Source organism: Streptomyces sp. NPDC021096 (genome assembly GCF_040641275.1).
GTDB lineage: Bacteria > Actinomycetota > Actinomycetes > Streptomycetales > Streptomycetaceae > Streptomyces.
Genome location: NZ_JBFADG010000006.1, coordinates 115,344 through 171,116 on the forward strand (window position 1 = coordinate 115,344; position 55,773 = coordinate 171,116).

Consider the following 55,773-nt stretch of genomic DNA (forward strand, 5'->3'; position numbering starts at 1 on the left):
CAGTGGCGCATGCTGCGCGGCGTGGTCGCGGCGAGCAAGGGCGACATGCCCCTTACCGATGACGCTCATCAGTGCTTCTACGACTCCAGGGTGTCGCTCGAATCGCCAGGCATCTCGGTCACCGGCCGGGCAAGTCGTCTGCGCGTCAACTACCGCAACACAGAGGCAATCCTCTCCGGGGTTCCGGGAGGGGTGGCGTGCACTCGGGCACAGGAGGCCTTGCACTCTCCTGGACCAGTGAGCCAAGCGAATTCAGTGCTACCGACACCGTAGGGCGGTTTTGACGGCCTCCTTCCCTTCTTGAGTATCAGGTCATCCGGACCGTCAACCGGCATGCGTGACGGCCCGATTGCCTCCTCACCACGTTGACCGCCTTCCCCCTAGCAGCTCCGGCCACAAAGAATCGTTTCGGCGACGTGACCGACCATGCATACGGCAGGTCTATCGATGGGGCCTTTGCGCAGGGTGTGGAGATGGCCTCGCTCTATTCGGTAATGGCATGCCATTCATGCTTGTCGGCGCATTACACATCCGGATACGGATGATCACTGCAAGTGCTGGGAACACGCCTGCCGAGACGGTTCCGACAGGAGGCGAGCCCATGTCGTTGCTGCGTTCGGCAGATGTGTTCAGGGCCATTGAGTCGCAGGTTTCGCAACTCTTCTACGGGCAGTTGATCTGTCCACATGCGAGTGGCGAGAGATGCGCGACGAGTGAGCACCTCACGCTCTCAGAGGCGAAGGAAGCAGCGGCACGTCACGCCGCTGACACTGTCCTGCGGGATGCCGTATGGCGCTGCGTAGGGCGCTACGCCCACAGCGACAGCCCCGACATGGCGCATCGCGGCCAATTGATCGCGTTGTGGTTCGTCATCCCCTACCTGCGGAATTCGGCAGCGAAAGTATCGAGGACGCTCTTCGCCGACGTGGCCGACGTAAGGTCCGCCATGATCTACGGAGCCTTGTGTGAACTTGCTGTTGTCGACGACGGCGACGACGTCCGCAACAAGATCATGCGAGCCGCCAACGCCGCTGGATGGGGGGTCGAGCGAGCAAGCCCCGCAGAACATGCGACGGATCCTCACACTCTCACAGACCACACGTGCCGACAGGGCGATGACCGCGAGTTCACCCGAGACGAGTCAGGAATCCACATGGTCGGCGAGGTGGATACTTCATTGCGGCAGCGCATCAGTGGAGAAAGTCTTGGTGCGACCCTGCACGCCATGGGGCTCGTGGAAGAGCTCCTTGCTCCACACCCGGAGGATGCCTGCGAGGGCGAGTCTGACGCATCGGAGGAGAACCCCGGATGAGCGTGAACGACCTTCGACTCTCGGAGCGGCTCCCTGTCGCACACATGCCACTGCGCGAAGTCGCCGAACTCCTCAACCTCGACCCTTCGAAGGCTTCCGGTCTCGTGAGGTCAGGCCGATTTCCATGCAGCGTCAGAAAGGTACGCGGAAGGTACGCGGTCTCTGTCGCGGACGTGATGAAGGCAATGGGGATTGAGGACCCCGTCATTCGAACCGCTGATCTCTTGGCCGGAGCCGAGTTCGCGGAGCGGTGGGACTGATCCTCATACCAAGCTGCCGGCTCCCATTGGGGCGGGGGATACTCTCCGTTTCCCTCGCCCCACGGGTGTGGCCGTCGGTGTCTGCCGGCGGCTCACTGGATGGGGGCATGCAAGGCGAATAGAGGAAGCCCGAGCCTTGGCAAACCCTCCAGGACTGGGGCCGTGCGAGAGAGCGTTAGCCCCCTACCCCACCGGCTTAAGAATCGCCACGCACTCCACATGGTGCGTCATCGGGAACAGGTCGAACGCCCGCAGCTTCACCACCCGGTACCCCACCTCGGCGAAGTACTTCAGGTCCCGCGCCAGGGCCGCCGGGTCGCAGGCGACGTAGGCGATGCGGCGGGCGCCCAGGGAGGCGAGGTGGTGGACCGTCTGCTTGCCGGCGCCGGCGCGCGGGGGGTCGAGGACGACGAGGTCCACGGAGTCGATGCCCGTGCGGGGGAGGACCTGCTCGACCTTGCCGTGTTCGATGCGGACGCGGTCGAGGTCCTGGAGGTTGTGGCGGGCGTCCTCCACCGCGCGCTTGCCGGACTCGATGCCCAGCACCGCGCCCTTCTCGCCCACGCGCTCGCCGAGGGCGCCCGCGAAGAGGCCCACGCCGCAGTAGAGGTCGAGGGCCATGTCGCCCTTGCGCGGCATCAGGCCCTGCATGACGGCCTTGACCAGGGTGTCGGCCGCCTGGGGGTGGACCTGCCAGAAGCCGCCCTCGCCGACGCGGTAGGTGCGCTCGTCCGCGCGCTCTCGGACGAAGGGGCGGCCGTGGACGCGGTGGACCTGCTTGTCCTTCTCCCCCACGCGCATCACCGACACCGGCTTGTCCAGCTCCACGATCGGCAGGCGGCCGCCCGGCTTGGGGGTGAGGATCACCTGGCGGTCGGCGGAGCCCGAAGCCGCGATGGCCTCGACCGTCGCGATCTGGGGCCACTCGCGCTTCTCGATGCCGAGCTCGGTGACGCCGGGGGCGGCGATCAGGCAGCGGTCGATGACCTGGACCTCGTGGGAGCGGTGCTTGCGCAGGCCCGCGTGGCCCTCGGCGTCGATCGCGTACTGGACGCGCGTGCGCCAGGCCGGGACCTCGCCCGCCGGGAGCTTGTCGCCCTCGGCCGGCATGACCGTGCCGTCCCAGCCCGCCTCCTCGGGCGTCAGGCCCGCCAGGCGCTTGAGCTGCTCGGCGATCACCTCGCCCTTGAAGCGGCGCTGGGCTCCCGGCTTGGCGTGCTGCCAGTCGCAGCCGCCGCACTTGCCGGGGCCGGAGAAGGGGCAGGGGGCCTCCACCCGGTCCTTGGACGCCTCCAGGACCTCCACCGCGTCCGCGCGCAGGAAGCGGGACGTCTCCTCGCCCTCCGTCACGCGCGCGACCACGCGCTCGCCGGGGAGGGCGTGGCGGACGAAGAGGACCCGGCCCGACTCCGTACGGGCGACGCAGTGGCCGCCGTGGGCCACCGGGCCGACCTCGACCTCGTACTCCTCGCCGACCAGCGATTCCTGCGGTGCGTTCTGCATGGGGGTCGGCTCCAGATACGTGGGGAAAAGGGGTGGGGCGGGACAGCCGTCCAGTCTACGGCTCGTCCCGCCCCACCTGCGAATTCAGTCTTCGCTGTCTGCGAATCCAGGCTTCGCTACTTCTTCGTCGCCGCCTTTTCCCTTCTCGGCTCCGTCACCGGGCCGCGGCGCACCGCGCCCGGGGCGTTCCACTCGGCGCGCTTGCGGGCGCGCTGCTTGGCCGCCTCGGAGGAGTCGAGCTGCCAGGGCACGGAGGTGACCATCACGCCGGGCGTGAAGAGCAGGCGGCCCTTCAGGCGCAGGGCGCTCTGGTTGTGCAGCAGGTGCTCGTACCAGTGGCCCACGACGTACTCGGGGATGTAGACGCTGACCACGTCGCGCGGGCTCTCCTTGCGCAGCCGCTTGACGTAGTCGATGACCGGCCGGGTGATCTCGCGGTAGGGCGAGTCGAGGACCTTCAGCGGTACGTCGATGCCGCGGCCCGACCAGTCCTCGCGCAGCGCCTTGGTCTCCGCCGCGTCGACGCTGATCGTCAGTGCCTCGAGGGTGTCGGAGCGCATCAGCTTGGCGTAGGCCAGGGCCCGCAGGGTGGGCTTGTGGATCTTGGAGACCAGGACGATGGAGTGCACCCGGGAGGGGCGCACCGTCTCGTCGCTGGGGCCCTCGCCGGCGGCGATCTCCTCGGCGACCCGGTCGTAGTGCTTACGGATCGCGGTCATGATGGCGTAGAAGATCACCATGCCGAGGAGGGCCACCCAGGCGCCGTGCGTGAACTTCGTGACCAGGACGACCACGAGCACCAGGCCGGTGAAGAAGGCGCCGAAGGTGTTGATCGCCCGGGCGCGGACCATGCGGCGGCGCTCGGCCGGGTCGGTCTCGCTCGCCAGGTGGCGGTTCCAGTGCCGGACCATGCCGATCTGGCTGAGGGTGAAGGAGACGAAGACGCCGACGATGTAGAGCTGGATCAGCTTCGTGGAGTCCGCGCCGTAGATGTAGACCAGTATCGCGGCGGCCGCGGCGAGCAGCACGATGCCGTTGGAGAACGCGAGCCGGTCGCCGCGGGTGTGCAGCTGGCGCGGCAGGTAGCGGTCCTGGGCGAGGATCGAGCCGAGCAGCGGGAAGCCGTTGTACGCGGTGTTGGCGGCCAGGAAGAGGACCAGGGCGGTGGCGGCGGCGAGCACGATGAACAGGAACGAGCCGTTGCCGAAGACCGCCTCGGCGACCTGGGAGATCACCGGGTTCTGGGTGTAGTCCTCGCCGACGGGCACGCCGTTGCGCAGCAGGTCGGTGGCCGGGTTCTCGGCCATCCGGACCTTGGTGACCATGGCCAGCGCGATGATGCCGCAGAACATGGTGACCGCGAGGCCGCCCATCAGCGCCAGGGTGGTGGCGGCGTTCTTCGACTTCGGCTTGCGGAAGGCGGGCACGCCGTTGCTGATCGCCTCCACGCCCGTCAGGGCGGCACAGCCGGAGGAGAACGCGCGCAGGAGCAGGAAGACCAGCGCGAAGCCGGCCAGGCCCTGGTGCTCGGCGTGGATGGTGTAGTCGGCGGTGGGGGCCTTCATGGTGTCGCCCGTGAGGCTGCGGTAGGCGCCCCAGGCGATCATCACGAAGACGCCGCCGACGAAGATGTACGTCGGAATCGCGAAGAGCTTTCCGGACTCCTTGACGCCGCGCAGGTTCATCAGCGTGAGCAGGACGATCACGGCGATGGCCGAGAGGGTCTTGTGCTCGATGACGAACGGGATGGCGGAGCCGAGGTTCTCGATGCCGGAGGAGATGGAGACCGCGACGGTCAGGACGTAGTCGACGAGCAGTGCGCTGGCGACGGTGAGTCCGGCCTTGGGCCCGAGGTTGGTGTTGGCGACCTCGTAGTCGCCGCCGCCGCTCGGGTAGGCGTGCACGTTCTGGCGGTACGAGGCGACCACCGTGAACATCAGCACGACGACCGCTACCGCGATCCAGGGGCTGAAGTGGTAGGCGGACACGCCTGCCACGGACAGGACGAGCAGCACTTCGCCCGGCGCGTACGCCACGGAGGAGAGGGGGTCGGACGCGAAGACGGGGAGGGCGATGCGCTTGGGGAGGAGTGTCTCCCCAAGCTTGTTGCTGTGCAGCGCCCGGCCGATGAGGATCCGTTTCGGCAGGTCGGTCAGTTTGGACACGCAGAGGATCGTAAGGGTTCGATATCGATACCGCCCACCCGGCTACCCGTCGGAGCCGAAATCCGTTAAGGGGGCGTTAAGACCCCGGAAGCGGTCTTGACGGGCGCCGTGGCGGCGGGCGATGGGTCTTACGGTCGCAGGTGGACGGGCAGTGCCCGGTGGCCGTTGGAGATGAAGGAATCCACCGGGAGCAGCTCGTCCGGAGCGGCCGCCAGCGCCATGTCGGGGAAGCGCTCGAAGAGGGCGGGCAGGGCGACGGACGCCTCCAGCCGGGCCAGTGGGGCGCCGAGGCAGAAGTGGACGCCGTGGCCGAAGGAGAGGTGTTCCTTGGTGGCACGAGTCACATCGAAACGGGCACCGTCGTCGCCGTAGAGCTCCGGGTCGCGGCCGGCCGCCGCGTAGGAGGCGAGGATCGCGTCGCCCTTGCGCAGGGTGATGCCGCCGTCGAGGGGGATGTCCTCGGTGGCGTAGCGCAGCGGCAGGTTGGCGACGGGGGCCTGGACGCGCAGTGTCTCCTCGATCACATCGTTCCAGCCGGCCTTGCCGTCGCGGACGAGGGCGAGCTGGTCGGGATGGGTGAGCAGCGCGTGGATGGCGTTGTCGAGGAGGTTGACCGTGGTCTCGTGACCGGCGCCGATCATGAGCAGGAGGGTGTCGACGAGTTCCTGCTCGCTCAGGGGCGTGTCGGCGTCGTCGTCGCGGGCGGAGATCAGGACGCTGGTCATGTCGTCGCCGGGCGTCTCGCGCTTGGCGGCGACGATGCCGCCGAGGAGGCCGTAGAGCCGGCCGTAGGTGGCGGTGACCTCCTCCGGGTCGGCGGAGGTGTGGAAGATCGAGTCGACGCATTCGCGCAGCCCCTCGCGCGTGGGCTCGTCGTCGACGCCGAACAGCTCGCAGATCACCTGGATCGGGATGGAGTAGGCGTAGCGCTCGCGCAGGTCGACGCTCTCACCGGGCGGGGTGGCGGCGAGGTCGTCGAGGAGGTCGGCGGTCATCCGCTCGATGCGGGGGCGCAGGGCGGCGGTGCGGCGGGCGGTGAAGGCCTTGGAGACCAGGATGCGCAGCCGTTTGTGGTCGCTGCCGTAGGCGGTGAACATGTTCTGCACCGAGACCCAGGTGTACAGCGGCCACTCGGGGGAGATCTCGCCGTCGATCCAGGCGGGCCAGTGCTGGCGCGGGTCCTTGGAGACGCGGGGGTCGGTCAGCAGCTGCTTGATCAGCGGCTGGGCGGTCACCGCCCATGCCACCACGCCGCCAGGGAGCTCCACAGGGGTAGCCGGCCCGTGGGCGCGGATGCGGGCTGCCTCGCCGTGGATGTCACGGCCGGTGGGATCGATCGTGACGGGGCAGGTCTGGCGTTCCATCGGCTCTCTCCGGGGGTCTCGGGCGGCAGGTGGTCGGCGGACGGGTGGTGCGGCCGCTCATCGGGGCGGTCGGGCTGCCCCGGGTGGACGGGGGCGGGTGCCGGGGTGGGTACGGGCACCGGGGGGAAGCGCACGGGCAGGGCCGTCAGGGCGCGGTGGAAGGGCCCGGGGCGCCACACCAGCCGGTCGGCGGGTACGGCGAGCTCCACGTCGGGGAGCCGGTCCAGGAGCTTCTCGACGGCGGCGGCCGCGATGAGGCGGGCCGAGTCCTTGGCGGGGCAGTGGTGCGGGCCGGCGCTCCAGGCGAGGTGGGCGCGGTTGCCGGTGCGCCGGCCGGAGTGCAGGGCGGGGTCGGTGTTGGCGGCGGCGAAGCTGACGACGACGGGCTCGCCGGCGCGCAGCGGCACGCCGCCGAAGTCCAGGTCCTCCACCGGGTAGTGGACGCCGTAGTTGGCCATGGGCGGGTCGAGCCAGAGGACCTCGTCGAGGGCGTCCTCGACGGGCATGCTGCCGCCGGCCAGGTCGCCGGCGAAGCGGTCGTCGGACAGCAGCAGGCGCAGGGCGTTGGCGATGAGGTTCTGCTGCGGTTCGGTGCCGGCGCCGATGAGGACGACGAGCTGATGGAGCATCTCCTCGTCGCCGAGCTGGACCGGGTGGGCCATCAGCCAGGACGTCATGTCCGCGCCGGGATGCTCGCGCTTGAGGGCGATGAGTTCCAGGAGGCTGCTGGTGATGAGCGCGTCGGCGCGTTCGGCGTCCACGCCGTCGAAGATGCCGGAGAAGCCCTCGACGAGGCGGTCGCCGAGCTCGGGCGGGCAGCCGAAGAGCTGCTGGAAGACCAGGAGCGGCAGCACCTTGGCGTAGCTGCCGAGCAGGTCGGCCTCGCCGAGCGCGGTGAAGCGGTCGATGAGGCTGTCGGCGCTGCGCTCGGCGTAGCCGCGCAGGGCGTTGGGGTCGATCCGGGCGAGGCTGTCGTCGACGGCCTGCCGGTAGCGGCGGTGGTCGTCGCCGTCGGCGAACAGGCAGTTGGGCCGGTAGGCCATCATCGGCACGACGGGGTTGTCGGGGGCGACCCGGCCGTCGGCCAGGGCCCGCCAGTGGCGGGCGTCCTTGACGAACCGGTCCGGGCTGCGGAGCACTTCGAGCGCGGCGCGGTAGTCGGTGACGAGGGTGGCCTGGACGCGGGGCGCCAGCTCCACGGGCGCGGCCGGCCCGTACTGCCGCAGCCGGTGGTAGACGGCCTGCGGGTCGGCGGCGAAGTCGGGGCCGTACAGCGGGGTGCCCAGCCCCTGGTAGGCCGGAGGTGCCTGGCGGGCCTGGTGCGGTGGGTAGGGCTGTGGTGCCTGGTGCGCGGGGCAGCCCGGTGGCGGCATGGGGCCGGCGTCGGGGCGGTGGGTCACACGTGCTCCTGGGCGGTGCGGGTCTGCAGGTACTCCACGAGGGTGATCAGGGCGCGCGTGGAGGAGATCCGGTCGCGGGCGTCACAGGTGATCAGCGGGGTCTCCGGGAGCAGGTCGAGGGCCTCGCGGATCTCCTCCTCGGGGTGGCTGGGCGCGCCGTCGAAGTGGTTGACGGCGACGGCGTACGGCAGGCCGTGCTCCTCCAGCAGCCCCATGACGTCGAAGGACTGCTCCAGGCGCCGGGTGTCGGCCAGGACGAGCGCGCCGAGCGCGCCCTGGGTCATGTCCTGCCAGAGCCGGGTGAAGCGCTGCTGGCCGGGGGCGCCGAAGAGATAGAGGACGAGGCTGTCGCTGAGGGTGAGCCGGCCGAAGTCCATGGCGACCGTGGTGGTGGTCTTGCCCTCGATGCCGGCCAGGTCGTCGACGAGCGCCCCGGCCTGGGTCATGGTCTCCTCGGTGCGCAGCGGCCGGATCTCCGACAGCGAGCCGACGAAGGTCGTCTTGCCGACCGCGAAGTGTCCGACGACGAGGATCTTGGCGGCGGTCCGTACGGTCTGCCGCAGATAGACGCCGCCGTCGGGGTGGCCGCCGTACGCGCCGGGGTCAGAGGCGAGCGCGGAGTCCATCGAGCACCTCCTGGAGGATCTGGGCCTCGGGCAGCTGTGCCGAGGGGATGGGGGCGCGGGTGGAGAGGTGGCCGCTGTCCACGAGGTCGGCCAGCAGCACCTTGGTGACGCTGACGGGCAGCATCAGGTGGCCGGCGATCTCGGCCACGGACAGGGCGCCGCCGAGGCAGAGTTCCATGAGCGCGCGCTTTTCGGGGCTGAGGCCGCCGAGCGGCAGGTCGCCGTGCGCCATGACCAGGGTGACCAGGTCGAAGGTGTTGCGGGTCGGGTGGGAGCGCCCGTCGGTGACGACGTACGGGCGCACCAGCCCTTTCTCGCGCCTCGGCGCCGGCGGGGTCATGCCGGGCTGCCCGGGCCCTGCCAGCCGTCCTGGCGCGGCGGGCTCACCAGTTCCTTGCCGAGCCGGTCGACCGTCTTCTGCATGCGGTAGGTGACGGCTTCCATGTCGACGTTCTCGCCGGCGGAGACGGCGAGGTAGGCGCCGGGGCCGGCGGCGATGAGGAAGACGTAGCCGTGGGCGAACTCCACCAGCGTCTGCCGCCAGGGGCTGTCCTGGTGGGTGGGGTGGGTGCAGAACTCGGTGGTGGAGCGGCTGATGGACTGCAGCCCGGAGAGGGCGGCGGCCTGGCGCTCGGCCTCGTCCCGGTCGATGCCGCGGGAGTGGGCACGCAGCATGCCGTCGGCGGACAGCAGGATCGCGTGCCGGGCCTCTGGCATCTTCACGACCTCGTCGAGCATCCAGCCCAGCTCTTTGTTCATGTGGTCGTTCACGCGTGCGGGTTCCCTTCGTCTTCTGCGGGGGTGCCGGGTCGGCGGGCGGGGGCCTGACGGTCGTCGTGGGTGCCGGGCAGGCCGGCACCCGGCGGCACGGTGCCGGGGGCACCGTGGGGCGGACCGGGCGGCGGGCCACCGGGGGCGCCGGGCGGCTGTCCGGGGGCCTGGCCGCCGGGGAGGTGCGGGAGCGGGTGGTTGCCGGTGCGGCCGGAGCGGGTGCCGCGGGCGAACGCGCCCATGCGCCGGGCGGTCTCCTCGGCGGTGCGCTCCTGGGGCGTCTCGGCGGGCATCGGGGCCGCGGGGCGGCGGTGCGCCGCGGCGCCCGGCTGCCGGCGGCGGCGCTTGGGCAGCCCGCCGGCGGTGGAGCCGGTGACGGCGGAGGCGTCGGGGACGTCCGGGGCGACCGGGGGCGCGCCGTCGGCGGGCCGGGCTGCCGGCGGGGCGAACGGCGGGGGCTCCTGGACGGCGTGCGTCCGCTCGGCGGGGCGCGCGTGCGAGCGGGAGGCCTTGTGCGTGGCGCCGTGGCCGGGGGCGTTGCGGGCGCGTCCGTGCCCGGACAGCGGTGTGGTGCTCGGCCCGTCGATGTCGAGCTGGGTCAGCAGCGCGCTGGGCAGGAACAGGACGGCCCGTACGCCGCCGTAGGGCGAGCGCGTGTCGACCGAGACGCTGAAGCCGTAGCGGGCGGCGAGGACGCCGATGACGGGGAAGCCGAACTGCGGGGGGTCGCCGAGCCGGGAGACGTCCACGGCCTGCCGGCCGGACAGCATCGCGCCGGCCTGCTGCACTTCGCGCCCGTCCATGCCCACGCCCGCGTCGTCGATGACGACGCAGGCGCCGTTGTGCACCGGCTGGAGGCTGACCTCGACGGTGGTGTTGGGCTGCGAGTGGCGGGCGGCGTTGTCCAGGAGCTCGGCGACGGCGAGCACGACGGGCTCGACGGCACGGCTGACGACGGCGAGGTCCGCCTGCGGGTGCACCCGGACGCGCCGGTAGTCGCGGATGCGGGAGGTGGCGCCCCGTACGACGTCGGTGAGCGGGGAGGCGACGCGCTGCCGGCCGGGCCAGGAGCCGCACAGCACGGCGATGGCCTGGGCGCGCCGGCCGAACTGGGAGTTGGCGTGGTCGATCTCCAGCAGGTCCCTGAGCACATCGGGGTTGTCGTGCCGGTCCTGCATGTCGGAGATGGCCAGCTGCTGTTCGTGCGCCAGCCCCTGCAGGGCGCGCATGGACGCCTTCAGCGCGGCCTTGGCCGACTGGTCGGCGCGGGCCTGGGCCTTCTCCACGGCCTGGGCGAACAGGTCCATCACCGACTGCAGTCGCTGCGCGAAGACGGTGCCGGTGAGCCGCTCGTCGAGCGGGCCGGGCAGGGGTACGTCCTGACTGACGGCGTCCGCGACGGCGGGCAGCCGGACGGCGACCAGGTGGCCCATTTCCTCGTCACGCGCGCGGAGGCTCTCCTCCAGTTGGGCGACGCGCCTGCGCACTCCGGTGGTGATCGTGCGTTGGCGCAGCAGCAGGACCGCGACGACGGTCAGCGCGATGGCCAGGCACCAGATCACCACCTCGGATATGTGATGTGACATCAATTCCTCTTGGCCGACGGGGGCATGGGGGCGGCGGCGGGACAGGTTCGGCGTCCTGACATCCCGTCCGGAAGCGGAATACGCCGATCATCCTAGCCGTGTGGGTGACCGTGTGTCCGATCTTCGTCACGAATACCGAACAGGCTTACGCCCCTTCTTCGCGCATATACCGGGGAGTGGGAGAGGTAAGGCGATATCCGGCCGAAGTCCGGAGATTGCCGACGGCCCGTCACGGGAGCGATGGCATCCGGCCGTAGGCCGCCCAGCAGGACGGCCGTGGTGGAACCACACCCTCCAGGGGCGGTGGCCACGGTGGGCGGGGGTGACGCGATCAAGGCGGCGCGTTCGGGCCAGGACGGCCAGGGCAGCCGGGACGGCAGGGCCTTCCGGGGGTGCCGCCCCGGCGGTCCCGCGCATCCGCTCGGGCGTTCCGCGCGTCGTGATCATCGACCCGAGCCTATGGCGAACCCCCCGCGCGCTGAAGAGGAGGGTCGCCGGACCGCCCGGGCGCCGGGGATGCACGGGGCAGGGGGCGGGCGCACCATGGGTGAGGAAGCAGGCGCCGCGGAGGCCGCGACGCGCGGCGGGGCCCACGGGCCGGGCAGCCCCCGGCGGGCCCGCCGGCAGCGGCACGCTCCTTCCCCCGTGCCGGGCGCACGGCCCCCGGCGCCGACGCGCCGGACCTCCCCTCCGGCAGCCCTCTCCCCCTGCAGCGACAAGCCGACAAGGTGGGCAGACTCATGCGCGAAACGAGACGGACGGGGCGGCGCACCAGGCCCGCACTCGTCGTGGCCGGAATCCTCGTGGTCTCCACGGCCCCGGCCACCGGCGCGGACGCACGGACGGACCCGGCCATGGCCTCCGAGCCCTCCACCGGCCCGGGCGCGGCCGTGCCCTCGGGGCTCTTCACGGACCAGGACGTGGCGTCGCTGCTCCCGGACGCCCCGGACGCGGCTTCCCCGGACGCCGCCGCGATGCCTTCCTCCGGCCCGGACACCTGCATACGGGGCATGTTCTGGCGCAAGGCGATCCCGGGCGACCACGTCTGCGTCACCCAGCAGGGGTTCAGCCTGACCAGGCTGCAGAACGCCCAGGGCCCGGAGCACACCCTGCCCGACGGCAGCTGTACGCCCTCGAACTGGGTCTGGCGCTGGGCGGTGCCCGGCGACCGCACCTGCGTCCACCCGACCGCGGCAAAGGACGCCCGGGGGAACACCGCACGGGCGACGTCGTACTGGGTGGCCACCCGTGACCGCATCACGGGGAACGACATCGACAAGGACCCGTTCTGGTACCCCGCCGCCTATTACCGGATCCGCAGTGTCCAAACCTCGCCCTGGCTGTACGCCAACGTCTACGGGGGCAGCACCGCGGACGGCACCAAGGTCACCCTCCGCAGCAACACCCCGGGCCGGCAGAACTTCACGTTCCGGCGCGTGGGCAACGGCGTCGCCTACCAGAACACCTTCGAGATCGTGGCGCGCCACTCGGGCAAGTGCCTGGACGTGCAGGGCTTCAGCAAGAACGACGGCGCACCCGTGATCCAGTGGCCCTGCCACGGCGGCGCCAACCAGAAGTGGTACTTCCAGCGGCGGGCCGACAATTTCTGGGAGATACGCTCGGTCGACAGCGACAAGTGCCTGGACGCCGCGAACCCCAACAACCCGGCGGTCAATCCGCCCCCGTCCGGAGCCCAGCTCCAGCAGTGGACGTGCCTGGGCAACAAGAACCAGGCCTGGATGCTCTCCTCCCCGAACTGAGCGGAGCCTCCCCCCCGGCGCGGGCGGCGGCCCGCGGGACAAGGGCCGGGGGCCAGTCGGTGGTCCGGGGGCCCGGTCCGTCCGGGGTTGCGGATACGGTGGTGTCATGCGCCCTGCGCGGACGAGGCTCCCGTGGGCGCGTCGCGTCGTACCCGCGGGCTGATTCCCGTGGGGCCGTGATCCGAAGAAGGAAGATGTGAGCAGGGTGTTGGTGCAGGTCAGCGCGGTAGACCGGAGCACGGGGCAATAGTCATGCATATCGTGATCATGGGGTGCGGGCGAGTGGGCTCGGCCCTCGCGCAGACCCTCGAGCAGCAAGGCCACACGGTCGCCGTGATCGACCAGGACCCCACGGCGTTCCGCCGTCTGGGCTCCGGGTTCGGCGGCCGCCGGGTGACCGGCGTCGGCTTCGACCAGGACACCCTGCGCGAGGCGGGCATCGAGGAGGCGGGCGCCTTCGCCGCGGTCAGCAGCGGCGACAACTCCAACATCATCGCGGCCCGCGTGGCCCGCGAGATGTTCGGCGTCGAGAACGTGGCGGCCCGCATCTACGACCCCCGGCGTGCCGAGGTCTACCAGCGGCTCGGCATCCCGACCGTGGCCACCGTGCGGTGGACCGCCGACCAGATGCTGCGCCGGCTGCTGCCGTCGGGCGCGGAGCCGCTGTGGCGCGACCCCAGCGGTGGCGTGCAGCTCGCCGAGGTGCCCGCGTCGGACGCGTGGGTGGGCCAGAAGGTGAGCCTGCTGCAGGAGGAGACCGGCGTACGGGTGGCGTTCCTCACCCGGCTGGGCGAGGCGATGCTGCCGACGTCCGCGACGGTGCTCCAGGAAGGCGACCTCGTGCACGTGATGATGCGCACCGACGAGGTCGAGAAGGTCGAGGCGGCTTTCTCCGCCGGTCCCGAGGAGGCGGCACACTCATGAGGGTTGCCATCGCAGGTGCCGGCGCCGTCGGCCGGTCCATCGCGGGCGAGCTGCTCGAGAACGGCCACGAGGTCCTGCTCATCGACAAGGCCCCCTCGGCCATCTCGGTGGAGCGGGTGCCGCTGGCGGAGTGGCTGCTGGCCGACGCGTGCGAGATCACCTCGCTCGACGAGGCCGCGCTGCAGCGCTGCAACGTGGTCATCGCCGCGACCGGCGACGACAAGGTCAACCTCGTCGTCTCGCTGCTCGCCAAGACCGAGTACGGGGTGCCGCGGGTCGTGGCCCGGGTGAACAACCCCAAGAACGAGTGGCTCTTCAACGAGTCCTGGGGCGTGGACGTGGCCGTCTCCACCCCGCGCCTGATGTCGGCGCTGGTCGAGGAGGCCGTGAGCGTCGGCGACCTGGTGCGCCTGCTGCGCTTCAGCCAGGGCGACGCCAACCTCGTCGAGCTCACCCTGCCGCCGGAGGCCGCCCTGGCCGGCACCCGGGTCGGGGACGTGGACTGGCCGGAGGACACCTCCCTGGTCACCATCATCCGCGGCAACCGCGTGCTGACCCCCAACCGCGAGGACGCGCTGGAGGCGGGCGACGAGCTGCTGTTCGTGGCCGCCCCGGCGCGCGAGGAGCAGCTGGAGGACCTGCTGTCGGTCCGCCGCGAGGACATGACCGGCTGACGGTGGCCGACGGCCGCCGAGGCCGCGTACGTACGAGGAGGGCCCCCGGGAATCGTCCCGGGGGCCCTCCTCGTGCCCGTCCGTGCCGTGTGCGGTCAGCGGGTCGTGACGTCGGCCTTGGCCTCGCGCTCGGCGGCCTCGGCCGCCTCCATCTCCGCGAAGACGTCGATCGGCGGCGGCGCCTTCGACAGGAAGATCCAGGTCAGATAGACCGACAGCAGCATCGGCGGGATGCCGAGGGCCACCTTCACCCAGCCCAGCTGGGTGGCGTCCCCCCACCAGTAGAGGGGGAAGAGGATCGCGGACTTGGCGAGCAGGATCAGGCCCCACGCCCAGCTGGCCTTGGTGTAGGCGACCTTGCGGCCCGGGTTGCGGGTGCGCCAGGAGAGGTTCTCCTTGAACACCGGCCCCAGGATCAGGCCCATCAGCGGGTAGCCGGCGATCGACGAGACGATGTAGGCCACCGCCAGTCCGAGGCTGTAGAGCATGCCCGGCAGGTAGAAGTTCTTGGCGTCGCCGGACATCATCGCGAAGACGGCGCCGAAGGCGACCCCGAAGACGCCGCTGAAGGCGTGCTTGAGGGTGTCCTTGCGGACGAGCCGGGCCAGGCCGAGCACCAGGGACAGGCCCAGTGCGGCGATGGCCGCGAAGTGGATGTCACGCTTGACCGTGTAGATCGCGACGAAGACCAGACCGGGGACGGTGGTCTCCACCATGCCCCGCACCCCGCCGAAGGCTTCGAACAGGGCGGCCTCGGTGACGGATCTCGAGTCGGCTGCCCGCGCAGGCGAGGCGCTCTGCGCGTCGGGGGTCGTTGGGTGATCCGTCGGCTTGTCGAGGGACGACAACGGCTACTCCTGTCCGAGCGGTCGGAGTTCGTATCTGGGGTTGAACAGCACTCTGCGGCCGCGGCTCATGGAGATCCGGCCGGAGGCGATCAGCTTACGGCCGGGCTCTATGCCCGCGATGGAGCGGCGCCCCAGCCAGACCACGTCCAGCGCGGCGGAACCGTCGAAGAGCTCCGCCTCCAGCGCGGGCACCCCGGCGCGCGGCCGCAGGGTCACGGTCCGCAGCGTGCCGGTGACCTTGACTATCTGGCGGTCGTCGCAGTCGCATATGCGCGTGCAGCCCACGGCCTCCGTGTCCTGCTGCAGCTCGGCGTGGTGCAGCTCCTCCTGCGAGGTGGACAGCCTGTCGAGCATCCGGCGGAAGCGGCCGGTCGGCCTCTCGGAACGGGGTACGGCACTCATGCACCCAGCGTACCGGGGGCCGGGGCCGCCCGGATCAGCGCTCACACTGCGAAAACCGGGCGGAACCAGGCGCTCCGGACGCCCCGGGCCAGGCCCGTCACACCTCGAACCGGTACCCCATCCCCGGCTCCGTGATGAAGTGCTTCGGATGCGAGGGATCCAGCTCCAGCTTGCGCCGCAGCTGGGCCATGTAGACCCGCAGGTAGTTCGTCTCCGTCCCGTAGGACGGCCCCCAGACCTCCTGCAGCAGCTGCTTCTGGCTGACGAGACGGCCCGTATTGCGTACGAGCACCTCCAGCAGGTGCCACTCCGTCGGCGTCAGGCGTACGTCCTTGCCGCCCCGGTTGACCTTCTTCGCCGCGAGGTCGACCGTGAAGACCTCGGTCTCGACGATCGCGTCGTCGCTCCCGGCGGACGGCCCCGTGGGCTCTGCGCGGCGCACGGCGGCCCTGAGTCTCGCCAGCAGCTCGTCCATGCCGAAGGGCTTGGTCACGTAGTCGTCGGCGCCCGCGTCGAGCGCCTCGACCTTCTCGTCGGAGGTCTGCCGGGCGGAGAGGACCAGGATCGGCACCCGGGTCCAGCCGCGCAGGCCCTTGATGACCTCGACGCCGTCCATGTCGGGCAGGCCGAGGTCGAGGATGACCACGTCGGGGTGGCGCGCGGCGGCGAGCTGGAGGGCGGTGGCGCCGTCGGGCGCGGCATCGACCTCGTACTTCCGCGCCTTGAGGTTGATCACGAGAGCGCGGACGATCTGCGGCTCGTCATCCACCACGAGCACCCGGTTCATGCTGAACCACCTCTGCTGTTCGTTCGGGCCCCGCGACGGGGCCCGGGGTCCTGGTCCGATGGGGTCTGTGCGGCGGCGGCAGGTCTCACGTCGTGACCTGGGCCGGCAGGTCCGCCCGCACGGGCGGGCGGCCGGCGGCGGCCCGGAGCGTGAGGACCATGGTCATGCCGCCGCCCGGGGTGTCCTCGGCGGCCAGCGTGCCGCCCATGGCCTCGGCGAAGCCCCGCGCCACCGCGAGGCCGAGCCCGACCCCGGCGCCGCGCGGCGCGTCGCCGTACCGCTGGAAGGGCTCGAAGATGCGGTCCTTGGCGCTGTCGGGGACGCCGGGCCCCCGGTCGGCCACCCGTACCTCGACGCGGTCGCCGAGGGCGCTGGCGGCCACGAGGACGGGCGCGGCGCCGGCGGGGTTGTACTTGACGGCGTTCTCGACGATGTTCGCGACGCCGCGCTCGAGCAGGCCCGGGTCGACGGCCACCATCGGCAGCGTCTCGGGGATGTCGAGGGTCACGCTGCCCTCGGGGACCCCGCCCAGCGCCATCGGGACCACCTCGTCGAGGTCGATCTCCCTGATCAGCGGGGTGACGGTGCCGGTCTGCAGGCGGGACATGTCCAGGAGGTTGCCGACCAGGTGGTCGAGCCGGTCGGCGCCGTCCTCGATGCCGGCCAGCAGCTCGGCCTCGTCCTCCTCGGACCAGGCGACGTCGTCGGAGCGCAGGGACGTCACGGAGGCCTTGATGCCGGCCAGCGGGGTGCGCAGGTCGTGGCTGACGGCGGCCAGCAGGGCGGTGCGGATGCGGTTGCCCTCGGCGAGCTCGCGGGCCTGCTCGGCCTCGCCGACGAGCCGCTGGCGGTCCAGGACGACCGCGGCCTGCGCGGCGAAGGCCGCCAGCACGCGGCGGTCCTCGGCGGGCAGCACCCGGCCGGAGAGGGCGAGCGCCATGTTGTCGCCGACCGGCATGTCGACGTCGGCGTCCTCGGGGCGCAGCAGCGGCTTGCCCGTGCTGGTCACGACACTGCTGGCGCAGGTCCACGGGTCGACGTCGCTGGCGCGCTCCAACAGGGCCACGGACTCCATGCCGAAGGTCTCGCGGACCCGCTCCAGCAGGGCGTCCAGGCTGGTCTCGCCGCGCAGGATGCTGCCCGCGAGGAAGGAGAGGATCTCCGACTCCGCCCGCAGCCGGGCGGCCTGGTGGGTGCGGCGGGCCGCGACGTCGACGACGGAGGCCACGGAGATCGCGACGAAGACGAATATCGCGATGGCGATGATGTTCTTGGTGTCGGTGATCGTCCATTGGTGGACGGGCTCGACGAAGAAGTAGTTCAGCAGGAGCGAGCCGAGGGCCGCCGACGCCAGGGCGGGCCACACGCCGCCGAGCAGGGCCGCCACGATCGTCGTGCACAGGAAGATCAGCATGTCGTTGGCCAGCCCGAGCGGCGGGACGACCCGCGTCAGCAGCAGGCTCAGCAGCACGGGGACGAGCACGCCGACCGCCCAGCCGGCCACGATCCGGCCCCGGCCGAGCCGGGCGCCGCGGGCCACGGGCAGTCCGCGGCCCTTGGCGACCTCCTCGTGCGTGACGATGTGCACGTCGAGGTCAGGGCCGGAGTCGCGGGCGACGGTGGCGCCCACGCCCGGCCCGAAGATGTACTGCCAGGTCTTGCGCCGGCTGGAGCCGAGCACGATCTGGCTGGCGTTGACGCCACGGGCGAACTCCAGCAGCGAGGCGGGCACGTCGTCACCTATGACGTGGTGGAACGTACCGCCCAGGTCCTCCACCAGGGTGCGCTGGACGGCCAGCTCCTTGGGCGAGGCGGAGGTCAGGCCGTCGCTGCGGGCGATGTAGACGGCGAGGATCTCGCTGCCGGAGCCCTTGGCGGCCATGCGTGCGGCCCGCCGGATGAGCGTGCGGCCCTCGGGGCCGCCGGTGAGGCCGACGACGATGCGCTCGCGGGCGTGCCAGATGGTCGAGACGCTGTGCTCGGTGCGGTACTGCCGCAGGTACTCGTCGACGCGGTCGGCGGTCCACAGCAGGGCCAGCTCGCGCAGGGCGGTCAGGTTGCCGGGCCGGAAGTAGTTGGAGAGGGCGGCGTCGACCTTGTCGGACTTGTAGATGTTGCCGTGCGCCATGCGGCGGCGCAGCGCCTGTGGCGACATGTCGACCAGTTCGATCTGGTCCGCGCGGCGCACGACCTCGTCGGGCACGGTCTCGCGCTGCCGTACGCCGGTTATCGACTCGACGACGTCACCCAGGGACTCCAGGTGCTGGATGTTGACGGTCGAGATGACGTCGATGCCCGCCTGCAGCAGTTCCTCGACGTCCTGCCAGCGCTTGGTGTTGCGGGAGCCGGGGACGTTGGTGTGGGCCAGTTCGTCCACGATGGCGACGCGCGGCCGGCGGGCCAGGACCGCGTCCACGTCCATCTCGGTGAAAGTGGAGTCCCGGTAGGCGATCTCCTGTCGGGGCACCTGCTCCAGGCCGTGCAGCATGACCTCGGTGCGCGGGCGGCCGTGGTGCTCCACGAATCCCACGACCACGTCGGTGCCGCGCTCCACCCGTCGGTGGGCCTCGGAGAGCATGGAGTACGTCTTGCCGACGCCCGGCGCCGCGCCGAGATAGATCCGAAGGTTGCCGCGTCCCATGGCCCCATTGTCTTTCACGAGTCGCGACGGTGTTCGGGCCGGTTCTCCGTCCTGAGGTGCAGCACCGCCGCGTAGGTCGACCTTACGGCCAAGGATCTGGACATAACGGGCGAGGAGCGGTCAGGCGTCAGGTATTGACGCAGCTCTGACGCCTGCGGCCGTAACCGGCGCTGCGGCCGGTGACCGGCCCCTCCCCGGGGGCCCGCGCCGAAATTGCCATGCAAGCCGCCCGGCGTCGCGGGCACAATGACGCGGCCCGTTTTCCTGACACCGCCCTGACGCGAGGACGCCACCATGACCGCAGTGCGCACGGCCCACACCTTTGAGCTCACCGGGGCCGAGCTGGCCGCCGTCCGCGCCCTCCTGGACGACGCGTTCGACGGCGACTTCTCGGACGAGGACTGGGACCACACGATGGGCGGCGTCCACGCGATCGTCGTGGACGGCGACGACGTGATCGCCCACGGCTCGCTCGTCCAGCGCCGCATGCTGCACGACGGACGCGCGCTGCGCACCGGTTACGTGGAGGCCGTGGCCGTACGCGCCGACCGCCGCCGCCAGGGCCACGGCTCGGCGGTCATGGCGGCACTGGAGCACGTCCTGCGCCACGGCGGCTACGAGCTGGGCGCGCTCGGCGCCTCCGACGAGGCGGTGCCGCTGTACCGGGGCCGCGGCTGGCAGCTGTGGCGCGGCCCGTCGGCGGTGCTCGCCCCGACGGGGATCGAGCGCACGCCGGAGGAGGACGGCTGCGTCTACGTGATGCCCGTGGCGGGCGTGCGGCTCGACCTGGACGCCGAGATCACCTGCGACTGGCGTCCGGGCGACGTGTGGTGAGCGCGGGCCGGTCACGCGCGCCGCCCCCGAGTCGAGGCCGGCCCAACGGCCGTTCCCGGCACGGAGGCTGAGGCGTGCGGCCGCCTACCGTGCGTCCGTGCGCGGCCGGGACCGCCGGCCCAGCAGGTCCGCGAGCCCCTGGCGCGTCGCGGCCACCACCACGCGGTCCCCGGCGCCCAGGACGTACCCGGCGGGCAGGTCCCACACCGGCACGGGCCGCGGCTCGGCCCCGTCGGCGCGACGGCCGTCGCCGTACGGTTCCAGCGCCAGCACCCGCCACTCCCCCGGCACGGACGCCTCCGTCGCCGTACGGCCCTCCAGCTCCGGATGGCCCTCGGCCTCCAGGGCGGCGATCAGCAGCACCCTGCGCTCCACCGGGATCGCGCCCAGGATCGTGCGGCCCACCATGGCACCGGCGAAGGCGGGGGCGGCCAGTGAGGAAACGCTTCGGCTGCGGGTCAGCGCCTGGGGGTGGGAGTCGCGCAGGGTGCGGTAGACGGCGCGGGCAAACCGGTCCTCGTACAGCCGCATGACCACCCGGACGTCCGGCTTGACGGCCCGCGCGTACAGGGCGGCCTCCAGATTCGTGGTGTCGCTGCTGGTGAGGGCCAGCAGGGTGCGGCTGTCGCCGATCTTCGCGGCCTCGAGCACGCCCTCCTCCGTCACATCGCCGATGACGGTCGGCACGCGCAGCGAACGGGCCAGGGCGATGCCGCGAGCCTGCGGGTCGCGCTCCACGCACACCACGGGAATGCCCAGTTCGCGCAGCCGCGTCAGCACCCGCGCCCCGACCTTGCCCAGCCCCAGCAGCACCACGTGCCCGGACAGGCCGCGCGGCGGGCGGCGCAGCGCGGAGGCGGACCGGAAGGTCCCCAGCCCCTCCAGCGCGGCGGCCAGCAGCAGCGGCAGCAGCAACAGCCCCACGAGGCCGGAGAGGAGTTGGAGGACCTTGCGGCCCAACGACTCCTCCTTGGCCGGGTCGTTGATGGCGAAGAGGTCCAGCAGGGACAGGTACACCGCGTGCTGCGCGCTGCTCTCCTCGACCACCAGCCACGAGGCCACCGCCAGCCCCAGCACGGCGGCCGCCAGCCCCGCCAGCGCCCAGCGCAGCCGCCGCGAGAAGAAGGACCCCAGCGGCAGGCTGCGGGCGGCGGCCAGCCGGGACGTGGAGGGACGCACCGCTCCCGGGTACCGCACGGTCTCCAGCACGATCCGGCCCCGCGTCACGGCCTGCCGTGCCTCCTGCTCGCCGGGCAGCAGGTCGGGCCCGTCGCCGTCGGAGAGCAGCGCGAGGGTGCAGCCGGCGGGCGCGGTGCTCCCGCCGGGTCCCGGCGCGGGGCGCTCGGCCGCCCGTAACAGCAGCCCGCCGGCCTCGATGACCTTGCTGGTGCCGGCGACGGCCGCGGCCACCAGCGCCGGGGCGGCGGTGTCGGCGTCGGAGAGGACGGTGGTGCTCGCGTCGGCGTCGCCCACCAGGGCGGCCTGGTCGAGGAGTTCCTCGAGGTACTGGCCGAGCCGGCGGTTGTAGAGGCGGATGACCAGCCGCAGGCGCGGGTTGAGGCGGCGGGCGCGCAGGGCGGCGTGGATGTTGGTCTCGTCGTCGTCGTAGACGAGGGCCAGCGCCGCGGCCCGCTCGATGCCCGCCTCGGCCAGGGCCGCGTCGTCGGGCTCGGCCGCTTCCAGGACGCGCACCGATCCGGCGGCAGGCGTTCCGTTAGGTCCCCCGCCGTGGGCCCCGCCGCCGTTCACCCCACCGCCGTTCGCCCCGCGTCCGACGGCGCCCGTCACCCGCCCGAGCAGCGCGGCGGCCCGGCCCGTCGCGGCGGCCGGGCGGCGGCGGCCGTCGCGCGCCGGCGGCACGACGAGCGTGACCTGCTCCCCGTACACGCCGGAGAGCTCCGCCGCGAGCCGGTGCACGAGCCCGTCGTCGCCGAATAGGACCATATGTGCGGCGGGTGACGGGGGATGAGGTTGCTGAGGCAAGGTGACCACGCCCCCAGAGTGCCCCCTCCGGGCTCCGTCCGGCACGCGAAAACGCCGGTGGGACGGGCATATGCCCGTCCCACCGGCGCCGGACCGCGCACGGTCAGCCCTTGGCGAGCTTCTTCAGCGCGACGTTCAGCTTGAGGACGTTGACGCGCTCCTCGCCCATGAAGCCCAGGACGCGGCCGTCGACGTGCTGCTCGACCAGCTTGGCCACCGTGTCCTGCGGCAGGCCGTTCGCCTTCGCCACCCGCCCGGCCTGCAGGCGGGCGTACTCCGGCGAGATGTCCGGGTCGACGCCCGAGGCGGAGGCCGTCAGGGCGTCCACCGGGACCGAGGACGGGGAGACGCCGTTGAAGGCGGCCACGTCCGCGCGGCGCTTGCCGACGTTCTCCAGCAGCACCTTGCTGTCGGCGGAGAGGTTGGAGGCGCCGGAGACCAGCAGCTTGTACCGCGTGTTCTCGGTGTTGGCGCCGGCGGCCGAGGCGCGCGGCTGGAAGTACTTCGGGTCGGGCAGCGGGTTGCCGTCCTTGTCCTTCCCCTCCAGGTCGTAGCTCTGGCCGAGCCGCTCGGAGCCGACGGACCTGCCGCCCGCCCTGATCTCCGAGCCGTTGGCCTTGTCGTGGAAGGCCGCCTGGGCGATGCCGGTGACGACCAGCGGGTAGATCACCCCGCAGACCACCGTGAGGACGAGCAGGGCGCGGAGCCCGGCGCCCAGCAGGCGGACCGTGCTGTGTACGGAGTTGTTCATGGTGACGTCACCCGATGCCAGGGATGAGGGAGATGAGCATGTCGATGATCTTGATGCCGATGAACGGGGAGACGAGGCCGCCCAGTCCGTAGATCAGGAGGTTGCGGCGGAGCATGGCGTCCGCGCTCATCGGGCGGTAGCGCACGCCCTTGAGGGCGAGCGGCACCAGGGCCACGATGATCAGCGCGTTGAAGATGACGGCCGACAGGATCGCCGACTGCGGGGACGTCAGGCTCATGATGTTGAGCTTGTCCAGGCCCGGATAGGCCACCGCGAACATCGCCGGGATGATGGCGAAGTACTTCGCCACGTCGTTGGCGATCGAGAAGGTGGTCAGCGCGCCGCGCGTGATGAGCAGCTGCTTGCCGATCTCGACGATCTCGATGAGCTTGGTGGGGTCGGAGTCCAGGTCCACCATGTTCCCGGCCTCCTTGGCGGCCGAGGTACCGGTGTTCATGGCCACGCCGACGTCCGCCTGGGCGAGCGCGGGGGCGTCGTTCGTACCGTCGCCCGTCATCGCGACGAGCTTGCCGCCGGCCTGCTCCCGCTTGATGAGGGCCATCTTGTCCTCGGGGGTGGCCTCGGCGAGGAAGTCGTCGACGCCGGCCTCCTCCGCGATGGCGGCGGCCGTCAGCGGGTTGTCACCCGTGATCATGACGGTCTTGATGCCCATGCGGCGCAGCTCCTCGAACCGCTCCCGCATGCCCTCCTTGACGACGTCCTTGAGGTGGATGACCCCCAGGACGCGCGCGCCCTTCTCGTCCTCCCGGGCTACGAGCAGCGGCGTGCCGCCTGCCTGGGAGATCTCGTCGGTCAGCGTCCGGGCGTCCTCGGCGACGCGGCCGCCGCGCTCCTCCACCCAGGCGATGACCGAACCGGTCGCGCCCTTGCGGACCTTCTTGCCGTCCACGTCCACACCCGACATACGGGTCTGGGCCGTGAAGGGCACCCACTCGGCGCCCACCAGCTCGCTCTGGTGACGCTCCGCCAGGCCGTACTTGCCCGTGGCGAGGACGACGATCGAGCGGCCCTCGGGCGTCTCGTCGGCGAGCGACGAGAGCTGGGCGGCGTCCGCGACCTCGGCGGCCGTGACGCCCTTGACGGGCACGAACTCCGCCGCCTGGCGGTTGCCGTAGGTGATGGTGCCGGTCTTGTCGAGCAGCAGCGTCGAGACGTCGCCCGCGGCCTCCACCGCGCGCCCGGACATCGCCAGGACGTTGCGCTGGACGAGACGGTCCATGCCCGCGATGCCGATCGCGGAGAGCAGCGCGCCGATGGTCGTCGGGATGAGGCAGACCAGCAGGGCCGCGAGCACGATCATCGTCTGCTCCGCCTTCGCGTAGATCGCGAAGGGCTGGAGGGTGACGACGGCCAGCAGGAAGACGATGGTGAGCGAGGCCAGCAGGATGTTGAGGGCTATCTCGTTCGGCGTCTTCTGCCGGGCGGCGCCCTCGACGAGGTTGATCATGCGGTCGATGAAGGTCTCGCCCGGCTTCGTCGTGATCTTGATGACGATGCGGTCGGAGAGGACCTTGGTGCCGCCGGTGACCGCCGAGCGGTCACCGCCCGACTCGCGGATGACCGGGGCCGATTCGCCCGTGATCGCGGACTCGTCGACGGAGGCCACGCCCTCGACGACGTCGCCGTCGCCCGGGATGATGTCGCCGGCCTCGCACACGACGAGGTCGCCCACGCGCAGCTTGGTGCCGGCCACCGACTCCTCGGTGTCACCGTTCAGACGGCGCGCCACCGTGTCGGTCTTGGCCTTGCGCAGCGTGTCGGCCTGGGCCTTGCCGCGGCCCTCGGCGACGGCCTCGGCGAGGTTGGCGAACAGGACGGTCAGCCAGAGCCAGACCGTGATCGCCCAGCCGAACCAGTCGCCCGGGTCCTTCAGCGCCAGCACGGTGGTGGCCACCGAGCCGACCAGGACCACGAACATCACCGGGGCCTTGACCATCACCCGGGGATCGAGCTTGCGGAACGCGTCGGGCAGCGACTTCAGCAGCTGCGCCGGGTCGAAGAGGCCACCGGAGACGCGGCCGGACTCCTCGGAGCCGTGCGGACGCTCGTCCTGGGGCTCGTCGGGGGCGGTACGTACGGGGGTGGTGGTGCTCATGAAAGTCCCTCCGCCATCGGGCCAAGGGCCAGGGCCGGGAAGTAGGTCAAGCCGGTGATGATGAGGATCGCGCCGACGAGCAGCCCCGCGAAGAGCGGCTTCTCCGTGCGCAGGGTGCCCGCGGTCTCGGGCACGGGCTTCTGCTCGGCGAGCGAGCCGGCCAGCGCCAGGACGAAGACCATCGGCAGGAAGCGGCCGAGGAGCATGGCGAGCCCGATGGTGGTGTTGTACCAGGGGGTGTTGGCGTTGAGGCCGGCGAAGGCGGAGCCGTTGTTGTTGGCGCCGGAGGTGAACGCGTAGAGCACCTCGGAGAAGCCGTGCGCCCCGCTGCTGTCCACGGAGTTGCCCGCGGTGTTGAGGATCGACTCCGGCGGCGAGGACAGCGCCATGGACAGCGCGGTGAAGCCCAGGACCAGGGTCGGGGTAATGAGGATGTAGCACGCGGCGAGCTTGATCTCGCGGGTGCCGATCTTCTTGCCGAGGTACTCGGGCGTACGGCCGACCATCAGGCCCGCGATGAAGACGGCGATGATCGCCATGACGAGCATGCCGTAGAGGCCGGAGCCGACGCCGCCGGGCGCGATCTCGCCCAGCATCATGCCGAGCAGGGTGATGCCGCCGCCGAGGCCGGTGAAGGAGGAGTGGAAGGAGTCCACCGCGCCGGTGGAGGTCAGCGTCGTCGTGGTCGCGAAGATCGCGGACGCCCCGACGCCGAAGCGCTGTTCCTTGCCCTCCATCGCCCCGCCGGCCGCCTCGAGCGCCGCGCCGTGGTGGGCGTACTCGGTCCACATCATCAGCGCGGTGAACGCGAGCCAGATCAGGCCCATGGTGGCCAGGATCGCGTAGCCCTGCTTGACGTTGCCGACGAGCCTGCCGAACGTGCGGGTCAGCGAGAAGGGGATGACGAGGATCAGGAAGATCTCGAAGAGGTTGGTGAAGGCGTTGGGGTTCTCGAACGGGTGGGCGGAGTTGGCGTTGAAGTAGCCGCCGCCGTTGGTGCCGAGCTCCTTGATGACCTCCTGCGAGGCCACGGCGCCGCCGTTGACCTGCTGGGTGCCGCCCGTGAGCTGCCCGATCTCGTGGATGCCGGCGAAGTTCTGGATGGCGCCGCAGGCGACCAGGACGAGCGCGCCGATGACGGAGATCGGGATCAGGATGCGGACGGTGCCGCGCACCAGGTCCGCCCAGAAGTTGCCCAGGTCGCCGGTGCGCGAGCGGGCGAAGCCCCGGACGAGCGCGATGGCGACGGCCATGCCCACGGCGGCCGAGACGAAGTTCTGCACGGCGAGGCCGAGCGTCTGCACGGCGTGGCCCATGGCCTGCTCGCCGGAGTACGACTGCCAGTTGGTGTTGGCGACGAACGACGCGGCGGTGTTGAACGCCTGGTCGGGGCTGATCGCCGTGAAGCCCAGCGACAGGGAGTCGGGCAGGACGCCCTGGATCCGCTGCAGCAGGTAGAGGAAGAGGAGCGAGACGGCGGAGAAGGCGAGGACGCCGCGCAGATAGGCGGGCCAGCGCATCCCGGCGCCGGGGTCGGCGCCGATGAGGCGGTAGATCCACTTCTCGGCGCGCAGGTGCTTGTCGGAGCTGTAGACGCCGGCCATGTAGTCGCCCAGCGGGCGGTAGACCAGCGCCAGCGCCGCGACGACCGCGGTGAGCTGGAGGACTCCGGAAAGAACGGGGCTCATGTCGCCCGCTGCGGTAGCAGCTATAGGCACAGTCAGAACCTCTCCGGGAAGACAAGGGCGAGGATCAGGTAGCCCAGGAGGGCGACGGCAACGAGCAGGCCGACGATGTTCTCGACGGTCACAGCTTCGTCACCCCCTTGGCGACGAGAGCCACCAGCGCGAAGACCGCGATCGTGGTGACGACGAAGGCCACATCGGCCATCGTGTGCTCCTAGAGAGGTTCGGATGAACGGACCTCTAGAGGAAACAGCGAATACCGATCGGTTCGAAGTCCGTTGACGCCTCCCTTACGGCCATTAGCGCGCCCTTGACGAGATCCATACGCGTGCCGCCCGGACCTGCGAAAACGCCGCTGGGCCGGAACCCGTACTTCGGGTTCCGGCCCAGCGAAACGGCCTCTTCCGGCCGCGCGGCGGCCTGATCCGGCGCCGTGCGGCAGACCTGGCTCAGCGCACCTCGGTGATCTCCGGACCACGCTGGAGGCGGTCCACGCCACCGGCGAAGCGCGAGCCCTGCTCCTCCTGCTGCAGGCCCTCGGCGACCATCTGGGCGTCCTCCGGCAGCTTCAGCACGATCGGGTCGCGCGGAGCCATCGGGGACTCACCGCGCACGACGACCGTGTCGCGGAAGATCTGCTCCAGCAGCCCGGCGGTCTGCGGCTGCACCGCGCCCTGGCCGGAGATGACACCGCGCAGGAACCAGCGCGGACCGTCACAGCCGACGAAGCGCACCAGCTGCACGCCCTGGGTGCCGTCCGGCAGCGCCACGGGCACCTGGGCCCGCAGCTCCCAGCCGAGCGGGCCCTCGACCTCGTCCACGACACCGCCCTGCTGGGTGATGCCGCCGGCGATCTCCTCACGGACCTCGACCCAGATGCCCTCGCGCTTGGGTGCGGCGAACGCCTGCAGCTGCACGGCGCTGTCGCGCAGCACCACGGTCGCGGCGACGATCGCGTCCCCGGCGACCTCGACCCGCAGCTCCATGCCCTCGACACCGGGGACGTACAGCCCGCCGAGGTCCACCCGGCCGTCGCCGGGCTCCATGACCTCGGAGATGTCCCACGGCCCGTCGGGGCGCGGCTCCGGCTCCAGCCGGATCCTGCTCTCGGCCGCGGAGGCATGTGCGTCCTCGTTGGCGAGGGCGTCCTCGACCAACTCATCGGAGGTCACGTCATCGATACGATCATGATCGACAACGTCCTCGCTGCGCTTGCGGCGACGACCGAACACGTCACTGTCCTTCCCGGTCGCAGGCGACCGAAGCGAATCCATTCCCCACGGCAGCGTGGCCACCGGTGGACCCGAAGCCCCCTTCGGCCCGCGCCGAGCCGGGAAGCTCCGCCACCTCGTGGAAGCGAACCTTCTCGACCTGCTGTACAACCAACTGTGCGATGCGGTCGAACCTCTCGAACCGAACGCTTTCGCGCGGGTCCAGATTGACCACAATCACCTTGATCTCTCCACGGTACCCGGCATCGATGGTGCCCGGGGCGTTGACCATGGACACTCCGCAGCGGGCGGCGAGGCCGGAGCGGGGGTGCACGAACGCCGCGTACCCGTCGGGCAGGGCGATCGAGATGCCGGTCGGCAGCACCATCCGCTCACCGGGCGCCAGCTCGGCGGCCTCGGTCGTGACCAGGTCGCAGCCCGCGTCACCGGGGTGCCCGTACGAGGGAATGGCCACCTCGGGGTCGACCCGGCGGATCAGGACGTCGACGGGCTGACGGCTCACTGCGTACTCCTGCTCGTTGCTGCGCTCACGGGTTCACCTCGAAGGCACGGGCGACCCTGACCTGGTCGGGGTCGGCGAGTACCGCCTGGATCTCTTCCTTGCGGCCGTTCTCGATGAAGTGCTCGACCTTGACCTCGATGAAGACGGCCTCCGCGTGGACGGCGACGGGCCCGCCCGGGCCGCCGATCCGTCCCGTGGCCGTGCAGTAGATCTTGCGACCGTGCACCGCGACGGCCTCCGCGGTCAGGTGCAGCACCGTGCCCACCGGCACCGGACGCAGGAAGTCCGTCTCCAGCCGGCCGGTCACCGCGATCACCCGCAGGAGCCAGCCCAGCCCGCCCAGCGTCTCGTCCAGGGCCGTGGCCAGCACGCCTCCGTGCGCCAGGCCGGGGGCGCCCTGGTGGGCCTCCTTGACCTGGAACTCGGCGGTGACGCTCACGCCCTCGCCGGCCCGCGTCTGCAGGTGCAGCCCGTGCGGCACGCCGCCGCCGCAGCCGAAGCAGTACTCGTAGTGCGACCCGATGATCTCGCCGGGCGCGGGCGCTTCGGGGTGCCGCACCGGGGGCCCGGCGTCGGCCGGCGGTGTCAGCGCTGTCGTTCGTCCACTCACAGGGGCTGACCTTACCCGCGCCGACGGCACCCGGTCCTGTCCGTGCCAAGCTTGTGCGTATGCAGCCTTACGAAGAACGCCTGACCGCGCCCCGTTCCTGGTGGTTCATCGCGGTTCTCGCCGGTATCGCCATGGCGCTGATCCTGCTGCCCCTGGGCACGCTGCCGATGCTCGGCGGCCTGGCCGGCGGCGGGGTGCTCGCGGCGGTCGCGGTCAGTTCGTACGGTGCGGTGCGGATCCGGGTGGTGGGCGACTCGCTCGTGGCGGGGGACGCGAGGATCCCCGTGGCCGCGCTGGGGGTGCCCGAGGTCCTGGACGCCGAGGAGGCCCGCGCCTGGCGCACCCACAAGGCCGATACCCGCGCGTTCATGCTGCTGCGCGGGTACGTGCCCACGGCGCTGCGCATCGAGGTCACGGACCCGGCGGACCCGACCCCCTACCTCTACCTCTCCACGCGCTCCCCCGAGCGCCTGGCGGCCGCTCTGACGGCCGTACGCGCCTGACCTAGGCGAGACCCAGGCCCGACTCGTCCCAGGGCACCTGGTGCTTGCGCAGGTCCTTGCGGACCTTCGCGGCGAGCCGCTTGGTGTCGCGGCGGTTCATCGCCGCGCCGACGGCCGCGCCGATCATGAAGGGCGCGACGTTGGGCAGACTGCGGAACGTGCGCTTGAGGACCTGCTGCCGCAGCTCACGCCTGAGCTGGCCGCCGAGGGCGGCGTTGACCGTCAGGGGGGACGTGACGTCGATGCCCCGCTCGTCGGCCCAGGCGCCGAGGTAGGCGGTGGCCCGCTGGCGCACGGACCCGGGCGCGGGGACGCCGTAGACCTCGTGCAGCTCGGCGATCAGTTTGAACTCCACGGCGGCGACGCCGATGACCTCCGCCGCCAGCTCGGCGGGCATGGCGGGCGGCACGGGCAGCATCGCCGCCGCGCCGATGCCGGCGCCCACGGTGGACGTGCCGTAGACGGCACCGGCCACCAGCTTGTCGGCCAGCTCCTCCGGGCCGAGGCCGGGGAACTGGACGCGCAGGGTCGCGAGATCGCGCACCGGGATGCGCGGGGCGTTCGCGATGATCCGGTCGGCGACGGCGGTCAGGCCCGCCCGCGCGCCCCGGCCGCTCATCCTCACCTTCTGCGCGCCGTAGCCGACCACGGCCGCGAGCGAGGCCTTACGGCCTCGCTCGATGCTCGGGTCGACGTCGGCCCCGGCGGAGCCGCCAGGTGCGCCCTCGGCAGGCCCGGTGGTCAGGTCGGGCTGCCGGGAACGCCGCTTCCGGAACGGGGTCGAGCCTGCCATGGCAGACCCTCGCCTCACTCGCAGTCGCGGCAGACCGGCTGACCGTTCTTCTCTCCGGCCAGCTGGCTGCGGTGGTGCACGAGGAAGCAGCTCATGCAGGTGAACTCGTCGGCCTGCTTGGGCAGGACCCGGACGGCCAGCTCCTCGTTGGAGAGGTCCGCGCCGGGCAGCTCCATGCCCTCAGCGGCCTCGAAGTCGTCGACGTCTACCGACGAGGTCGACTTGTCGTTCCGCCGGGCCTTCAGTTCTTCGATGCTGTCCTCGTTGACATCATCATCGGTCTTGCGTGGGGTGTCGTAGTCCGTTGCCATGTCGCTCTCCCCCTCTGGGTGTCTGCGGTGTCTCCAGCGCACGTAACGCGTGAGAGGCCGGACTTGTGCCCGACCCGAGGCGGAGATTTTGCCTCACATCAAGGTCTGTTACTCAATCGACACCCAACCGCACACCTGAAGAGGTGATCGGGATGGGTGGCGATCGGGACCGTACACGGCCGGAAAGCCGGGTGCGGCCGCACCATCTCGTGTACTTCCCGTGATCAGGACCCCCGGAAACCCCCATTTTTCAGGCGTTCCCGAAGCTCTTTCGGTCACGGAGAGTAGATGGCCGGAAGTCTGCGTATGTGACTGAACACACACGGCCACAGCGTCGGTCGGAACGGGAAAATTCCGCCCAAAGCGAACCAGTGGCCGACCCATTCTCGCAGACTCCCGGACCGGCTCAGGTCGGCAGGACCACCCGCATGACCAGGCCACCCCCTTCACGGGGCTCCGCGGTGATCCGTCCGCCGTGCGCGCGGGCCACCGAGCGCACGATGGACAGGCCCAGGCCCACGCCCTTGTCGCTGCCCGTACGCTCCGTACGCAGGCGGCGGAACGGCTCGAAGATGTTGTCCAGCTCGTAGGCGGGGACGACCGGGCCGGTGTTCTCCACCACCAGCACCGCCTGTCCCGGCTGTGCCTGGGTCGTCACCTCCACCCAGCCGTCCGGAGTGTTGTAGCGCACGGCGTTCTGCACCAGGTTCAGCGCGATGCGCTCCAGCAGCACGCCGTTGCCCTGGACGACCGCGGGCTGGCGGGTGCCGCGCAGCTCCACGCCCTTGCCCTGGGCCTCCGCACGGGCCTGGTCCAGGGCCTGGGAGGCCACCTCGGCGAGGTCCACGGGCTTGCGGTCCACGATCTCGTTGTCGCTGCGCGCCAGCAGCAGCAGGCCCTCCACGAGCTGCTCGCTGCGCTCGTTGGTGGCCAGCAGGGTCTTGCCCAGCTGCTGGAGCTCCGGGGAGACCCCGGGGTCCGAGAGATGGACCTCCAGCAGCGTCCGGTTGATCGCGAGCGGGGTGCGCAGCTCGTGCGAGGCGTTGGCCACGAAGCGCTGCTGCGCGGTGAAGGCCCGCTCCAGCCGGTCGAGCATCTCGTCGAAGGTGTCCGAGAGCTCCTTCAATTCGTCGTCCGGCCCGCCCAGTTCGATGCGCCGGGTCAGGTCCGTGCCGGCGACGCGGCGGGCGGTGCGGGTGATCTTGCCCAGAGGCGAGAGGACCCGGCCCGCCATGGCGTAGCCGAAGGCGAACGCGATCACGGCGAGCCCGAGCAGCGCCAGCAGCGAGCGGCGCAGCAGGGACCCCAGGGCCTCGGCGCGCTGGTCGCGCATGCAGGCCTCGAGGATGCCGTTGGCCTGCTCGGCGGTGAGGCCGGGGCTCTTCAGCTCGGGGCAGGTGTTGCGGGTCACCTGGACCTGGCTGCCGTTGACCAGCTTGATCAGGGGCTCGCTGCCGACGCTCAGCGCGTGGGCCGCCAGCAGGTAGATGATCGTCAGCAGCAGGACGCCGGCCATCAGGAACATCCCGCCGTAGAGCAGGGTGAGCCGTATGCGGATGGTCGGGCGCAGCCACGGGAACGGGCGTACGACCGGCTGGCGGGGGTCCCAGGTGGGCTTCGGCGGGGTGGCGTCCTGCCGGGACCCGGACTGCGGGGGCGTGGGGGGCGCGGGGGTGGCGGGGGAGGGTGCCATCGCGGGTCAGATCCGGTATCCGGAGCCGGGAACGGTGACGATCACAGGGGGCTCCCCGAGCTTGCGGCGCAGCGTCATCACGGTGACGCGGACGACGTTGGTGAAGGGGTCGGTGTTCTCGTCCCAGGCCTTCTCCAGCAGCTGCTCCGCGGAGACCACGGCGCCCTCGCTGCGCATCAGCACCTCCAGCACCGCGAACTCCTTGGGCGCCAGCTGCACCTCGCGCCCGTCGCGGAACACCTCTCGGCGGTTGGGGTCCAGCTTGATGCCGGCCCGCTCCAGGACGGGCGGCAGGGCGACGGTCGTGCGCCGGCCCAGGGCCCGTACGCGCGCGGTCAGCTCGGTGAACGCGAACGGCTTGGGGAGGTAGTCGTCGGCCCCGAGCTCCAGGCCCTCCACGCGGTCGCTGACGTCGCCGGAGGCGGTCAGCATCAGCACGCGGGTGGGGATGCCCAGCTCGACGACCTTGCGGCAGACGTCGTCGCCGTGGACGACCGGCAGGTCACGGTCGAGCACGATGACGTCGTAGTCGTTGACGGCGATGCGCTCCAGGGCGGCGGCCCCGTCGTACACGACGTCGACGGCCATGGCCTCCCGGCGCAGTCCGGTGGCTACGGCGTCTGCGAGCAGCTGCTCGTCCTCGACGACGAGTACGCGCACGGCGCTGGTCCTTCCTTTTGAGCCCTTGTGGGCAGCTTCGATGACCCCGGTGGGTCACTCCATCCTGCCTCGGATGTCGATAAACCGGCCGTAAGGGGTGTCCGGCGGCCAGGATGGGAAGGGATTCCGGATTGCTCGGTGATCGCAGGTTTCCGCCCGGAGAAGGGTGGGGAAGACGTCTGCACACCCGCGATCACGCTTCTCCGTACGCATCCGCGTACGCGGATACCCACGCACGTGATCGTTTTCGCCGTGGCACACCCCCGTGCCGCCTATCCACGACGAGGGGGCGCAGCACCATGGACGCGTTCACAGCAGGCATCCTGCAGCGCATAGAGAGCACCCGGTCCGACCTCGACCACGCCCGCCGGACGGGCGACGACTACCTCGCCGACGTCGAACAGGCGGAGCTGGAGGATCTCCACCGCCTGGCCGCCGAACACGGCGTACCGATCAGCGCCGCCTGATCCCCCCACGAACCGGGGCCCCGCCCCACACCCGGACGCCGGACGGCTGCCCACCCAGCCGCCCGGCGTCCGCCGAATTCCCTCTCCCGGCTAGTCGTGCCAGGCCCCCAGTGCCTCCAGCCGCTCCTGCAGCGGCTCGAAGAGCCCGGCGGGGGCCGCGACCGTGAGCTCGCCGGAGGCCGGCTCGCCCGGGCGCCCGCCCGTCATCGCCCCCGCCTCGCGGGCGATCAGCGTGCCGGCCGCGAAGTCCCAGGGGTTGAGCCCCCGCTCGTAGTAGGCGTCCAGCCGGCTGCAGGCCACGTCGCACAGGTCGATCGCGGCGGAGCCGCCGCGCCGGATGTCCCGCACCTCGGGCAGCAGCGACCGCAGCACCTCGGCCTGCGCGGCCCGCCTGTCGGTCAGATAGCCGAAGCCGGTGCCGAGCAGGGCCTGCTCGAAGGCGGGCGCGGGCCGGCAGCGCAGCCGCCGGTCGCCGACGAAGGCGCCCTCGCCGCGCACCGCCCGGTACGTCTCGCCGCGCATCGGCGCCGCGACGACGCCGACGACCGCCTCGCCGTCGATCTCGGCGGCGATGGACACGGCCCAGGACGGCAGGCCGTAGAGGTAATTGACCGTCCCGTCGAGCGGGTCGATCACCCACCGGATCCCGCTGGTGCCCTCGCTCCGCGCGCCCTCCTCGCCCAGCAGCCCGTCCTGCGGGCGCCTCTCCGCGAGGAATTCCGTGATCAGCTTCTCGGCGGCGATGTCCATCTCGGTCACGACGTCGATGGGGCTGGTCTTGGTGGCGGCCACGCCCAGGTCGGCCGGGCGGCCGTTCCTGAGCAGGGTGCCGGCGCGGCCCGCGGCCTCGAGGGCCACGGCCAGGAGTTCGGCCTTCAGGGTGTCGCTCACGGTGCTGGTGCTCCTTACGCGTACGGACTGTCGGCGCCCGCGGCGGCCGGGCGCGGCGCCCGGGCCGGGCAGCAGCCGACGGGGCAGAGGTCGTGGGAGGGCCCGAGGGCGCCCAGCGCGCAGCGCTCGGGCAGCTCCCCGCGCTCGCTCGCGGCCCGCTCCAGGACCAGCTCGCGCACGGCGGCGGCGAAGCGCGGGTCCGCCCCGACCGTGGCGGCCCGGGCCACGGGCAGGCCGAGCTCGGCGGCCTTGGCCGTGGCCTCGGTGTCGAGGTCGTACTTGACCTCCATGTGGTCCGAGACGAAGCCGATCGGCACCATCACCACGCCTGGCGCGCCCTCGCCGTGCACGGCTTCCAGGTGGTCGCAGATGTCGGGTTCGAGCCAGGGGATGTGCGGGGCGCCGCTGCGCGACTGGTAGACCAGGCTCCAGGGCCGGTCGGCGCCGGTCTCCTCGCGCACCGCGTCGGCGACGAGCCGGGCCACCTCCAGGTGCTCGGCGACGTACGCCCCGCCGTCGCCGTGGTCCTCGACGGGGCCGGAGGCGTCCGCGGCGGCCGTCGGGATGGAGTGCGTGGTGAAGGCGAGGTGCGCCCCGGCCCGGGCCTCCTCGGGCAGCCGCTCCAGCGCGGCCAGCGTCGCCTCGACCATGGGCCGCACGAACCCGGGGTGGTTGAAGTAGTGCCGCAGCTTGTCGACGCGCGGCAGCGGCAGCCCCTCCGCCTCCAGCGCGGCCAGCGCGTCCGCGAGGTTCTCGCGGTACTGCCGGCAGCCGGAGTAGGAGGCGTAGGCGCTGGTGGCCAGGGTGAGGACGCGGCGGTGTCCGTCGGCGACGAGCCGGCGCAGGGTGTCGGTCAGGTACGGCGCCCAGTTGCGGTTGCCCCAGTAGACCGGCAGGTCCATGCCCTGGGCGGCGAAGTCCTCGCGCAGGGCGCTCAGGAGCGCGCGGTTCTGGTCGTTGATGGGGCTGACGCCGCCGAAGAGGAAGTAGTGCTGCCCGACCTCCTTGAGCCGCTCGCGGGGAATGCCGCGGCCACGGGTCACATTCTCCAGGAACGGGACGACGTCGTCCGGTCCCTCGGGCCCGCCGAAGGAGAGCAACAGCAGGGCGTCATAGGGGGCGTGGGCTGGCTGATCCGACATGGCTCCGATCCTGCCACCCGGCGCTGACAGCGGGAAATGCGAGTGCGTCGAACGAAGGTCCGGACGTAATCTGTATCGGCCACCTACATCCCTTACGGCACCCTCGTCCCGTCCCCCCGTCCCGAGCCTCCTGGGAGCCGTCTTTGTCCAGTCCCTACAGCGCGATATTCGCCGCCCCCGGCAGCAAGGGCTTCGCCGCGGCGGGCTTCCTCGGCCGGCTGCCGCTGTCGATGATGGGCATCGGCATCGTCACGATGGTCTCGCAGCTGACCGGGCGGTACGGCCTGGCGGGCGCGCTCTCCGCGACGATGGCGCTCTCCGCGGCCGTCTGCGGTCCGCAGGTCTCCCGGCTGGTCGACCGGCTGGGACAGCGCCGGGTGCTGCGCCCCGCGACGGCGATCGCACTCGTGGCGGTGGCCGGGCTGCTGGTGAGCGCGCAGCAGCGGTGGCCGGACTGGACGCTGTTCGTCTTCTCGGCGGGGGCGGGCTGCGTGCCGAGCGTGGGCTCCATGGTGCGGGCCCGGTGGGCGGCGATCTACGGGGGCTCCCCGCGCGAGCTGCACACCGCGTACTCCGCCGAGTCCGTCATCGACGAGGTGGTCTTCATCGTGGGGCCGATCCTGTCGATCGGCCTGTCGACGGCGTGGTTCCCCGAGGCGGGCCCCCTGCTGGCCGCCCTTTTCCTCGCGGCCGGCGTCTATTGGCTGACCGCCCAGCGCGCCACCGAGCCCACGCCCCATCCGCGCGCCGAGCACACGGGCGGCTCGGCGCTGCGTTCGCCGGGGCTGCAGGTCCTGGTGGGGGTCTTCGTGGCCACCGGTGCCCTCTTCGGCTCGATCGAGGTGGTGACCGTGGCCTTCGCCGAGGAGGAGGGCCACAAGGCCGCGGCGAGCCTGGTGCTCGCGGTGTACGCGCTGGGCTCCTGCCTGGCGGGGGCGGTCTTCGGCCTGCTGCACCTGAAGGGCGACCCGGCCCGGCGCTGGGTTCTGGGCGTGTGTGCGATGGCCGTGAGTATGATCCCCCTCCAACTGGTCGGGAACCTGCCGTTCCTGGCCGTGGCTCTCTTTGTCGCGGGCCTGTCCATCGCGCCGACGATGGTCACGACGATGGCCCTCGTCGAGCAGTACGTACCGCGCGCGAAGCTGACCGAGGGCATGACCTGGACGAGCACCGGGCTCGCGGTCGGAGTGGCGCTCGGCTCGTCGGCCGCCGGCTGGGTGGTGGACGCCGCCGGCGCCGCGGCGGGGTACGCGGTGCCCGGCGTGGCGGGTGGGCTCGCGGCCGCCGGCGCGTTCCTCGGGTACCGCCGGCTCCGGCCGGCGCCTGAGCGGGTGGGGGTCGGCACAGATGACCGCAACGACAAGGACAAGAACGAGCAGCGCGTGGCGTAACTGGGCGGGCAACGTCACCGCCCGGCCCGCGCGGTCGGTGGCACCGGCCACGGCACGGGAGCTGGCGGAGGCGGTCCGCCGGGCCGCCTCGGACGGCCTGAGGGTGAAGGCGGCCGGCACCGGTCACTCCTTCACGACGACGGCCGTCACGGACGGGCTGCTGATACGCCCCGAACGACTGACCGGCATCCATGCGATCGACCGGGCCGCCGGCACCGTCACGGTCGCGGCGGGCACCACGCTCAAGCACCTCAACACGGCCCTGTCGGCGCACGGCCTGTCGCTGACGAACATGGGCGACATCATGGAGCAGACGGTCTCCGGAGCCGTGAGCACCGGCACCCACGGCACCGGCCGCGACTCGGGCTCGATCGCCGTCCAGATCACCGGCCTGGAGCTGGTGACGGCCGACGGCTCGGTGCTGACGTGCTCGGCCCGGGAGAACCCGGAGGTCTTCGCGGCCGCCCGGGTCGGCCTCGGCGCGCTGGGCGTGATCACCGCGATCACCTTCGCGGTGGAGCCGCAGTTCCTGCTGCGGGCGCGGGAGGAACCGATGCCGCTCGGCCGGGTGACGGCGGAGTTCGACCAGCTCGTCGCCGAGAACGAGCACTTCGAGTTCTACTGGTTTCCGCATACCGAAAGCTGCACCACCAAGCGCAACAACCGCAGCGCCGGCCCCGCCGTGCCGAACGGCCGCATCGGCGCCTGGGTGGAGGACGAGCTCCTGTCCAACGGCGTCTTCGGAGCCGCCTGTGCGCTGGGCCGGGCCGTCCCGGCCGCCGTCCCGGGCATCGCCGCCCTCGCCGCCCGCGCCCTGTCGGCCCGTACGTACACCGACGTCCCGTACAAGGTCTTCACCAGCCCGCGCCGGGTCCGCTTCCTGGAGATGGAGTACGCGCTGCCGCGCGAGGCGGCGATGGCGGCGCTGCGGGAGCTGCGGGCGGTGATCGAGCGCGAGCGGCTGCGGATCGCCTTTCCCGTGGAGGTGCGGACGGCTCCGGCGGACGACATCCCGCTCTCGACGGCCTCCGGGCGGGACACCGCCTATCTGGCCGTACACATGTACAGAGGGACGCCGCACCGGGCGTATTTCACCGCGGCCGAGCAGATCATGACGGCCCACGGCGGCCGGCCGCACTGGGGGAAGCTGCACAGCCGCGACGCGGCCTATCTGGCCGGTGTCTATCCGCGCTTCGCGGAGTTCCTCGCGGTGCGGGACCGGCTGGACCCGCACCGCGTGTTCGGCAACGACTACCTGCGGCGCGTCCTCGGCGAGTGAGGCCGGCGCCGGCCGGCCCTAGGCGGTCGTGCCGGCGGCGGTGCCCGCGCTCGTGCCCGCCGCCGCGTTCTGGCCCTGCGGCGGCGGGGTGGACTGGCCGCCCGTGGTGCCGCCCGCGCCCTGGCCGCCGGTGGTGGTGCCCTTGCCGTCGTCCTGGCCCTTGCCGCCCGGCGACGCACCGGGGGTGGGGTTCGCCGGGGCGGGCGAGGGCGAGGAACCGCTGCCGGAGGACGGGGAGGTCGAGGGACCCGGCGACTGCTTGCCCGTACCGCCGCCCCGCGACGCGCCCGGGGACGGCGACGGACCGTCGCTTCCGCCCGTCTCCTGCCCGGCGCCGCCCTGGGAACGGCCCGGGTCCGGCTCGTGCGAGGGATCCGGGTCCTGCTTCTGCTCCTGCTTCTGCGGCTGGAACAGCCGGCTGACGGTCGTCCCGTCCTTGCTGCCGTCCGCGCTGGATCCGGAGACCAGCTCCACGGCGGTCACCGTGCCCATCGCCAGCGCGAAGACGGCACCGGCCGCCAGCAACGGGCGCTTCCAGCCGCGCAGCCGGGTGCCATGGGTCGTGCCGGTCGTGTAGTCCTCGGAGTACCCGTGGAAGTGCGCGTGATCAGGTGCGCCGGTGTACGCACCGGCGTGCGCCTCGGATTGCGCCGGGTTTGCTCCCGGATGTGGCGCCTGGTGCAGCAGTTGCGTACGGTCCTGGGCCTTCGGCAGCACGCGCGTCGTGTCGGCCGTGTCCCGCACGGGAACCCGGCGCGATCTGGTCTCCGGCGGCACCGTGACATCGCGGAGCTGCTCACCCGTACGTTTGAACAGGTGTTGAAAAACTGTGCCACCCGTGGTGGCCACGACGCTGACGACACCGGCACCGATGACCGTGCCGTATACACCGAGTTTGCCCGCGAGCAGCGCGGCGACCACCGCCGCCAGTGCACTACCGGACACTTGTGCGACGCTCAGGTCGAGCCGCTTGCCCTGGGGTTTTGCCTCACTTTCGGGTTTGTCGTCCATCTCCAGCCCCTGTTGGTCCCTTCAGTACCTCTTGTAGCCAGAAGAGACATTCGAGCCTAACGAACAGTTCCGGATCCGGCGATTGTGTGAACCACGCCACCCACGGGTAGGCGCTCCGCCACAAGGGGCGCATTTCAACTCCCTTGTCGCAGGTGAACTTCGCTGGCGCGCCGATCCACCCCCAGTGGCCCGAATGGAGTACTGTGACGAGCCCTGGCCCCAATATCCCGTCCGGACCGCCCGGAACGAACCGGACCCAACGGGAGGGGCTCGGGCGGCTCTGGCCCCGTCAACTCGGCAATGTTGTGGCAGGCTGCTACCCGGGCAGGCCACACTCGACTAGCGGAAGCAGCGACGCAGGTGACGTCGGCAGGCACCACCCGGGAGGTCCCCATGCCCGAACTGCGTGTCGTGGCAGTCTCCAACGACGGCACACGGCTGGTGCTCAAGGCTGCGGACAGCACGGAGTACACGCTTCCCATCGACGAGCGGCTGCGTGCCGCCGTGCGCAACGACCGTGCGCGTCTCGGCCAGATCGAGATCGAAGTGGAGAGCCACCTCCGCCCCCGCGACATCCAGGCCCGCATCCGGGCCGGTGCGTCGGCGGAGGAAGTCGCGCAGCTCGCGGGCATTCCCGTGGAACGGGTCCGGCGCTTCGAGGGCCCCGTCCTCGCCGAGCGCGCCTTCATGGCGGAGCGGGCCCGTAAGACACCCGTACGCCGGCCCGGCGAGAACACCGGCCCGCCGCTCGGCGAGGCCGTGGGAGAGCGGCTCCTGCTGCGCGGCGCCGACAAGGACAGCGCCCAGTGGGACTCCTGGCGCCGCGACGACGGCACGTGGGAGGTCCTGCTCGTCTACCGCGCCTCCGGCGAGCCGCGCGCGGCCAGCTGGACCTACGACCCGCCGCGCCGGATCGTTCAGGCGCTGGACGACGAGGCCCGGGCGCTCATCGGCGAGACCGACGAGACGCCCGAGCCGAGCTTCCCGTTCGTGCCGCGCATCGCCCGGCTGCCGCGCGACCGGCCGCTGGACCGCACCCTGGACCGGGAGCGGCAGACGTCCGCCCCCTCCACGGATCCGGAGGCGTCCTCCGACGAAGCACCGGCGGAGGAGCCCGCCAAGGAGCGGGACTCGCTGACGAGCCTGCTCGAGGCGGTGCCCAGCTTCCGGGGCGACATGGTCGTACCGGAGAGCGCCACCACGGCTCCGATCCCCTCACCGGCCTCCGACACGCCCGGCGAGGAAGCGGATTCCGTGGAACCGCCGGCCCCGGCCGCCAGTGCGGGGTCCGCGTACGCCGATGTGCTCATGCCACGCTCGGTGGCCGGCCACCGCGACCGCCTGATCGGCACCACCGATCGCCAGGCCGAAGCGGACGGCGTCCGCCCCGGCCGCCGCGCCGCGGTCCCGAGCTGGGACGAGATCGTCTTCGGCACCCGCCGCAAGAAACAGGACTAGCCAGGCCTGACACGCCCTCAGGCGCCGGACGGACTCCATCGGAGCCGTCCGGCGCTTGAGGGCTGTTTCCGACAGGCCGTCAGCCCGGCAGGGGCCCGGTCGCCACCGGTCGGGCGGGGTCGGACGACCATTCGCTCCACGAACCCACGTACAGGCTCGCCGGAATGCCCGCGACCGCCAGCGCCAGCACCTCCTGCGCCGCGGAGACCCCCGAGCCGCAGTAGACCCCCACCTCGGTACCGGCCGAAGCGCCCAGGCCGGCGAACCGCGCCGCGAGCTCCGCGGCGGGCAGGAAGCACCCGTCCGCGCCCACATTGTCGGTCGTGGGCGCGGAGACGGCGCCGGGGATGTGGCCGGCGACCGCGTCGAGCGGCTCGACCTCGCCGCGGTAGCGCTCCCCCGCCCGCGCGTCCAGCAGCAGCCCCCGGCGCGCCAGTTCCGCGGCGCCGTCCGCGTCGAGCAGCGGCAGCGCCCCCGGCGCCGGCACGAAGTCGCCCTCCTCCACGGGCGACACCTCCCGCGTCGGCCGCCCGCCCGACGCCGTCCACGCGGCGAGCCCGCCGTCGAGGACCCGTACGTCCGGGTGACCCGCCCAGCGCAGCATCCACCAGGCGCGGGCGGCGGCCCAGCCCAGCCCGTCGTCGTAGACGACGACCGGGCGGTCGAAGCGGACCCCTGCGCGCCGCATGGCGGCGCCGAACACCCCGGTGTCCGGGAGCGGGTGACGGCCCCTCGGCCCCGCGGGGGCGGCGAGTGCGCTCTCCAGGTCGACGTAGACGGCGCCGGGGAGGTGCCCGGCCTCGTACTGCGGCAGGCCCGGCGGGCCCCCGGGGCGGTAGCGAACGTCCAGGAGCGTGGGCCCTCGCTCGCCCTCCGAGGCGCTCGCCCACTGCTGTGCGGTGATGATGGCATCCATGCCCCCATCCTGGCGTAGTCGGCATTGCGCCGAATGGCCCCCTGGCCAGACGCCGCGATGCTGATCGATACTGGACGGCAATGACGCGGGCAGGGAAGCGGGACGCGAAAGCGGGCATTCTCCTGCGGGAACCCATGAAGTCCGGCGCGGCCGGGGGGCGTCTCACGACAGGTGGTGCAAACATCTGGTCGGGCACCGCCCTGTACCACCCCCCGCGCGCCCGGAGAGCGGGACGCGCGGCCACCACGAGGGTCCGAGGAGACGACTGACGATGACCGAGGTATGGGGATCCTCCGAGACCGGCGAGGAGGAGACCCGGCACCACACACCGGGCACTCCCTGCTGGACGAGCCTCCTGGTGCACGACCTGGAGGCGACCAAGGAGTTCTACGGCGCTCTGTTCGGCTGGACGTACTACAGCCCCGGTCCGCGCCAGTTGGGGCCGTACGTCCGCGCCACGCTCGACGGCCACAATGTGGCCGGGATCGGGGAGCTGCCGCCCGACCGTCAACTCCCCAACGCGTGGACCACCTATCTGGCGAGCGACGACGCGGACGTGTGCGCGGAATGGATCCGCTGCTCCGGCGGCACGGTCGGGGTGGGCCCGCTGGCGGCCGAGGGGGCGGGGCGGCTGGTGCTGGCCACGGACCCCGCGGGGGCGCCCTTCGGCGTCTGGCAGGGGCAGCGGCTGCTGGGTCCCCGGCCGACGGGCACGCCCGGCGCCGAGGGCACCCCGGTCTGGCACGAACTGGTGACCCATGACGCGGCGGCGGTGCTGAAGTTCTACCGCGCCCTCTTCGGGTACGAGACGAAGGCGGCCGGAGCCGTCGACTCCGACGCCTTCACACTGCACGTGGACGGCCGTCCGGTCGCCTCGATCCGCGGCGCCGGGCCCTCGCTGCGCCACCCGCACTGGATGACGTACTTCGAGGTGGTGGACGTGGACGCCACCGCCCGTCGGGTCGCCGAGCTGGGCGGACGCGTGGTGAGCGCCCCGCAGGATACCCCTGCCGGCCGGGTGGCGACGGTCGCCGACCCCGAGGGCGCGGCCTTCACCCTGCAGCGGACGGGACGTTAGTCGGAGCCCTCGGGATCCACCGGCAGCACATCCGGCGACAGCGCGGCGGCACGGGCGGCGGCGGCCGTCAGCCTGCGGCGGTGGTGGCGGCGGCACAGCACCTCGTAACCGACCACGGTCTCGGGCTGGTTGACGTCACCGACGACGACCTGCGCGCCCTCGACGACCATTTGTCCGCCGATCGTACGGGCGTTGTGCGTGGCCCGCGCACCGCACCAGCACAGGGCTTCGACCTGCAGCACCTCGATGCGGTCGGCGAGCTCGACCAGGCGCTGGGAGCCGGGGAAGAGCTTGGTGCGGAAGTCGGTGGTGATGCCGAAGGCGAAGACGTCGAGCTCGAGGTCGTCGACGATCCGGGCCAGCTGGTCGATCTGCTCCGGGGTGAGGAACTGCGCCTCGTCCGCGATGACGTAGTCGGCACGGCCGCCCGCCGAGAGGTGCCCGACGACGTGCGCGTAGAAGTCGAACCCCTCCCCCGCCTCGACGGAGTCGGTGACCAGGCCGAGCCGGGACGACAGCTTGCCCTCGCCCGCGCGGTCGTTGCGCGTGAAGATCATGCCTTGCAGTCCGCGGGTCGAGCGGTTGTGCTCGATCTGCAGAGCGAGGGTGCTCTTTCCGCAGTCCATCGTTCCGGAGAAGAACACCAGCTCGGGCATGGGAAGGCCAATGCCTTTCATTTGTCGTGGGGGAAGGTCGGAAAAGAGTCAGGAACGGACTTCGAGGAGCGGCACGAGCTGCTCGACGGGCGTCATGGAACCGTGCAGTCCGACCATCTTCGATTCGTTCGGCTCGGTCTCGGTGGCGACGATCGCGACGTCGTCCCGGGCGGCGGCGACGACGTCGCCGATCCGCCCGTACACCCGGTCGTCGACGCCCTCGCCGGGCGGGCCGAACCAGCCCGCCTCGATCGCCTCGTCACGCCCCGCGACCCACATCTGTTCGCCGAGCACCTCGCGCCACACGGCCAGGACGTCGGCCGCCGCGCCGGGCACGGCGTAGACGTGGCGGGCACGGGCCTCGCCGCCCAGGAGCGCGACGCCGGCGCGCAGCTCCCAGTCCTCGTCGAAGTCGATGCGCGACTCCGGGTCGAACGGGATGTCGATCATGCCGTGGTCGGCGGTGACGTACAGCGCGGAGCGCGGCGGCAGCTGCTCGGCCAGGCGCTGGGCGAGCAGGTCCACGTACATCAGCTGGCCGCGCCACTCCTCGGAGTCCACGCCGAAGCGGTGGCCCTTGCCGTCGACCTCGCTGTAGTAGGTGTAGACGAGCGAGCGGTCGGCGGCGCCGAGCCGGTCGGCGGCGAGGTCCATCCGTTCCTCGCCGGAGAGCCGGCCGTGGAAGGTGCCGCCGCTCAGCGCGATCTTGGTCAGCGGGGTGTGCTGGAAGTCGGGGGCCGAGACCTGGCAGGTGGCGATCCCGGCGGCGTCCGCGAGCTGGAAGACCGTGGGGTACGGCTGCCAGGCGTGCGGATCGGTCCACGGGCGCCAGCGCAGCTGGTTCATCAGCTGACCGGTGGCCGGGTCGGCGACGGTGTAGCCGGCGAGGCCATGGGCGCCGGGCGGCAGTCCCGTGCCGACCGAGGCGAGGGAGGTCGCCGTGGTCGAGGGGAAGCCCGCGGTCATGGGCGCGCCGGTGCCGTTCATCGAGCTCGACAGCAGGGAGTGCAGGAACGGCGCCTCCGCGGGGTGGGCGCGCAGCAGCTCCCAGCCCAGGCCGTCGATCAGGAAGACGCACACGCGGTCGGCGGGCGCCAGCTCCATGCCCGAGCCGAGCCCGGGCACGCCCATGCCCGCCGCGACCGTGGGCAGCAGGTCGGCGAGCGAGCCGGTGCCGTAGCGGGGCAGCGGGGCGGAGCGGGGGTCGAGCGGGGCCGGATCGTGCCAGGCGGAGCCTGCGGCCGTGGGGCCCGGGGGGTATCCGGTCATCGGCGGGCGGTCGCCGCCGTGGCCGCGGTCGCCTCGGAGAGCGCCTGCGCGAAGGCGAGGGCCTGGCGCACGGTGTCCGGGCCGTCGCCGGCCTCGCTGACGCGCAGGCTCAGGTCGTCGGCCGTGGAGGAGCCGGTGTAGCCGTGGTCGGCGTCGCAGTTGGGGTCGCCGCAGGCGGCGGGCTCCAGGTCGATGCGGGAGACGGCGCCCCAGCCGATGGTCAGGACGACCTCGCGGGGCAGGGTGCCCGGGGTGTACGCCTCGGGGTTGGCGACGACGCGGCTGAGCACCACCGAGGAGATCCGGTCGAGCTTGACGGACTCGGTGGAGGTGGTGGCGTACGGGGACGGCGACGTGCCGTCGGCGGCCTGCTCGTCGGTGTGGCTGACGATGAATCGGGTGCCCGTCAGGACGAGGACGGTCACATGGCGGCGCACCTCGTTGGCGTCGAACGTCGTCTCCTGGTGGACCAGGTACGACACGACCGGCTCCCCGCCCACGGCGGCCTCCACCGCCTCGGCCACGAGGGCCGGGTAGTAGCCGCTGCGCTCGATCGCTGCGCGCAGCCCCTGGGTCGTCGTACCGGTCTTCGCCATATGCCCATCCTACGGGGCGTACGGGGCCCTCCTGCCGCCGATCCCCGGCCGGGGCGCTCAGTACGGGGGCAGGCTGCGCGGGCCGAGGTCGGTGCGGGCCGGCGGCGGGGCGAGCCGTATGGACGCGCCGAGGACGTGCACGCCGTGCTGGGCGACGATCACCGGCTCGAGGTCGGCGCCCACGACCTCGGGATGATCGTCGACCAGCCGGGACACCCGCAGCAGCAGCTCCTCCAGGGCGGGGGTGTCGACCGGCGAGGAGCCGCGCCAGCCGAACAGCAGGGGCGCGGTGCGGATCGAACGGATCAGCTCGGCGGCGTCCCGGTCGGTGGCCGGTACGAGGCGGTGGGCGGTGTCGCCGAGCAGCAGGGACGGGGCGCCGGCCAGCCCGAAGGACAGCACGGCCCCGGCGGCCGGGTCGATGGTGGCCCGGACGACCGTGTCGACGCCGCGGGGGGCCATCGACTGCACGACGAGCCGGGTCTCCTCGGGCTTGCCGAGGAGGTCGGTCAACTCGGCGTAGGCGCGGCGCAGTTCCCTCTCGCCGCCGAGGTCCAGGCGGACTCCGCCGAGGTCGGCGCGGTGGCGCAGGTGCGGTGCGGTGGGCTTGAGCGCGACGGGGAAGCCCAGCCGGTCCGCGGCCCGTACGGCGCTGTCGGGGTCGGCCGCGGGCAGGGCGGGCAGCACGGCGATGCCGTAGCGGGCGAGGAGGCGCTGGGTGTCGGCGGCGGAGAGGGTCACGGCCCGGGGGGCGGTCGCGCCGTGCGCCTCGAGCAGCACGTCGATGTCGGCGGCGGCGCCGGCCTCGTCGATGTCGTCGTACTCGGGCACCCGTCCGGGGGCGGCGGCCTGCCGCCGCCACTGGGCGTAGCGCACCGCCTCGGCGAGCGGGCGGACGGCCCGCTCGGCGGCCGGGTAGGCGGGGATGCGGACCGCGGGGGCGGGGGGCCTGTCCTCCGGTGCGGCGGAGTCCGTGGGCTCCGGCGCCGGGGGCCGGTGGGGCGGCGGGGCGGCGAGGACCTCGGCGAGGCCGGGGATCTCCAGGTGGACCACGGCCACCGGCTTGGCGGCCGGTGCGCCGGCGACCGCCGCGCGCAGGGCGTCGGCGAGCTCGGCTGCCGAGGCGTCGCCGACCCAGGGGATGGCGGTGACGACGACGGCGTCGCAGGCCCGGTCGGCCAAGGCCTCGGCCAGGGCGGCGCGGAAGTCCTCCGGGGCGGCGGCGGTGGTCAGGTCGCGCGGCATCAGCGGATGCAGTCCGTCCGTGAGGCAGGCGTCGTAGGTGAGGAGGGCGAGGGACTCGGAGTTGCCCAGGATGGCGACGCGGGGACCGGCGGGCAGCGGCTGGGAGGCGAGGAGCAGGCCCGCGTCGGCGAGCTCGGTGACCGTGTCGACCCGGATGACCCCGGCCTGCCGCAGCAGGCCGGAGACGGTGGCGTCGGGGATGCGCGGGGCGGGGACGGTGTGCCCGGCCGGCGCCGCGGAGCCGTGGCGGGCGCCCTTGACCACGACGAGCGGCTTGCGGGCCGCCGTGCGCCTGGCCAGGCGGGCGAACTTGCGCGGATTGCCGATCGACTCCAGGTACATCAGGGCGACGTCGGTGTCCGGGTCGTCGTGCCAGTACTGCAGGAAGTCGTTGCCGGAGACGTCGGCGCGGTTGCCGGCGGAGACGAACGTGGAGATGCCGACCAGGCCGGCCGCGCGCCGGTGGAGCCCGCCGAGCAGGGCGATGCCGATCGCGCCGGACTGGCTGAAGAGCCCGACCCGGCCGGCGGCCGGCAGCTCGGGCGAGAGGGAGGCGTTGAGCCGGACGCCGGGGGCGGTGTTGATCAGGCCCAGGGCGTTGGGACCGATGACGCGCATGCCGTAGGAGCGGGCCTGGCGGACCAGCTCGCGCTGTCGCTCGCGGCCCTCGGCCCCGCTCTCGGCGTATCCGGCGGACAGCACGACGAGGCCCTGGACGCCGTGTTCGCCGCAGTCGGCGACGACGTCGGGGACGTGCTCGGCGGGCACGGCGATGACGGCGAGGTCCACGGGGTCCTCGATGGAGAGGACGGAGCGGTGGGCGGGGACGCCCTCGGGCTCCAGGACGGACGGCTCGCCGGGGAAGGCCTTGTTGACGGCGTATGTGCGGCCGGTGAAGCCGCCGGCCAGGACGTTGCGCAGGACGGTGCGGCCGATGCCGCCGGGGGTGCGGCCGGTGCCGATGACGGCGAGGGAGCGGGGGGCGAGCAGCCGCTGGACCGAGCGGGCCTCGGCGAGCCGCTCGCGGGCGCGCTGGACGGCGAGGGACTCGGCGGTGGGCTCCAGGTCGAACTCCAGGCGGACGACGCCGTCCTCGAAGCTGCGCTTCTGGGTGTAGCCCGCGTCCGTGAAGACTTTGATCATCTTGGTGTTGGCGGGCAGCACCTCGGCGGCGAAGCGCCGGATGGAGCGCTCGCGCGCGACGGCGGCGATGTGCTCCAGCAGGGCGGAGGCGACGCCCCGGCCCTGGTGGGCGTCCTGGACGAGGAAGGCGACCTCGGCCTCGTCGGCGGGGCCGGAGGCGGGCATGCCGTGGCCGTCGATGCGGTCGTAGCGGACGGTGGCGATGAACTCGCCGCCGACGGTCGCGGCCAGGCCCACGCGGTCGACGTAGTCGTGGTGGGTGAAGCGGTGCACGTCCCGGTCGGAGAGGCGGGGGTAGGGGGCGAAGAAGCGGTAGTACTTGGACTCGTCCGAGACCTGTTCGTAGAAGCTGACCAGGCGCTGGGCGTCGTCGGGCGTGATGGGCCGGATCTGGGCGGTGCCCCCGTCGCGCAGCACCACATCGGCTTCCCAGTGGGCCGGGTACGCATGCTCGGACGGCGTCTGCATGGGGCCAGCGTAAGGCCGCCCGCCGACAGCCGGTGGTGGCGTGCGGCCCATGGCCGCGGGCCGGACGGCCCTACCCGGACCCGAGCGGGCGCGCGCAGGGGCACCGCGCGCCCCGTGCGACAATGGTCTAGACAACCAATATCGACTTGAAGGGCAACACCATGGTTGAGCGCCGCGTAAACGTCGGCTGGGCCGAGGGCCTGCACGCCCGGCCCGCGTCGATCTTCGTCCGTGCGGCGACGGCCGCGGGCGTCCCCGTGACGATCGCCAAGGCCGACGGCAGCCCGGTCAACGCCGCGTCCATGCTCGCCGTGCTGGGCCTGGGCGCCCAGGGTGGCGAGGAGATCGTCCTCGCCACCGAGGCGGACGGTGCCGAGGCCGCGCTCGACCGTCTGGCCAAGCTGGTCGCCGAGGGTCTCGAGGAGCTCCCCGAGACCGTCTGATCCACCGGGCCCGCGTCGATTGACGCGGGCCGCTACGGGGCCGCGGCGGCCGACTCGGGGCAGCCGCAGCCCCGTTGTCGTAACCGCCGTGAATTCCCGGCCGCTATTCCCGGCGAATAGCGGCTCATTGTTAAGAACGTGCGCCCGCCGTGTTTACGGATTGTTTCGGGCCCGGCACCCGGTCCGCTTCCGCGGGCCGCCACTGCCGGAATTTCCCGGGCGAACGGCCGGCCCGGGCCACGGCCAGGGTCCGCGCCCGCTCGGCGTCCCCGCGGGCCACGGCGTCCACCAGCGCCCCGCACGCCTGCCAGCTCTCCAGCGGCCTGACGGGCGGCTCGGCCGCGTACACCCAGGCGATCTTGCGCCGCAGCTGGGTGAGCAGCGCCGCGAGGCTGGGGCTGCCGGACGCCTGGGCGAGGGTCTCGTCGAACCAGTCGCCCAGCGGGCGCAATTCGCTGGTCCGGCCCGTACGCGCGCGCTCCTGGCCGAGGCGTACGAGCCCCCGCAGGACCTTCAGATGGGCCTCGGTGCGCCGCTGGGCGGCCCGGGCGGCGCCCAGCGGCTCCAGCAGGGCACGGACGTCGAGCAGATCGGCGGCCTCGCGCTCGGTGGGCTCGGCGACACAGGCGCCGGCGTGCCGCCGGGTGGTCACGAAGCCCTCGGAGGCCAGGGTGCGCAGCGCTTCGCGCACCGGCACCCGGGAGACGCCGTAACGGCGGGCCAGGAGTTCCTCGACGAGCCTACTGCCGGGAGGAAAGGCGCCGGAGACGATGTCGTCGCGGATCGCCGTGCACACGGCGTGCGCGGAAATGCCGCCCCTCCGGTGCACGCCCTCGTCATCGCCGTTCACGTACGGCCCCGCATGGGTGTACCTCCGACTTATGACTTAACCCCCGTGAATCACGGCCGATTGACGCCCGTTCAGCGACTCTATTGCAATCGGGTGGGATTTCCGATGGGTGGGCCGGTTCATGGATATCTTTTGGCCAAACACGAAGGCCCCGGCCAGGGGCCGGGGCCTTGCGTGAAGAACGGTGCCGCGATGCGGTCCTACAGGCTGACGCCATGGGCGCTCATGTAGGCGATCGGGTCGATGTCGGAGCCGTAGGTGGCACCCGTGCGGGCCTCGAAGTGCAGGTGCGGGCCCGTGACGTTGCCGGTGGCACCGGAGAGGCCGATCTGCTGGCCCGGGGTGACCGTCTGGCCGACGGAGACGTCGAGGGACGACAGGTGGGCGTACTGGGTGTACGTGCCGTCGTTGTGCTTGATGACGACGTTGTTGCCGTACGCGCCGCCCCAGCCGGCCTCGACGATGGTGCCGGCGGCGACCGCGTGGACCGAGGTGCCGGTCTCGGCGTGGATGTCGATGCCGGTGTGGCTGCCGGAGGACCACAGGCCGCTGGAGGCCTTGTAGGAGGTGGAGACGTAGGAGCTGTCGATCGGGCTCACGTAGGTGCCCAGACGCTTGCGCTCCTCGTCGCGGGCGGCGCGCTCCTTGGCGGCGCGCTCCTCCTCGATCTTGCGCTTGGCCTCTTCGGCGCGCTGCTTGGCCTCGGCGGCCTTCTGCTTGGCCGTGGCCTCGGCCTGGAGGCGGATGGCGGCCTCGTCGGCGGCGCTGCGCTGGGTCTCGGCCTGGGCGTCGACGTTGCCGGCCATGACGTCACCCATGACGATGGCCTGCGTCAGGCCGGTGTCCTCGGTGCGGTGGCCGTCGTCGGTGGAGGCGAAGGCCGGGGCGGCGACGCCGGCGACCACGCCTGCGGCGGTGAGGGTGGCTATGCCCGCCACATTGGCGCTGACGCGCACGGCACGACTCGGACGACGGTGCTTACCCATGCCTGGGCGATCCTTTCCTTCCTTCTCGCCTACCGGGTTAGCTGACGGGTTCGGAGCAGGAAGGTCTCCTACGGCTCCCTCGTGAAAGGGACCCGATTCACCCCAGGGACGTTTGGGTCCCCGGCTCCCCTTGGCTGGTGCCTCGGGAACTCGGCGATGGCTGCCCGGGACCGCGGTTGCGGCTCCGATCTGACGGACTGCCGCCCTGACGCTAATCCGCGTCGGATTCGAACGGCAAACAGAACGGCGCTTTTATGACCTACGCCACACGACCAACGTGCAACCACTGCATGAAATTGGACATAAGGGAGGCGCGTGTGCCTCTTCGGGCTCACGCGCCTCTCTTGTCCGCTCATATCCGGCACGGGGCACGGGAATACGGCGGCTGAACCTCCGTCAGGCAGGTCCGTCAGGCGGGGATGACGGTCACCTCGCCGATGCCGAGCGCCTTGACCGGCTCGGCGATCTCGGCCGCGTCGCCGACGAGGACGGTGACCATGCGGTCGACGGGGAACGCGCTGACAACGGCCGCGGTGGCCTCCACCGTGCCGGTCTCCGCGAGGCGTTCGTAGAGCCCCGCCTGGAAGTCGTCCGGGAGGTACTGCTCGACCTGGTCGGCGAGGGTGGCCGCGACGGCCGCCGCCGTCTCGTACTTCAGCGGTGCGACGCCGACCAGATTCTGCACGGCGACGTCGCGCTCGGCCTCGGTCAGGCCCTCGGCGGCCAGCGTCCGCAGCACCGCCCACAGGTCCGCCAGCGCCGGGCCGGTGTTGGGGGTGTCCACGGAGCCGCTGATGGCGAGCATGCCCGTGCCCGCGGCGCCCTGGGACGGGGGCACCGAGCGCAGCACCTGGCCGAAGGCGCGGACGCCGTAGGTGTAGCCCTTCTCCTCGCGCAGGACGCGGTCCAGGCGGGAGGTGAGGGTGCCGCCGAGGCAGTACGTGCCGAGCACCTGGGCGGGCCAGACGCGGTCGTGCCGGTCGGATCCGGCGCGGCCGATGAGCAGCTGGGTCTGGACGGCGCCGGGGCGGTCCACGATCACGACGCGGCCGGTGTCGTCCGCGGTGACCGCGGGGACGGGCCGGGGCTCGGCGCTCGATCCGGTCCAGGCGCCGAGGGACTCGGTGAGGGCCTGGTCGAGGTCGACGCCGGTGAAGTCGCCGACGATGACGGCCGTCGCCGTGGCGGGGCGGACGTGGTCCTCGTAGAAGGCGCGCACGGCGGCGGCGTCGATGCGCTTGACGGTCTCCTCGCCGCCCTGGCGGGGGCGGGAGAGCCGGGAGGTGGCCGGGAAGAGCTCGGCGGACAGCGCCATGGCGGCCCGGCGGGCGGGGTTGGCCAGCTCGTGCGGGATCTCGTCCAGCCGGTTGTTCACGAGGCGCTCGACCTCGTTCTCCGGGAAGGCCGGGGCGCGCAGGGCGTCGGCGAGCAGGCCGAGGGCCTTGGCCAGCCGGGAGGCCGGGACCTCCAGGGAGATGCGCACGGCGGGGTGGTCGGCGTGCGCGTCGAGGGTGGCGCCGCAGCGCTCGAGCTCGGCGGTGAAGTCCTCGGCGCTGAGCTTGTCGGTGCCCTCGGAGAAGGCGCGCGCCATGATCGTGGCCACCCCGTCCAGGCCCTCGGGCTCGGCCTCCAGGGGCGCGTCCAGGCTGATCTCGACGGCCACGACCTGCTGGCCGGGGCGGTGGCAGCGCAGCACGGTCAGGCCGTTGGGCAGCCGGTCGCGGTCGGGGGCCGGGAACGCCCAGGGGGTGGCCTGCCCGGGCTCGGGCTGCGGGTGGAATTCCATCGTCGCGGTGGTGCTGGATGCGGCGTCGCTCACCGGTCCGTCTCCTCTTCGTTCTGGTCGGCGTCGCCGTCGGACTGGGGTGAGGTCGGCTCGTACACCAGCACGGCCCGGTTGGCGGGGTGCAGGCGGGCCTTGGCGACGGCCTGCACCTCCTCGGGGGTGACCTCCAGGACGCGCTGCACGGCACTCAGGGCGAGCTGCGGGTCGCCGAACAGGACGGCGAAGCGGCACAGTTCGTCGGCCCGGCCGCTGACGGTGGCGAGCCGGTCCAGCCACTCGCGCTCCAGCTGGGCCTGGGCGCGCTCCATCTCCTGCGGGGTCGGCCCGTCGACGGCGAAGCGGGCCAGCTCCTCGTCGACGGCGGCCTCGATCGCGGACACCTCGACGCCGCCGGACGCCTTGACGTCCAGCCAGCCGAGGGAGGGGGCGCCGGCCAGGCGCAGCAGGCCGAAGCCGGCGGCGACGGCCGAGCGGTCGTGGCGGACCAGACGGTTGTGCAGGCGGGAGGACTCGCCGCCGCCGAGGATGGTCAGGGCGAGGTCGGCGGCGTCGGCCTCACGGGTGCCGTCGTGCGGGAGGCGGTAGGCGGCCATCAGCGCACGGGAGGGCACCTCCTCGCGCAGGACCTGGCGCAGCTCCTCGCCGATGGTGTCGGGCAGGGAGCCGTCGCGCGGGGGCTGCTTGCCGTCGTGGGAGGGGATGGAGCCGAAGTACTTCTCGATCCAGGCGAGCGTCTGCTCGGGGTCGATGTCGCCGACGACCGAGAGCACGGCGTTGCCGGGCGCGTAGTACGTGCGGAAGAAGGCGCGCGCGTCCTCCAGGGAGGCGGCGTCCAGGTCGGCCATCGAGCCGATCGGGGTGTGGTGGTACGGGTGGCCGTCGGGGTAGGCCATGGCCGTCAGCTTCTCGAAGGCCGTGCCGTAGGGCACATTGTCGTACCGCTGGCGGCGCTCGTTCTTGACGACGTCGCGCTGGTTCTCCATGGACTCGTCGTCGAGCGCGGTGAGCAGCGAGCCCATCCGGTCGGCTTCCAGCCACAGGGCCAGCTCCACCTGGTGGGCCGGCATGGTCTCGAAGTAATTGGTGCGCTCGAAGCTGGTGGTGCCGTTGAGCGAACCGCCGGCGCCCTGCACCAGCTCGAAGTGGCCGTTGCCCTTGACCTGCGCCGAGCCCTGGAACATCAGGTGCTCGAAGAGGTGGGCGAGGCCCGTGCGGCCCTTGACCTCGTGGCGCGAGCCGACGTCGTACCAGAGGCAGACGGCCGCGACAGGGGTCAGATGGTCCTCGGAGAGCACGACCCGGAGGCCATTGGCCAGGCGGTGCTCGGTCGCTGTCAGGCCGCCGGAACCGGCCTGTTGCGTGGCCGTGTGACCCATGGGCATGTACGTCCCTTCGATCTCTTGAGATCTCGCGGTGCCTCGCGACGACTCGCGTGATGAACAGTGCTGTCACTGTATGCAAGCGCGCTGACATCTGGCGAAGTTCCCGGGCCCTCGTAACCCGTACCGGACGGGTCGCGGTCGGGGTTGTCAGTGGCGCGGTCCACAATGGTCGGCGTCAGACCCGCCTCGGCAATCGATCGAAGGAGCAGCAGCCGCGATGGCCCGCCGCAGCACGAAGACCCCGCCGCCGGAAGAGTTCGAGGAGCGCATCCTCGACATCGACGTCGTCGACGAGATGCAGGGCTCCTTCCTCGAGTACGCCTACTCGGTCATCTACTCCCGCGCCCTGCCCGACGCCCGGGACGGGCTCAAGCCCGTCCAGCGCCGCATCCTGTTCCAGATGAATGACATGGGGCTGCGCCCCGAGCGTTCGTATGTGAAGTGCGCCCGGGTCGTCGGCGAGGTGATGGGTAAGCTCCATCCGCACGGCGACGCCTCGATCTACGACGCCCTGGTGCGCATGGCGCAGCCGTTCTCCATGCGGGTGCCGCTGGTCGACGGGCACGGCAACTTCGGTTCGCTGGGCAACGACGACCCGCCCGCGGCCATGCGGTACACCGAGGCCCGGATGGCGGCGGCGACGTCGCTGATGACGGAGTCGATCGACGAGGACACCGTCGATTTCTCGCCGAACTACGACGGCAGCGAGCGGGAGCCGGTCGCCCTCCCGGCCGCGTATCCGAACCTGCTGGTCAACGGCACGACCGGCATCGCGGTCGGCATGGCGACGAACATGCCGCCGCACAACCTCGGCGAGGTCATCGCCGCCGCCCGGCACCTGATCAAGCACCCGGGCGCCGATCTCGACACGCTGATGAAGTACATCCCGGGCCCCGACCTGCCCACGGGCGGCCGGATCGTCGGCCTGGGCGGGGTGCGCGACGCGTACGAGACGGGCCGCGGCACCTTCAAGATCCGGGCCACGGTCGCGGTGGAGAACGTGACCGCCCGCCGCAAGGGCCTGGTGGTCACCGAGCTGCCCTTCACGGTCGGCCCGGAGAAGGTGATCTCCAAGATCAAGGACCTGGTCGGCTCGAAGAAGCTCCAGGGCATCGCCGATGTGAAGGACCTCACCGACCGTTCGCACGGCCTGCGTCTGGTCATCGAGATCAAGAACGGCTTCAACCCCGAGGCCGTGCTGGAGCAGCTCTACAAGCTGACGCCGATGGAGGAGTCCTTCGGCATCAACAACGTCGCGCTGGTGGACGGCCAGCCGCTGACGCTGGGCCTCAAGGAGCTGCTGGAGGTCTATGTCGACCACCGCTTCGAGGTGGTGCGCCGGCGCAGCGAGTTCCGGCGCGGCAAGCGGCAGGACCGGCTGCATCTGGTCGAGGGTCTGCTGGTGGCGCTCGTCGACATCGACGAGGTCATCCGAATCATTCGATCGAGTGAGAACGCGGCGGCGGCCAAGGCGTCACTCGTGGAGCGCTTCTCGCTCTCCGAGGTGCAGACGCAGTACATCCTCGACACCCCGCTGCGCCGCCTGACGAAGTTCGACCGGATCGAGCTGGAGTCCGAGCGGGACAAGCTCAACGGGGAGATCGAGGAGCTCACCCGGATCCTGGACTCCGACACCGAGCTCCGCAAGCTCGTCTCCTCCGAACTGGCGGACGTGGCGAAGAAGTTCGGCACCGACCGGCGCACGGTGCTGCTGGAGTCGGCGGGCGCCCCGGCCTCGGCGGTCCCGCTGCAGGTGGCGGACGACCCGTGCCGGGTGCTGCTCTCCTCCACCGGGCTGCTGGCCCGTACGGCCACGGGCGAGCCGTTCCCGCCGGGGGCGGGCGAGACCAAGCGCGTCAAGCACGACGTGATCGCCTCGGCGGTCCCGGCGACGGCCCTGGGCGAGGTGGGCGCGGTGACGTCGGCCGGGCGGCTGCTGCGGCTGCGGGTGATCGACCTGCCGCAGCTGCCGGAGACGGCGGCGGCCCCGAGCCTGTCGGGCGGTGCGCCGGTCTCGGAGTTCCTGACCACCCTGGCGGACGGCGAGCGGGTGGTCTGTCTGACGACGCTGGACGAGTCCTCGCCCGGCCTGGCGATCGGCACGGAGCAGGGCGTCGTCAAGCGCGTGGTCCCCGACTATCCGGCCAACAAGGACGAGTTGGAGGTCATCTCCCTCAAGGACGGCGACGCGATCGTCGGCGCGGTCGAGCTGCGCACGGGCGAGGAGGACCTCGTCTTCGTCACCGACGACGCCCAGCTGCTGCGCTACCAGGCCTCCCAGGTGCGCCCGCAGGGGCGGCCGGCGGGCGGCATGGCGGGCATCAAGCTGTCGTCCGGCGCGAAGGTCATCTCGTTCACGGCCGTCGACCCCGCGGAGGACGCGGTGGTCTTCACGGTGGCCGGGGCCCGCGGCGGTCTGCCGGGGGCGGCATCGGAGGCGACGGCGAAGCTGACGCCGTTCGACCAGTACCCGCGCAAGGGCCGGGCGACGGGCGGCGTGCGCTGCCAGCGGTTCCTCAAGGGCGAGGACTGCCTGGTCCTGGCCTGGGCGGGGGCCGCACCGGGCCGCGCGGCGGCCGCCAACGGCACCCCCGTCGAGCTGCCGGACGCCGATCCGCGC

50 protein-coding genes, 1 pseudogene and 1 riboswitch (2 of these 52 running past the window's edge) are annotated in these 55,773 nt (G+C 72.0%); of the genes and pseudogenes, 15 read left to right on the forward strand and 36 right to left on the reverse strand.

The genetic code is table 11. The features are described 5' to 3' along the window. From AB0G59_RS12110 to AB0G59_RS12120, 3 genes and pseudogenes are all read left to right on the forward strand, one after another. Positions 1 to 177, forward strand: a pseudogene (locus tag AB0G59_RS12110) (DNA helicase UvrD); its annotated part reaches 127 nt to the left of the window's first position; the annotation flags it as partial. Between the two features lie 424 nt (positions 178 to 601). Beyond that, positions 602 to 1,312 carry a hypothetical protein gene (locus AB0G59_RS12115; protein WP_360910624.1) on the forward strand — a complete coding sequence of 237 codons (711 nt, stop codon included), beginning with the start codon at positions 602 to 604 and terminating at the stop codon, positions 1,310 to 1,312. Next, positions 1,309 to 1,572: a helix-turn-helix domain-containing protein gene (locus AB0G59_RS12120; RefSeq protein WP_360910626.1), complete on the forward strand. Its 264-nt coding sequence runs from the start codon at positions 1,309 to 1,311 to the stop codon at positions 1,570 to 1,572. Before AB0G59_RS12115 ends, AB0G59_RS12120 begins: the two co-directional genes overlap by 4 nt. Positions 1,573 to 1,755: 183 nt before the next feature. Here AB0G59_RS12120 and AB0G59_RS12125 read toward each other — a convergent pair whose 3' ends face one another. The 8 genes from AB0G59_RS12125 to AB0G59_RS12160 all read right to left on the reverse strand — a co-directional run bounded on the left by AB0G59_RS12125 (position 1,756) and on the right by AB0G59_RS12160 (position 10,987). Then, positions 1,756 to 3,075, reverse strand: a complete 1,320-nt coding sequence (locus AB0G59_RS12125) for a class I SAM-dependent RNA methyltransferase (RefSeq protein WP_360910628.1) — start codon at positions 3,073 to 3,075, stop codon at positions 1,756 to 1,758. Between the two features lie 116 nt (positions 3,076 to 3,191). Next, positions 3,192 to 5,240, reverse strand: coding sequence for an APC family permease (locus AB0G59_RS12130; protein WP_360910629.1), 2,049 nt, complete (start codon positions 5,238 to 5,240; stop codon positions 3,192 to 3,194). A 128-nt stretch (positions 5,241 to 5,368) separates the two neighbouring features. Next, complete coding sequence (locus AB0G59_RS12135; RefSeq protein ID WP_360910632.1) at positions 5,369 to 6,475, reverse strand: cytochrome P450; 1,107 nt, start codon at positions 6,473 to 6,475, stop codon at positions 5,369 to 5,371. Then, a complete protein-coding gene (locus AB0G59_RS12140) occupies positions 6,472 to 8,004 on the reverse strand; it encodes a cytochrome P450 (RefSeq protein WP_360910634.1) in 1,533 nt (510 codons plus the stop codon). The genes AB0G59_RS12135 and AB0G59_RS12140 overlap by 4 nt, the downstream gene beginning before the upstream one ends. Next, positions 8,001 to 8,630 (reverse strand): ATP/GTP-binding protein, encoded by a 630-nt coding sequence (locus AB0G59_RS12145; RefSeq protein ID WP_071965823.1) that lies wholly within the window; start codon positions 8,628 to 8,630, stop codon positions 8,001 to 8,003. The genes AB0G59_RS12140 and AB0G59_RS12145 overlap by 4 nt, the downstream gene beginning before the upstream one ends. Next, complete coding sequence (locus tag AB0G59_RS12150) at positions 8,608 to 8,970, reverse strand: DUF742 domain-containing protein (protein WP_071965822.1); 363 nt, start codon at positions 8,968 to 8,970, stop codon at positions 8,608 to 8,610. Before AB0G59_RS12150 ends, AB0G59_RS12145 begins: the two co-directional genes overlap by 23 nt. Beyond that, a complete protein-coding gene (locus tag AB0G59_RS12155) occupies positions 8,967 to 9,401 on the reverse strand; it encodes a roadblock/LC7 domain-containing protein (protein ID WP_071965821.1) in 435 nt (144 codons plus the stop codon). Before AB0G59_RS12155 ends, AB0G59_RS12150 begins: the two co-directional genes overlap by 4 nt. Then, positions 9,398 to 10,987: an ATP-binding protein gene (locus AB0G59_RS12160; protein ID WP_360910637.1), complete on the reverse strand. Its 1,590-nt coding sequence runs from the start codon at positions 10,985 to 10,987 to the stop codon at positions 9,398 to 9,400. Before AB0G59_RS12160 ends, AB0G59_RS12155 begins: the two co-directional genes overlap by 4 nt. Positions 10,988 to 11,727: 740 nt before the next feature. Here AB0G59_RS12160 and AB0G59_RS12165 point away from each other — a divergent pair. The 3 genes from AB0G59_RS12165 (at position 11,728) to AB0G59_RS12175 (ending at position 14,345) form a co-directional block, all read left to right on the forward strand. Continuing rightward, complete coding sequence (locus tag AB0G59_RS12165) at positions 11,728 to 12,747, forward strand: RICIN domain-containing protein (RefSeq protein ID WP_360910639.1); 1,020 nt, start codon at positions 11,728 to 11,730, stop codon at positions 12,745 to 12,747. A 252-nt stretch (positions 12,748 to 12,999) separates the two neighbouring features. After that, a complete protein-coding gene (locus tag AB0G59_RS12170; protein ID WP_360910641.1) occupies positions 13,000 to 13,671 on the forward strand; it encodes a TrkA family potassium uptake protein in 672 nt (223 codons plus the stop codon). Then, positions 13,668 to 14,345 carry a TrkA family potassium uptake protein gene (locus tag AB0G59_RS12175; RefSeq protein WP_071961710.1) on the forward strand — a complete coding sequence of 226 codons (678 nt, stop codon included), beginning with the start codon at positions 13,668 to 13,670 and terminating at the stop codon, positions 14,343 to 14,345. Before AB0G59_RS12170 ends, AB0G59_RS12175 begins: the two co-directional genes overlap by 4 nt. Positions 14,346 to 14,440: 95 nt before the next feature. On the opposite strand, the gene AB0G59_RS12180 is transcribed toward AB0G59_RS12175, so the two are convergent. The 4 genes from AB0G59_RS12180 to AB0G59_RS12195 all read right to left on the reverse strand — a co-directional run bounded on the left by AB0G59_RS12180 (position 14,441) and on the right by AB0G59_RS12195 (position 19,023). Then, entirely contained in the window at positions 14,441 to 15,193 is a 753-nt protein-coding gene (locus tag AB0G59_RS12180; protein WP_360910643.1) for a DUF3159 domain-containing protein, read from the reverse strand. A 3-nt stretch (positions 15,194 to 15,196) separates the two neighbouring features. Next, positions 15,197 to 15,595 carry an OB-fold nucleic acid binding domain-containing protein gene (locus AB0G59_RS12185; protein WP_079273549.1) on the reverse strand — a complete coding sequence of 133 codons (399 nt, stop codon included), beginning with the start codon at positions 15,593 to 15,595 and terminating at the stop codon, positions 15,197 to 15,199. Between the two features lie 97 nt (positions 15,596 to 15,692). Then, entirely contained in the window at positions 15,693 to 16,382 is a 690-nt protein-coding gene (locus AB0G59_RS12190; protein WP_360910645.1) for a response regulator, read from the reverse strand. A gap of 85 nt (positions 16,383 to 16,467) precedes the next feature. After that, positions 16,468 to 19,023, reverse strand: a complete 2,556-nt coding sequence (locus AB0G59_RS12195) for a sensor histidine kinase KdpD (RefSeq protein ID WP_360910647.1) — start codon at positions 19,021 to 19,023, stop codon at positions 16,468 to 16,470. 294 nt (positions 19,024 to 19,317) lie between these two features. Between AB0G59_RS12195 and AB0G59_RS12200 the strand changes: the two genes are divergently transcribed. Further along, entirely contained in the window at positions 19,318 to 19,857 is a 540-nt protein-coding gene (locus AB0G59_RS12200; protein ID WP_360910649.1) for a GNAT family N-acetyltransferase, read from the forward strand. Between the two features lie 84 nt (positions 19,858 to 19,941). On the opposite strand, the gene AB0G59_RS12205 is transcribed toward AB0G59_RS12200, so the two are convergent. The 8 genes from AB0G59_RS12205 to AB0G59_RS12240 all read right to left on the reverse strand — a co-directional run bounded on the left by AB0G59_RS12205 (position 19,942) and on the right by AB0G59_RS12240 (position 28,736). Next, on the reverse strand, positions 19,942 to 21,801 hold the full coding sequence (locus AB0G59_RS12205; RefSeq protein ID WP_360910651.1) for an NAD-binding protein: 1,860 nt from the start codon (positions 21,799 to 21,801) through the stop codon (positions 19,942 to 19,944). Between the two features lie 142 nt (positions 21,802 to 21,943). Next, a complete protein-coding gene (gene kdpC, locus AB0G59_RS12210; RefSeq protein WP_360910653.1) occupies positions 21,944 to 22,591 on the reverse strand; it encodes a K(+)-transporting ATPase subunit C in 648 nt (215 codons plus the stop codon). A gap of 7 nt (positions 22,592 to 22,598) precedes the next feature. After that, the gene (gene kdpB / locus AB0G59_RS12215) at positions 22,599 to 24,707 is read right to left on the reverse strand and encodes a potassium-transporting ATPase subunit KdpB (RefSeq protein WP_360910655.1); all 2,109 of its coding nucleotides are present in this window, start codon (positions 24,705 to 24,707) and stop codon (positions 22,599 to 22,601) included. Next, positions 24,704 to 26,395: a potassium-transporting ATPase subunit KdpA gene (gene kdpA / locus AB0G59_RS12220; RefSeq protein ID WP_360910657.1), complete on the reverse strand. Its 1,692-nt coding sequence runs from the start codon at positions 26,393 to 26,395 to the stop codon at positions 24,704 to 24,706. The genes kdpB and kdpA overlap by 4 nt, the downstream gene beginning before the upstream one ends. Before the next feature lie 32 nt (positions 26,396 to 26,427). Beyond that, positions 26,428 to 26,517, reverse strand: coding sequence for a K(+)-transporting ATPase subunit F (gene kdpF / locus AB0G59_RS12225; protein WP_360910660.1), 90 nt, complete (start codon positions 26,515 to 26,517; stop codon positions 26,428 to 26,430). Positions 26,518 to 26,841: 324 nt separating this feature from the next. Next, complete coding sequence (locus tag AB0G59_RS12230; RefSeq protein WP_360910662.1) at positions 26,842 to 27,624, reverse strand: DUF3710 domain-containing protein; 783 nt, start codon at positions 27,622 to 27,624, stop codon at positions 26,842 to 26,844. A 1-nt stretch (position 27,625) separates the two neighbouring features. Next, positions 27,626 to 28,126 carry a dUTP diphosphatase gene (gene dut, locus AB0G59_RS12235; RefSeq protein ID WP_360910664.1) on the reverse strand — a complete coding sequence of 167 codons (501 nt, stop codon included), beginning with the start codon at positions 28,124 to 28,126 and terminating at the stop codon, positions 27,626 to 27,628. 25 nt (positions 28,127 to 28,151) lie between these two features. Further along, a complete protein-coding gene (locus AB0G59_RS12240) occupies positions 28,152 to 28,736 on the reverse strand; it encodes a PaaI family thioesterase (RefSeq protein ID WP_360910666.1) in 585 nt (194 codons plus the stop codon). A 59-nt stretch (positions 28,737 to 28,795) separates the two neighbouring features. On the opposite strand from AB0G59_RS12240, the gene AB0G59_RS12245 reads away from it, so the two are divergent. Beyond that, on the forward strand, positions 28,796 to 29,239 hold the full coding sequence (locus AB0G59_RS12245) for a DUF3093 domain-containing protein (protein ID WP_360910668.1): 444 nt from the start codon (positions 28,796 to 28,798) through the stop codon (positions 29,237 to 29,239). A gap of 1 nt (position 29,240) precedes the next feature. Here the strand turns inward: AB0G59_RS12245 and AB0G59_RS12250 are convergent, their stop codons facing one another. From AB0G59_RS12250 to AB0G59_RS12265, 4 genes are all read right to left on the reverse strand, one after another. After that, positions 29,241 to 30,032 (reverse strand): hypothetical protein, encoded by a 792-nt coding sequence (locus tag AB0G59_RS12250; RefSeq protein ID WP_360910670.1) that lies wholly within the window; start codon positions 30,030 to 30,032, stop codon positions 29,241 to 29,243. A 14-nt stretch (positions 30,033 to 30,046) separates the two neighbouring features. Then, complete coding sequence (locus AB0G59_RS12255; protein ID WP_360910672.1) at positions 30,047 to 30,343, reverse strand: DUF4193 domain-containing protein; 297 nt, start codon at positions 30,341 to 30,343, stop codon at positions 30,047 to 30,049. Between the two features lie 406 nt (positions 30,344 to 30,749). After that, positions 30,750 to 32,036 (reverse strand): HAMP domain-containing sensor histidine kinase, encoded by a 1,287-nt coding sequence (locus tag AB0G59_RS12260; RefSeq protein ID WP_360910674.1) that lies wholly within the window; start codon positions 32,034 to 32,036, stop codon positions 30,750 to 30,752. 6 nt (positions 32,037 to 32,042) lie between these two features. Continuing rightward, entirely contained in the window at positions 32,043 to 32,696 is a 654-nt protein-coding gene (locus AB0G59_RS12265) for a response regulator transcription factor (RefSeq protein WP_071961699.1), read from the reverse strand. A 299-nt stretch (positions 32,697 to 32,995) separates the two neighbouring features. On the opposite strand from AB0G59_RS12265, the gene AB0G59_RS12270 reads away from it, so the two are divergent. After that, positions 32,996 to 33,163: a hypothetical protein gene (locus AB0G59_RS12270; protein ID WP_177337439.1), complete on the forward strand. Its 168-nt coding sequence runs from the start codon at positions 32,996 to 32,998 to the stop codon at positions 33,161 to 33,163. A gap of 90 nt (positions 33,164 to 33,253) precedes the next feature. On the opposite strand, the gene AB0G59_RS12275 is transcribed toward AB0G59_RS12270, so the two are convergent. Together AB0G59_RS12275 and AB0G59_RS12280 are read right to left on the reverse strand one after the other, a co-directional pair. Next, a complete protein-coding gene (locus AB0G59_RS12275; RefSeq protein ID WP_360910676.1) occupies positions 33,254 to 34,054 on the reverse strand; it encodes an inositol monophosphatase family protein in 801 nt (266 codons plus the stop codon). A 14-nt stretch (positions 34,055 to 34,068) separates the two neighbouring features. Then, entirely contained in the window at positions 34,069 to 35,196 is a 1,128-nt protein-coding gene (locus AB0G59_RS12280; RefSeq protein WP_360910678.1) for a ferrochelatase, read from the reverse strand. 143 nt (positions 35,197 to 35,339) lie between these two features. On the opposite strand from AB0G59_RS12280, the gene AB0G59_RS12285 reads away from it, so the two are divergent. Further along, positions 35,340 to 36,587 carry an MFS transporter gene (locus tag AB0G59_RS12285; protein ID WP_360910680.1) on the forward strand — a complete coding sequence of 416 codons (1,248 nt, stop codon included), beginning with the start codon at positions 35,340 to 35,342 and terminating at the stop codon, positions 36,585 to 36,587. Next, positions 36,544 to 37,866 (forward strand): D-arabinono-1,4-lactone oxidase, encoded by a 1,323-nt coding sequence (locus AB0G59_RS12290; RefSeq protein WP_360910682.1) that lies wholly within the window; start codon positions 36,544 to 36,546, stop codon positions 37,864 to 37,866. Before AB0G59_RS12285 ends, AB0G59_RS12290 begins: the two co-directional genes overlap by 44 nt. 18 nt (positions 37,867 to 37,884) lie before the next feature. On the opposite strand, the gene AB0G59_RS12295 is transcribed toward AB0G59_RS12290, so the two are convergent. After that, on the reverse strand, positions 37,885 to 38,811 hold the full coding sequence (locus AB0G59_RS12295) for a hypothetical protein (protein ID WP_360910684.1): 927 nt from the start codon (positions 38,809 to 38,811) through the stop codon (positions 37,885 to 37,887). A gap of 426 nt (positions 38,812 to 39,237) precedes the next feature. Here AB0G59_RS12295 and sepH point away from each other — a divergent pair, with 426 nt between their 5' ends. Further along, positions 39,238 to 40,335 (forward strand): septation protein SepH, encoded by a 1,098-nt coding sequence (gene sepH / locus AB0G59_RS12300; protein ID WP_360910686.1) that lies wholly within the window; start codon positions 39,238 to 39,240, stop codon positions 40,333 to 40,335. 79 nt (positions 40,336 to 40,414) lie between these two features. On the opposite strand, the gene AB0G59_RS12305 is transcribed toward sepH, so the two are convergent. After that, on the reverse strand, positions 40,415 to 41,251 hold the full coding sequence (locus AB0G59_RS12305; protein WP_360910688.1) for a sulfurtransferase: 837 nt from the start codon (positions 41,249 to 41,251) through the stop codon (positions 40,415 to 40,417). Positions 41,252 to 41,522: 271 nt separating this feature from the next. Here AB0G59_RS12305 and AB0G59_RS12310 point away from each other — a divergent pair, with 271 nt between their 5' ends. Continuing rightward, positions 41,523 to 42,329: a VOC family protein gene (locus tag AB0G59_RS12310; protein WP_360910690.1), complete on the forward strand. Its 807-nt coding sequence runs from the start codon at positions 41,523 to 41,525 to the stop codon at positions 42,327 to 42,329. Here AB0G59_RS12310 and AB0G59_RS12315 read toward each other — a convergent pair. The 4 genes from AB0G59_RS12315 to AB0G59_RS12330 are packed head-to-tail and all read right to left on the reverse strand — an operon-like array spanning position 42,326 to position 47,706. Next, a complete protein-coding gene (locus AB0G59_RS12315; protein ID WP_360910692.1) occupies positions 42,326 to 42,985 on the reverse strand; it encodes a thymidine kinase in 660 nt (219 codons plus the stop codon). The two genes, AB0G59_RS12310 and AB0G59_RS12315, sit on opposite strands and share 4 nt — an antisense overlap. Positions 42,986 to 43,033: 48 nt before the next feature. Beyond that, positions 43,034 to 44,254 carry a nucleotide pyrophosphatase/phosphodiesterase family protein gene (locus AB0G59_RS12320; protein ID WP_360910694.1) on the reverse strand — a complete coding sequence of 407 codons (1,221 nt, stop codon included), beginning with the start codon at positions 44,252 to 44,254 and terminating at the stop codon, positions 43,034 to 43,036. Further along, a complete protein-coding gene (locus AB0G59_RS12325; RefSeq protein ID WP_071963446.1) occupies positions 44,251 to 44,850 on the reverse strand; it encodes a DUF5998 family protein in 600 nt (199 codons plus the stop codon). The genes AB0G59_RS12320 and AB0G59_RS12325 overlap by 4 nt, the downstream gene beginning before the upstream one ends. Positions 44,851 to 44,907: 57 nt before the next feature. Further along, on the reverse strand, positions 44,908 to 47,706 hold the full coding sequence (locus tag AB0G59_RS12330) for a GNAT family N-acetyltransferase (protein WP_360910696.1): 2,799 nt from the start codon (positions 47,704 to 47,706) through the stop codon (positions 44,908 to 44,910). A 161-nt stretch (positions 47,707 to 47,867) separates the two neighbouring features. On the opposite strand from AB0G59_RS12330, the gene AB0G59_RS12335 reads away from it, so the two are divergent. Further along, a complete protein-coding gene (locus tag AB0G59_RS12335) occupies positions 47,868 to 48,149 on the forward strand; it encodes an HPr family phosphocarrier protein (protein ID WP_360910698.1) in 282 nt (93 codons plus the stop codon). A 130-nt stretch (positions 48,150 to 48,279) separates the two neighbouring features. On the opposite strand, the gene AB0G59_RS12340 is transcribed toward AB0G59_RS12335, so the two are convergent. From AB0G59_RS12340 to AB0G59_RS12355, 4 genes are all read right to left on the reverse strand, one after another. Next, positions 48,280 to 48,999: a GntR family transcriptional regulator gene (locus tag AB0G59_RS12340; protein ID WP_360910700.1), complete on the reverse strand. Its 720-nt coding sequence runs from the start codon at positions 48,997 to 48,999 to the stop codon at positions 48,280 to 48,282. 200 nt (positions 49,000 to 49,199) lie between these two features. After that, positions 49,200 to 49,985, reverse strand: a complete 786-nt coding sequence (locus AB0G59_RS12345) for a peptidoglycan DD-metalloendopeptidase family protein (RefSeq protein ID WP_360910702.1) — start codon at positions 49,983 to 49,985, stop codon at positions 49,200 to 49,202. A gap of 11 nt (positions 49,986 to 49,996) precedes the next feature. Then, a riboswitch (cyclic di-AMP (ydaO/yuaA leader) is annotated at positions 49,997 to 50,151 on the reverse strand. 243 nt (positions 50,152 to 50,394) lie between these two features. Further along, complete coding sequence (locus AB0G59_RS12350; protein ID WP_360910853.1) at positions 50,395 to 51,771, reverse strand: pitrilysin family protein; 1,377 nt, start codon at positions 51,769 to 51,771, stop codon at positions 50,395 to 50,397. Positions 51,772 to 51,800: 29 nt separating this feature from the next. Continuing rightward, entirely contained in the window at positions 51,801 to 53,147 is a 1,347-nt protein-coding gene (locus AB0G59_RS12355) for a pitrilysin family protein (protein WP_360910855.1), read from the reverse strand. 223 nt (positions 53,148 to 53,370) lie between these two features. Here AB0G59_RS12355 and AB0G59_RS12360 point away from each other — a divergent pair, with 223 nt between their 5' ends. Continuing rightward, positions 53,371 to 55,773: the 5' portion of a DNA topoisomerase IV subunit A gene (locus AB0G59_RS12360; protein ID WP_360910704.1), read on the forward strand. Its footprint extends 60 nt past the window's final position; 2,403 of the gene's 2,463 nt are visible here — the first part of the coding sequence; the start codon lies at positions 53,371 to 53,373; the stop codon falls past the right edge of the window.

Excerpts from the sequence above, each read along its gene's own strand:
- AB0G59_RS12115 (WP_360910624.1), top strand. The coding sequence starts at position 602 with ATGTCGTTGCTGCGTTCGGCAGATGTGTTCAGGGCCATTGAGTCGCAG.
- AB0G59_RS12120 (WP_360910626.1), top strand. The coding sequence starts at position 1,309 with ATGAGCGTGAACGACCTTCGACTCTCGGAGCGGCTCCCTGTCGCACAC.
- AB0G59_RS12125 (WP_360910628.1), bottom strand. The coding sequence starts at position 3,075 with ATGCAGAACGCACCGCAGGAATCGCTGGTCGGCGAGGAGTACGAGGTC.
- AB0G59_RS12145 (WP_071965823.1), bottom strand. The coding sequence starts at position 8,630 with ATGGACTCCGCGCTCGCCTCTGACCCCGGCGCGTACGGCGGCCACCCC.
- AB0G59_RS12150 (WP_071965822.1), bottom strand. The coding sequence starts at position 8,970 with ATGACCCCGCCGGCGCCGAGGCGCGAGAAAGGGCTGGTGCGCCCGTAC.
- AB0G59_RS12160 (WP_360910637.1), bottom strand. The coding sequence starts at position 10,987 with ATGTCACATCACATATCCGAGGTGGTGATCTGGTGCCTGGCCATCGCG.
- AB0G59_RS12165 (WP_360910639.1), top strand. The coding sequence starts at position 11,728 with ATGCGCGAAACGAGACGGACGGGGCGGCGCACCAGGCCCGCACTCGTC.
- AB0G59_RS12170 (WP_360910641.1), top strand. The coding sequence starts at position 13,000 with ATGCATATCGTGATCATGGGGTGCGGGCGAGTGGGCTCGGCCCTCGCG.
- AB0G59_RS12175 (WP_071961710.1), top strand. The coding sequence starts at position 13,668 with ATGAGGGTTGCCATCGCAGGTGCCGGCGCCGTCGGCCGGTCCATCGCG.
- AB0G59_RS12185 (WP_079273549.1), bottom strand. The coding sequence starts at position 15,595 with ATGAGTGCCGTACCCCGTTCCGAGAGGCCGACCGGCCGCTTCCGCCGG.
- AB0G59_RS12190 (WP_360910645.1), bottom strand. The coding sequence starts at position 16,382 with ATGAACCGGGTGCTCGTGGTGGATGACGAGCCGCAGATCGTCCGCGCT.
- AB0G59_RS12195 (WP_360910647.1), bottom strand. The coding sequence starts at position 19,023 with ATGGGACGCGGCAACCTTCGGATCTATCTCGGCGCGGCGCCGGGCGTC.
- AB0G59_RS12200 (WP_360910649.1), top strand. The coding sequence starts at position 19,318 with ATGACCGCAGTGCGCACGGCCCACACCTTTGAGCTCACCGGGGCCGAG.
- AB0G59_RS12205 (WP_360910651.1), bottom strand. The coding sequence starts at position 21,801 with ATGGTCCTATTCGGCGACGACGGGCTCGTGCACCGGCTCGCGGCGGAG.
- kdpC (WP_360910653.1), bottom strand. The coding sequence starts at position 22,591 with ATGAACAACTCCGTACACAGCACGGTCCGCCTGCTGGGCGCCGGGCTC.
- kdpB (WP_360910655.1), bottom strand. The coding sequence starts at position 24,707 with ATGAGCACCACCACCCCCGTACGTACCGCCCCCGACGAGCCCCAGGAC.
- kdpA (WP_360910657.1), bottom strand. The coding sequence starts at position 26,395 with ATGAGCCCCGTTCTTTCCGGAGTCCTCCAGCTCACCGCGGTCGTCGCG.
- AB0G59_RS12245 (WP_360910668.1), top strand. The coding sequence starts at position 28,796 with ATGCAGCCTTACGAAGAACGCCTGACCGCGCCCCGTTCCTGGTGGTTC.
- AB0G59_RS12250 (WP_360910670.1), bottom strand. The coding sequence starts at position 30,032 with ATGGCAGGCTCGACCCCGTTCCGGAAGCGGCGTTCCCGGCAGCCCGAC.
- AB0G59_RS12255 (WP_360910672.1), bottom strand. The coding sequence starts at position 30,343 with ATGGCAACGGACTACGACACCCCACGCAAGACCGATGATGATGTCAAC.
- AB0G59_RS12260 (WP_360910674.1), bottom strand. The coding sequence starts at position 32,036 with ATGGCACCCTCCCCCGCCACCCCCGCGCCCCCCACGCCCCCGCAGTCC.
- AB0G59_RS12270 (WP_177337439.1), top strand. The coding sequence starts at position 32,996 with ATGGACGCGTTCACAGCAGGCATCCTGCAGCGCATAGAGAGCACCCGG.
- AB0G59_RS12280 (WP_360910678.1), bottom strand. The coding sequence starts at position 35,196 with ATGTCGGATCAGCCAGCCCACGCCCCCTATGACGCCCTGCTGTTGCTC.
- AB0G59_RS12290 (WP_360910682.1), top strand. The coding sequence starts at position 36,544 with ATGACCGCAACGACAAGGACAAGAACGAGCAGCGCGTGGCGTAACTGG.
- AB0G59_RS12305 (WP_360910688.1), bottom strand. The coding sequence starts at position 41,251 with ATGGATGCCATCATCACCGCACAGCAGTGGGCGAGCGCCTCGGAGGGC.
- AB0G59_RS12310 (WP_360910690.1), top strand. The coding sequence starts at position 41,523 with ATGACCGAGGTATGGGGATCCTCCGAGACCGGCGAGGAGGAGACCCGG.
- AB0G59_RS12315 (WP_360910692.1), bottom strand. The coding sequence starts at position 42,985 with ATGCCCGAGCTGGTGTTCTTCTCCGGAACGATGGACTGCGGAAAGAGC.
- AB0G59_RS12320 (WP_360910694.1), bottom strand. The coding sequence starts at position 44,254 with ATGACCGGATACCCCCCGGGCCCCACGGCCGCAGGCTCCGCCTGGCAC.
- AB0G59_RS12325 (WP_071963446.1), bottom strand. The coding sequence starts at position 44,850 with ATGGCGAAGACCGGTACGACGACCCAGGGGCTGCGCGCAGCGATCGAG.
- AB0G59_RS12330 (WP_360910696.1), bottom strand. The coding sequence starts at position 47,706 with ATGCAGACGCCGTCCGAGCATGCGTACCCGGCCCACTGGGAAGCCGAT.
- AB0G59_RS12335 (WP_360910698.1), top strand. The coding sequence starts at position 47,868 with ATGGTTGAGCGCCGCGTAAACGTCGGCTGGGCCGAGGGCCTGCACGCC.
- AB0G59_RS12345 (WP_360910702.1), bottom strand. The coding sequence starts at position 49,985 with ATGGGTAAGCACCGTCGTCCGAGTCGTGCCGTGCGCGTCAGCGCCAAT.
- AB0G59_RS12350 (WP_360910853.1), bottom strand. The coding sequence starts at position 51,771 with ATGGAATTCCACCCGCAGCCCGAGCCCGGGCAGGCCACCCCCTGGGCG.
- AB0G59_RS12355 (WP_360910855.1), bottom strand. The coding sequence starts at position 53,147 with ATGGGTCACACGGCCACGCAACAGGCCGGTTCCGGCGGCCTGACAGCG.